The sequence below is a fragment of the Allomuricauda sp. R78024 genome, from assembly GCF_044596045.1.
Classification (GTDB): domain Bacteria; phylum Bacteroidota; class Bacteroidia; order Flavobacteriales; family Flavobacteriaceae; genus Flagellimonas.
Genome location: NZ_CP138995.1, coordinates 980,412 through 1,038,082 on the forward strand (window position 1 = coordinate 980,412; position 57,671 = coordinate 1,038,082).

A 57,671-nucleotide genomic window follows, 5' to 3' on the forward strand; every position below is an offset into this window, starting at 1 on the left:
AATGGTCCTTTTAAGGATTTCTTTATTGAAGTGGAACGAATTCCAGTGCCTACCACAGAAAATATTGAAAGTATTGTAAATCATTTGCAAGTCCGATTGCAAAAAAGCAATATAGCGGGATTTATCTATGAGCCGCTGGTACAAGGAGCGGCAGCTATGAAAATGCATAACGCAGAAGGACTTAACCAAATATTGACACTGTTGAAAGAGCACAAGGTGCTTACTATTGCAGATGAGGTAATGACAGGGTTTGGAAAAACAGGGAAATATTTCGCTTCTGATCATATGGAGACCAAGCCAGATATTATTTGCCTTTCCAAGGCTTTAACAGCAGGATTGGTGCCTATGGGACTTACCACCTGTACCGAAAATGTGTATAGCGCATTTTATAGTGATGACATTGCCAAAGGGTTGTTTCATGGACATACGTATACTGCAAACCCCTTAGCCTGTGCAGCAGCACTAGCTGCTTTGGAATTACTTAAGACAGATGAGATTCAGGATAATATTCAAAACATTGTTCAATGGCACAAAAAATTTGATGATGAGATTAAGAATCATCCGAAGGTTGCCTCAACGCGTCAATTAGGTGTTATTTATGCTTTGGATTTGAATGTAAAAATGGAACGCTACGGCAATCTAAGAGATAAGCTCTTTAAACATTTTATGGATAACGGGGTTTTTCTTCGTCCTTTGGGAAACACTATCTATATTCTGGCCCCATTTATCACGACAAAAACACAGATGGAGTGTATTTACGATACCATCAAGTCTGCAATAGAAATGGTGTAATTGGATTAGTATGTTGAAAGAACCAATTTCGATAACAGCAATATCCTCTATTTCTTCACTTGGGAATTCTTCGGAAGAAATATGGAACTCCTATTTGGACGATAATCACTGCCTATCTGAAGTAACCATTGGCAAACAAAATGTTTGGGGATCAACCCTAACAAATAGTGTAAGTTCCGAGATTGAAAACCTTAGGCAGTCAGATACTAAATATAAGGAATTGGACAACTCCGTTCTTTTTGCCATTTATACGGCAAGAAAGGTTGTTCAAGAAGCGAGCTGGGAAAACACGATCAATTTTGGGATTAATATTGGTTCATCCCGGGGAGCCACTGCACTTTTTGAAAAATATCATGAAGAATTTTTGAAAGAAGGAAAATCTTCAACCTTATCTTCTCCAACTACAACATTGGGCAACATATCATCCTGGGTTGCCCATGATTTAAAATCTAAAGGGCCAGATATTTCACATTCCATTACTTGCTCAACCGCTTTGCATGCCCTTTTGAATGGAATAGCTTGGATTCAAAGTGGCATGACCAATAAATTTTTAATAGGAGGTAGTGAAGCTCCATTAACACCCTTTACTATTGCTCAAATGCAAGCTTTAAACATATATTCCAAAGATGCTGGGGAATTTCCATGTAGAGCTTTGGACTTGAGGAAAAAGCGAAATACTATGGTTTTGGGAGAAGGTGCAGCAATGGCATGTTTAGAAAAAGGAAAAAACCGTAATACAATTGCTTTGGTCGAAGGAATAGGGTATGCAACGGAGCCTTTAGAGCATAATGTTTCTATTTCTACCGATGCAAAATGCTTTCAAGAATCTATGAAGATGGCTTTGGGAGATCTGGATTCAGATGAGGTAGATGCAATAGTAATGCATTCTCCAGGGACGGTTAAGGGTGATTTATCTGAATTTAAAGCGATAGAAAAAGTTTTTTGTAACAAACCACCTTTTTTAACTACCAATAAATGGAAAGTAGGACATACTTTTGGAGCCTCAGGGATGTTAAGTGTTGAATTGGCAATTTTAATGTTACAACGCCAACAAGTAATAAGAGTCCCTTATATAATCTACGATACCGTACCCAATAGAATACAAAGAGTAATAGTAAATGCCGTAGGCTTCGGAGGGAATGCGGTAAGCATACTCTTAAAAGAACCGAATCTATAATTATTTAACTAGTTACTTAAAACCGAACTTCCTTGTTCTTTATTCTTGAATATGCTGTATTTTTGAAATAGATATCCATGCAGTATGAGCACAATTAGACACGATTGGACCAAAGAAGAAATTCTAGATATATATAACAAACCATTAATGGAGTTGCTTTATGATGCGGCTACGATCCATCGTAAAAATCATGACCCCAATACGGTACAGGTTTCCACATTACTTTCTATAAAAACAGGAGGTTGTCCTGAGGATTGTGGGTATTGCCCACAAGCGGCCAGATACCACACTGATATTGATGGAAACGATCTGATGACTGTTTCACATGTAAAAGCTCAGGCTTTACGGGCCAAGGAATCAGGGAGTTCCAGGGTGTGCATGGGTGCAGCATGGAGAAATGTAAAAGATGGTCCAGAATTTGATCAGGTCTTAGAAATGGTTCGTACCATTAACAAATTGGATATGGAGGTGTGCTGTACATTGGGGATGATTACTGAAAATCAAGCCAAACGTTTGGCAGAGGCAGGATTGTATGCCTATAATCATAACTTGGATACTTCAGAGGATTATTATAAAGATGTAATTTCTACCCGTGCTTTTGAGGATAGGTTAGAGACCATAGATAATGTAAGAAAGAGCAATGTGACCGTCTGTAGTGGAGGTATCATTGGAATGGGAGAGCAATTGGAGGATCGTGCTGGAATGTTAGTGGCATTGGCATCTCTTAGCCCACAACCAGAATCCGTGCCAATAAATGCATTGGTTGCTGTAGAAGGTACACCTATGGAAGATATAGAACCCGTATCTATCTGGGAAATGATTCGTATGGTTGCCACCACAAGAATTGTAATGCCAGAGACTCAGGTTAGATTATCTGCCGGGCGCACAGAAATGAGCAGGGAAGGACAAGCCATGTGCTTTTTTGCTGGAGCAAATTCTATTTTTGCAGGTGATAAATTATTGACTACTCCAAATCCTGATGTGAACGAGGACATGGAAATGTTCAAACTTTTGGGATTGAATCCACAAAAACCTTTTACTAAAATCTCACAACCAAAAACAGTCGAAGCTTCAGATTCTGAATATGAGGCGTTAGGTGAAAAACCAAAGTGGTCTCGTCCTGGACATACCATTGAGCGTAATGAAGAAGCCAAGCAAAAATCCAATTTAGTTTCCAAGGAATAAGGTTTCAAAAACCATTTGAAAACCTTTTATTAATTTAGTTGTTTCAAAATAATTGAAATTTTGGAGCTCAACCTTGAACAAATTCCTCGAGAACAAACACTTTCAAAGAAAGAGTTCATAAGTAAGTACTTTAAACTACAAAAACCTGTGGTGATAGAACGCTTTGTTGAAGAATGGCCTGCATATTCTAAGTGGAACTTGGACTATATGAAGGAAATCGCAGGAGAAAAAACCGTCCCACTCTATGACGATAGACCTGTAAAACATGATGAAGGTTTTAATGAACCCCATGCTAAAATGAAGATGCGGGATTATATTGATCTCCTAAAAAGTGAACCAACAAAATATCGTATTTTCCTTTGGAATGTTTTAAAGGAAGTCCCTCAGCTGCAAAAGGACTTTACATATCCTAACTTCGGCCTAAGGTTAATGAAAGGATTGCCCATGTTATTTTTTGGTGGCATTGATTCACATACGTTTATGCACTATGATATTGATTTGGCCAATATCTTCCATTTTCATTTTGAAGGAAAGAAACAATGTATTCTTTTTCCGCAATCAGAAACCAAATTTCTTTATAAGATTCCACATTCTTTAATTACCAGGGAGGATATAGATTTTGCAAAACCAGATTTGAAAAAATGGCCGGCATTAAAAAATGCCAAGGGATATATAGCACAATTGGAGCATGGCAATGTGCTATATATACCGGAAGGATATTGGCATCATATGAAGTATATGACCCCAGGATTTTCTTTGAGTTTAAGGGCCATAGCTAGAAAGCCCAAAAATTTTGGAAAAGCGGTATACAATATTCTTTTTATGCGTCATTTTGATAATCTAATGCGCAAACTTAGAGGCCAGGATTGGATTGATTGGAAGAATGAAAAAGCAATAAAGCGGACACATGATGTGTTATTTCAAAAATAACTGCTTGGCCTAGACCAATTCTTTTAACTTTTCATAGACCAAGTTACTTTCCCAACCTCGATAGAGCAAATAATCAGCCAATTTCTTCTTTTTCTTTTGAATGTTGGATTCATGGATTTGGGTCAACCTTTTTTTGGCAAGTTCATCAAGGGTCTTATGATAGTCCTTTTCATTTATTTCGGTCAAAGCACTCTTAATATTGAATTTTGATATCTGACGTAGCTTCAGTTCATTCACAATGCGATTTTTACCCCATTTTTTAATAATGAATTTTCCCCTAGCAAAGCTTTTGGCAAAGCGTTCTTCGTTTAGGTAGTTTTCTTGTATAAGGTGCGTGGTGATTTGATCTATTGCTTCGGGAATCATCCGCATGCCCTTTAGTTTTTCTATAACTTCTTTATGGCAACGCTCTTGATAGGCGCAATAACTTTCCAGTTTTCTAGTAGCTTCAGTAAGGCTGTATGCTTTATGGCTGATCATGTATAGGCAGGGTTACTGGTTTTTACGAGAATCAAGTTCCGCCTGCATAAGTTTGGCTTGTTTCAAATTAATGATAACTATGACTGTTGAGCCAATAGTGACTATCAAAAGAGGAAGTACAGAACTGTCATTTTTGAATATGAAGAGATATAATACCGTAAGCAATAGTAGAACAGAAGTCCCAATCAACATCCCAACTATTACTTTAATGGTTTTTATACTTTGTCTTAATTGTTCAGATGATTGTGTCTTTATTTTTTCATTCTTCATTTTAGAATATCCTGCCGGTCAATAATTTGTTTTCAATATACTAAAAACAAAAAAAGCGACCCTATTGCTAGAGTCGCTTTGTATTATCTAATTGTTTTGCCGTCTTTGTTTTTAAAACGGTATTCAAGGTATGTGTAGGCATCTCTGGGTTGAATTTTAACCCACTTCTTATATTCTAAGAACCACTTGTAACGTGGAGACGGAAATCCTTTAGTGAGATAAGCCGCAATAAAGGGATGTATGTTCAAAATAATACTATCATCCTTCTGGTTACCTTTCATGATTCTTTCTAAATCAACATTGATTCTGTCAATTAAAAGAATAGGAGCTTCTATTTCCGCTCCCGTACCATTAGGGTTTTCCTCACTTGTCTTGATATTCATCTCTGGACGAACCCTTTGTCTGGTAATTTGCACCAGACCAAATTTACTGGGGGGTAAAATCTTGTGTTTTGCCCTATCGTCCTTCATTTCATCTCTTAGATGATCAAATAATTTTCTTCTGTGATCACCTTTGATCATATCAATGAAATCGATAACAATAATTCCACCCATGTCACGAAGGCGTAGCTGTCTTGCAATTTCGGATGCTGCGGATAAATTTACTTCCAAAGCAGTATCTTCTTGGTTTTTAGCCTTATTGGAACGGTTACCACTGTTCACATCAATTACATGAAGTGCTTCAGTGTGTTCAATAACAAGATAAGCCCCTCGGCTCATAGAAGCCGTTCGGCCAAACGAAGTCTTTATTTGACGCTCAATTCCAAATTTTTCAAAAATTGGAGATGGGCCAGAATAATGTTTTACTATTGACTCCTTTTGGGGTGCGATTTCATGTAAATAATCTTTGATTTGATTATAAAGGGTCTCATCATCAACATGTATTCCTGTAAAAGAATCGTTGAATACATCTCTTAGTATGGAAGAAGCTCTGTTTAGCTCTACCAATACTTTGGATGGATGAGGTGCTTTTTGCAGTTTCCTGCACATTGTCATCCATTTGGAGGACAAATTCTGAAGATCTTTGTCTAGTTCTGCAACTTTCTTGCCTTCTGCAACGGTACGTATAATAACGCCAAATCCTTTGGGCTTGATACTTTTTACAAGTCGTATAAGCCGGTCTTTTTCTTCCTTGCTTCCTATTTTTTGTGATACGGAAACACGGTCAGAAAATGGAACCATTACCAAGTAACGCCCTGCTAGTGAAAGCTCTGAGCTAATTCTTGGTCCTTTGGTAGAAATGGGTTCTTTTACAATCTGTACCAATAATGACTGATTGGCCTTAATAACTTCGTTAATACTGCCATTCTTGTCTATATCTTTTTCAAATGGAAAATCTTTTAGGGAATAGTCTCTTAGCTTTCCCGTTCTAACTTTTTTTATGAATTGCAACATGGAGGATAATTGCGGCCCTAGGTCATGATAGTGCAGGAACGCATCTTTTTCATAACCTACATTTACGAATGCCGCATTAAGGCCGGTGACTGGCTTTCTTATCTTGGCTAGGAAAATATCCCCAACGGAAAAATCATTGTCATCCTCGTCTTTGTGTAATTCTATTAGTTTTCCATCCTTTAGTAAGGCAAAATCGACTGCATCAGGACTAGATCTAACAATTAATTCTCTATTCACCTGAATCGATTTTTATTTACCCCGTAATATATTACTGGGATAAATGATTAAACAATATATAGAATCGATTTTTTTCAAACCGATTGAAATTCTTTTCTTGAATCTCTATGTCAAAGAACGTATGTGTGTAAAATGAAAAAGTAGTTGTAACAACTACTTTTTCTTGTGTCGGTTAGCTCTCCTGCGTTTTTTACGCTTGTGGGTAGCTACCTTATGTCTTTTTCTTTTTTTACCACTCGGCATATGGCTCTTCCTTTAGTGTTAATTATATTATTTTACTTGAACGTTGCTCTTTACACCTTCAACAAACACTTTTGCTGGTTTGAAGGCAGGGATGTTGTGTGCAGGAATTTTAATAGTAGTGTTCTTAGAAATGTTTCTACCTGTTTTTTCCGCTCTTGTCTTAATGATAAAGCTTCCAAAACCTCTTAAATAAACATTATCACCGTTCTCCAAGGACGATTTAACCTCCTCCATAAACGATTCTACCGTTGCTTGTACGTCTCCTTTTTCAATACCTAGTTTTTCTGAGATTCTAGTTACAATATCTGCTTTCGTCATTTCGTATTATTATTTTCTTATTTTTTTAGGCTTGCAAATATAAAAATTTAAATTAATCTTTTGTTTAAACCCTTTAATTTTAAGTATATAAACTGCTACATTTAACCATTAGTATTTACCTACATGTCTTTTTCCCAAAAAATCTTGAAATGGTACGATCAGCATAAACGCGAACTTCCGTGGAGAGCTACTACGGATCCTTACAAGATTTGGCTTTCAGAAATTATGTTGCAGCAAACACGTGTTGCCCAAGGAACACCATATTATCATAAGTTCTTAGAAGCTTTTCCTACGGTCTTTGACCTTGCAAATGCCAAAGAAGAAAAGGTTTTAAAACTATGGCAAGGCTTAGGATACTATTCCAGAGCCAGAAACCTTCATGCCACTGCGAAAATAGTAGTGGAGAAATACGAAGGTAATTTTCCAAGAACGTATAAGGAACTTAAGGGATTAAAAGGAGTTGGTGACTATACCGCTAGTGCTATTGCTTCTATATGTTTTGATTTGCCAGAGCCTGCTGTGGACGGTAATGTATACCGTGTTCTTTCTAGGTATTTTGGAGTGGATTTACCCATCAATAGCCCCAAGGGAATTAAATATTTCAAGGAATTGGCTAGGGATGTAATGAATACGGAAAATATTAGGGATTACAATCAGGGTATTATGGAATTTGGTGCCATACAATGTGCCCCAAAGAAACCATACTGTTTGTTATGCCCTTTAAATGATAGCTGTGTGGCCTTAAAGGAAAATAGAATAGGAAGTTTGCCTGTAAAAATCAAAAATGTAAAAGTAAAAAATCGATATTTTAACTATTTGATTGTTTTGGATAAGGATAAGAACACTTTATTGGAGCAACGGCAAGGAAAAGGGATATGGCAAAACCTATATCAATTTCCTTTAATGGAATCGGGAAAAATATTGGAATTGAATGAATTAAATGAGGAAATGGTAAAACAACCTGATCTACCCAGTTCAAAAACCATAACACTGCACAATGAACAACCAGTAGTGCACAAACTATCTCACCAACACTTGCATACAAGGTTTTGGATTTTGGAAACAAAGGAGATTTTAAAAGACGGAATTTCATGGGAACAGATTCACACTTTTCCTGTTCCAGTTTTGATTGCTGACTTCATCAAAACATTTAAAATTTAGTACTTTTGACTAATTAAACAATTATGAGCGGAACATTAAATAAAGTGATGCTAATTGGGCATTTAGGAGACGAAGTAAAAATCCATTATTTTGAAGGAGGCAACTGCATTGCAAGATTTCCTTTGGCTACCAATGAAACCTACACCAATAAACAAACAGGAGAGAAAGTTACCAACACAGATTGGCATAATATTGTTGTAAGAAATAAAGCCGCTGAAATATGTGAAAAGTACCTGAGTAAAGGAGATAAGGTATATTTGGAAGGAAGGTTGAAAAACCGACAATGGCAAGGAGAAGACGGCAATACCAGATATACTACAGAAGTACATGTTCAGGATTTTACATTTTTGTCCACTAAGAAAGAAAGCATGGCAAGTACACAGCAGTCGCCTGCTGTAGCGGTACAAAACAAGCCTGTAAAGTCTGTAGAACCTGCACCGGTTGATGAATCGGAACAGGATGATGACCTACCATTCTAAAGAAATAAGTTTAAAACAATATACATTTGGATCCTGAGCCCTATTGTTTGGCGTTTTTCTTGACCACCTTTAGCGGTATCTTCACAATAAAGGTGATTGTACTTTTACTTCTTTTAGTATGCTCTGCGCTCATTTCTGGGGCTGAGGTAGCTTTGTTTGGTCTCTCGCAAACAGATTTAAACGAACTGGAAGAAACAGACACTTCTAGAAGCAAATTAATAGTTCGGCTACTAAATAAGCCTAAAAAGCTATTGGCAACCATCTTGATTACCAACAATACCATTAATATTGGAATTGTTTTGCTATTCAGCTCTATTGGCAATGTTATTTTTTCGCAGGTAAACCAAACTTTGTTCGGCGCGGTCTCAGTACGTTTTCTTTTAGAGGTGATTGTGGCCACATTTCTAATTCTGATGTTTGGCGAAATACTGCCAAAAATCTATGCAAATAGAAACAAGATTCAGTTTTCGCATTTTATGTCCATCCCCTTAAAAATTTTAAATACCTTATTTACACCTTTAAGCTCACCTATGAGTTCAGCTACTATTTTTCTTCAGGAAAAATTGGGGAAGCAGAAATCCAATTTAAGTGTGGATCATTTATCCCAAGCTCTTGAATTGGCTTCTGAAGGGGACACCACAAAAGAGGAGCAAAAGATATTAGAAGGGATAGTGACTTTTGGAAATACCGATACCAAACAGGTTATGCGACCTCGTATCGATATTTTTGCTTTGGACGAAGAAATGAAATTCCCAGAGGTAATTCAAGAAATAAAAAATAATGGCTACTCTCGGATTCCTGTTTTTTCAGAAAATATGGACAACGTTTTGGGTGTTCTTTACGTAAAGGATTTATTGCCATATATTGATAGGAAAAGTTTCAATTGGATGTCTTTGATTCGTGAACCCTATTTTGTTCCGGAGAATAAAAAACTGGACGATTTGCTGTTGGAATTCCAAGAGAAAAAGAACCATCTTGCCGTTGTAGTGGACGAGTACGGAGGAACTTCTGGGATAGTAACTTTGGAAGACATTATTGAAGAGATTGTTGGGGATATTAGTGATGAATTCGATGATGAGGATTTGGTTTTCTCTAAGTTAGATGATTATAACTATGTTTTTGACGGGAAAACTACCCTAAAGGATTTTTATCGTGTGGTAAAGATTGAAGATGAAGAAGCCTTTGAAGGACAAAAAGGAGAATCAGAAACCATTGCAGGGTTTGTTTTAGAGATTTCAGGCAGTTTTCCAAAGCGGGGAGAAAAAGTACTGTTTAAAGACTATCAATTCATTGTAGAAAGTTTGGATAAGAAGAGGTTAAAACGCATAAAAGTCACATTACCACATGAAGCATAGTTGTTTTTCAATCATAATTGTTCTTGCTCTTTTTGTAAGTTGTAAAGACGAAGTTTTACCAAAGCCCCAAGCGATGTTGCGTTTGGATTATCCAAAGGCAGAATACAAAGAATTGGATGCAAATTGCTCTTATACTTTTGACCTTAATATATTATCAACGGTAAAAGAAAACAAAAACTGTTCCTTGGTTTTGGATTACCCTATGATGAAGGGATCAATTTATATTACTTACAAACCTGTAAAGGACAATCTTAACATACTACTGACCGATGCTCAAAAACTCTCTTATGAGCATGTGGTAAAAGCTGATAATATCGTGGAACAGCCCTTTTTAAATTCCAACGATGGAGTTTACGGAATGTTTTATGAGGTCAGCGGTAATGCAGCATCCCAGTCACAGTTCTATGTTACGGATAGTATCAATCATTTTGTAACTGGGTCACTCTATTTTTATGCAAAACCTAATTATGATTCTATTCTTCCTGCAGCTTTTTATATGCAAAAAGATATTAGAAGGATAATGGAAACGTTACGCTGGAAAAAATAACACTATTCTGTAGCCAAAAGAGCTTCTGCTTTTTTAATACTGGAATTGATTTGTTCCTTAAGAGCATTCACCTTGGTCTCTTCTTCATCTAGCCACCTTTGTTTTTCTTCAGAAAGTTCTTTTCCATCTAAGATTTCATCAGAATCAAAACGGTTTCCAAATGCCATCATCCAATCCATCATTGCAGTGTTTGCCACTTGTAGGTCTTTCATAGCTGCTTCATATTGACGTCCGGTTTCGGTAGTGTCAACTTTACTTTTGAGCTCACCAACTAATTTTCCCAAGGTTCCCATTTTTGGCATTACCTCATCATGCACGGCCATTACTTGCTGCATTTGAGTTGGTCCTTCTGGTGCTTTTTTTTCTTGCTTGCATGCAGTTGCAAAAAATAAAAGCGCAATTAAAAACGTATTAAATTTCATCATTTCTTTCTTTTGTTCAAATGTATTTATTTTTCAATATATGGATTCAAACCTAAATCATACATTTTTTCAGTCATAATGCTTACAACTCGATCCGCTTTATCTGGATGACCACTTTCAAAAGGAGGCTGTGGGTCATACTCTAGGTTTAACGCTACAAATTCGGCATAGTTCCTGCCTAAAATTTGATCTACTAAAGCCAAGCTCATATCAATTCCGGCAGAAACTCCCGCACTTGTCCAGTATTTGCCATCATTAGTGTAACGTTCCTTAACAAAAGTTGCGCCATATTCGGCCAATTTTTCTTCGGCGCGGTACCAATGGGTAGTTGCATTTTTTCCTTTTAAAAGTCCTGCTGCTCCTAAAATCCAAGCACCAGTGCACACACTAACAGTATATTTACTGTTTTGGTCAATTTTACGAACCCAATCTAATAGTTCTTGATCTTTAGTGGCTTGGTATGTTTCTATAAAACCTCCAGGAATGATCAACATATCCAACTGTTCAATATCTTCAATTCCGTACTCAACCTCAATTCTTACCTTGTCACTACTGGTAATCGTTCCTTTGTTTCTTCCTATGAGTATTTTCTTAGTAGGATACATGCTGTTCAATACCGAAAGTGGCCCCATGGCATCCATGGTAAAAAATCCATCATAAAGTAAAATTCCAATGATTTCAATGGTGTCTGTAGGAACTTCATATAAGACGGCCATAGATTCTGTGTGGCCCATAGTGGCCAATTCTTCATCCGAATAGGCCGTACCATCTGATCTTAAGTTACGATCTTTTTTTTCTATTGCTATTCCTTCATTTGTATCAGTAACTGAAGACGTTTCTTTCTCTTGACATGACAGGAGCCCGATTGCCAAAATGATGATTATTGCATTTTTCATTTTCTACTTTTTTTTCGATTAAAAATTCTTGATGTTAATAGGTAAAGGCTGAATCCCGATAGGATGGTAACCAGTCCAAATAGAGCAAACACCCTAAGTAAAAGGTTGTTGAAATTATCTCGCTCTTGATAGTCCATGGTATGAAGCATCCAAAAGAAATCAAAAACACGCCATTTGTTACTTCTAAAGGTTTGTACGTTACCATATTCTGTGGAGACATATACGGTTGTGTTAGCAGGCTCATCAAAAGTAATGGCGTATGCGGGTAATGGCCTGCCCCTATACTCATGATGTTTTCCTATTTCAGTTAGATATTCCGTTGCTATTATTGGAGCATTTACAACTAGCTTTACCTTGGCTACATTTATACTTTGCTCTTTACTTAATGAGGGTAATTTTCGTCCATTTTTTGCATCAAACAGAAAAACTTTTTTACCCTCTTCTGTCTGTGCTATCAATCTATAGGTAGGTTGATTTAGACTTGAGAAAACTTCTAAAGAAACAATACTGTCATTATTCCCAAGATTCTGAGTGAACATTGATGGAGACACCAAAGTATCTGAAGCAAAAATTGGGGCGTCTTTTTTCTTTAGTGTACTGCCTCGTATTTCTTCAATGTTGGTCCAACTAAAATAGAGACCTCCAACTGTCCAAAGAAAGAATTGGACCCCTAAACTAACACCCAAATAGCGATGCCATTTTCGATTAAGTTGAATAAGTTTTCTTTTTGTCATAATGGTAAGCCCAGAAGCAATGCTTCCGGGCATTTTTAGTTAAAATCTATATGTAACTGAGCTTCCAAAAGTTAATGGCACCGCTGTCCTAACATTTCTGCTGCCAAAACTAGTATCCGCATTTCCAAAGGCCAAATAGGTTTCATCTGTGAGGTTTTGCCCCCAAATAGCCAATTGGTAATTTTTATAGTCAAAAGTGACCCGAGCGTTTAATAATGTATATGAAGGTTGTTCCAAAGTATTTTGAATATCTGTATAATAACTGCCTATACTTCTAAGTTCCGTTCTAAAAGCTCCCTTTAATTCTTTGGAAAGACCTGTTGTATATTGAGCGCCTAGAAAAAATGTATACTCTGGTGCATTGCCCAACGAGTTACCGCTTATATCTGCCCTTATCTCTTCTCCAGAAAGGAAATCTTGCCGTATTAGTTCAAAATCCTTGTACTCAGTGTCCGTAAACCCAAAACTTGTATCAAATTGCAATCCGGTTACTGGTATTACGGCAGCTTCCAACTCAACTCCAAATGATGTTGCATCGCCTACATTTTCCCTTGCAAATGTAGATGGAGCCACTAAGTTGAAAAACTGAATATCTGTCCAGTCAATATAAAAAGCTGTTGCTCCCAACCTAAAGCGATTATTAGAAGTGTTTACCTTATAACCCAACTCAAAGTTGTTTGAGTATTCTGGGTCAAAGGTCTGATCTGTCCCTTCTGGCAATCGCTGGGCATTTATGCCTCCTGCCCTAAAACCCCTAGTGTAACTTGCATATAAATTGGAATTGCTATTAGGGGTGAAAGAGATGGCAGCTTTAGGTGATATTGCTGAATAGTTTCCATTTTCAGTAATCTCTGGATTAAATTCTACGAACGTTCCATTGGAAAAGATTAAATCTCCAAATCCATTGAATGTGGCTTTGCGTTCCTCATAATCATAACGAAGACCTCCTGTAAACTGAAACTTTTGGGTAAGGTTGACACTAAATTCTCCAAAAGCAGCAAACCCTTTGTTTGATCCTTCATTTTTAGAGATAATGTTGGAACCTCTTGGAAGCCCAAAAAAATCTGCTTCGGTGTCAGTCAATTCTTGAGCTAAATTAGTGGAGGGTTCAAATGCATTTTGTGTGAAACCAAAAAACCCTCCGGTGTATTGCCATTTAGAATCTAAATTGACCGAATTGATTCTGAACTCCTGGCTCCATACCTCTTGCGGAGGAAGTTTCTCGCCAATCTGATTATCAACAAAAGAATGGAAAAAACCAGGAAAGTCTATGTCTTCAAATGCCAGAACAAGATTTTGATAGGTTGTTATGGAACTCAATGTGTGGCTTTCCCCAAAATATTTGGCAACCAAAGCTGTATTGACAATGTTTCTATTATGGCTTGCTAATCGACTTAAATATATCTTGTTAGGATTTTCAAAGGCGATTTCTTCATTCGGTTGCGAAATGAAAAACCCTGAGGCATCCGACCAATCTCTTTGTCCCTTTACATTAAGAGAAAGGCTTAGCTTTTGGCTTGCCAACCACTTTAAACTAAGATTTCCATATAAGTTATTAAAATCACCAACTGATTCTCCATTTAATGAGACATCGGGTATGGGTGCTAAAGAGGCATCGTTTTCCCAATATCCAGCCCTAGATTGAAATAGACCACTAAAACCAAAGAATAGTTTGTTCTTTACTAAAGGAGTTTTAATGCTTACTGCATGACGCTGTAAACTTAAATTTCCAAAACCAACCTCGGCAAAACCTTCAGTTTTATTTGTTGGTTGCTTAGTCAAGATATTGATAACTCCACCCATTGCGTTTCTACCAAACAGTGTGCCTTGAGGCCCTCTAAGAACCTCAATACGCTCAATATCTGTTAAGGCAAATCCGTTTGCAATAATGTCCAACTGATTTACATCATCAATATAAGTTGCCACAGCAGGATTCTCGCTAAAAACCTGTATGCCCCTAATAGATTGGATGGCTTGGAATGGCACACCAGATTCTTGATAGAGGTAATTAGGTACAACTGCTGTAAGTCCATCCAAGCCCCAAGTACGAGTGTCCTCAATAGTTTTACTGTTCAATGAAGTAATAGAGATGGGAGAAGCCACTAAAGTTTCTTCACGCTTTCTTGCTGAAACCACCACATCTCCTAAAACTGTAGTTTGTTCCAACAAGATGATAGTTAGTTCAGATTCATCAATGACATTCACAGTCTGTGCTGCAAAGCCAAGCGCAGAGATAACCACGGTTTTTACGGGAGTATTTACCTTTAGCATAAACATCCCCTCTTTATTGGTTGCTGTACCAAGGTCACTATTTAGAACCGAGATATTTGCCAAAGGGACAGGATTATCTTGAGAATCTATAACATTCCCTTTTAGAGTAATTTGAGCAGTTGCTGTTAAAAACGAACATGCAAAAATCACTAGTATTAATGCTCTTTTCATAAAATAGATCTTAGAAAGAGTATTGTGTTCCCAAAGTTAAGGTCTCCTTTATCTTCAATTGAATACCATTTAGGTCTTGGTAAAGCGGATATCCAAATTCAAACCCAAACCTTAGGTTTTTAAGTGCCCCTTTTGAAATATAGGTATTTACTCCAATGCCTGAGTTGATATAGGTTCCACCAGAGTTATTAGTATCGGCGGTAATGACCATCATTGGATTTAGGTTTGGATCCTCCCTTTCAATTTCCCCAACAATAAGCCCTTCAATTCTGGCAGATAGACTTATCCAATTACTCGTCCTAACGGCAAACCAGTTGTTTAGGCTGTATCGATTGCCGTAACGGTATTCTCTATCATTTTCTCCAAATCGGAACACCCCTCTTATTTGACTTCCCCAGGAAATAGATTCATTTTGACCTAAATAGGTCAATGCCAAGTTGGGGTCAAACGTACCACTACCCACCTGCATAGGATAAGGCAATTCTGTTTCATTTGGTGTGGAAGCTGGAGTAACATCACTCTCGGTAACACTTCCAGTTGGAATTGAGAATCCTAATTGTCCATGAAGTGTTTGCTGGTTTTTGTTGAAGAACTTATATAAAATAGCAAGTTGAATATCTCCAAAACCGCTGGATTCTGTAGTGAATGTTCCTCCCATACGGGTAATATGGTCCATTTCCATAGATAGATAATTAAACATGGCCATTAAGGTGACTTTATCACTAGGTGCAAACATGGCTCCTAGCATATGCATGTTCATGGGCATACTTGTAGGAGTTACCATATAATTGGCTAAAGCATCATCAAAAGAGGCATCATCACTGCCCTGTTTAAGTTCATCCATATTCATATACATATAGCGATAGGAAAACATCCACTCTCCCTTACCATGCATATGATCCCCCATTACTGAAATTGGGGCATGTCCATCTGGTCTGCCGGCAGACCATTTTTGAGATTCATCATTAATTTCTTGTGCATAAAATGCGATTGTGGCCATCATTAAAATGGCCGATATATATTTTTTCATCGGTTTTTATTATTGAAATGGTAGGCGATTGTTTTACAACGAATGTTATATCAAATCACTTTAAAATAAATTTATGTAAGCGTGTATACTAAGAAAGAGTGCTGGGAGGGTGAAAATTGAAAGAACAGTAAAGGAAGGTATAGCAATTGCTATAATCAAAGTCATTTTGATTTAGAACAACATTTAGCTTTTTGGAATTACAATACAACAAATCAACAAATCCAATAGGGTATTCTTCCAAAGCAATTTTAGGAAGGTTCTGTTTTTTTTCTTCGTTCTGTTCAGAAAGTCGCTGCATTAGATAACACTTACCATTACATTGCAATTCTACCTTATCCTTATTGATACAAAGAAATTCTGCTATATAATCTTCATAGATAACATACTCCAACATTGGCGCAATAGGTCGTACCATGGCCACTAGATAGAGCAATACAAAACAATATACAATTGAGTGTTTCAACTATGTTGTTTACGTATTGCAAAATTAGGTTATAAAGTGCAAAAAGTCTTAAATAAGGCGCACTTTTGCATCTTAAAATTTAAACGTGAACGAACACAAAAGAAAGTGGGTTTATCTGATAGTGCTCTCTATAATATGGGGAACATCTTACATCCTTATAAAGAAAGGGTTAGAGGGTTTTAATCCTATTCAACTGGGCTCTATTCGTATTGTTTTGGCAGCATTTTTCTTGTTCATAGTTGGATTTAAATCCTTAAGAACTATTTCTAAAAAAGAATGGTTTTGGGTAGGGGTTTCTGGAATTATAGGAAGTTTTATTCCAATGTTTTTGTTCGCCTTTGCTGAAACGGAAATTGATAGCAGCATAGCATCAATACTAAATTCATTGGTTCCCCTTTTTACTTTATTTGTTGGACTTTTCGCTTTTGGAGTTGGGTTTACTAAAAATCAATTGTTAGGTGTTGTAATTGGGCTGTTTGGAGCAGCTTTTCTCATTTTTTTTGGAACCGAGGTGAATCCAGATCAAAATTATTGGTATTCCGGGTTAGTTATCATAGCCACCATTTGTTATGCATGCAATGCGAACATTATAAAGAATAAGTTACAAGATGTATCTCCCATGAGTATTGCTGTTGGGAATTTTACTGTGATTTTGGTGCCAGGCATTGTTATTCTGCTGTTTTCTGGTTTTTGGAGGAATGAAGTAACTGAAGGCCCCAACTTTTTAAGTTCATTAGGATACATTGTAATTCTATGTATAATGGGGACTTGCGTTGCCAAAGTCATGTTCAATAAATTGGTTCAGATTTCTACGGCGGTATTTTCTGTTTCGGTAACGTATTTAATTCCCATAGTTGGTATTTTTTGGGGCGTATTGGATGGGGAAAAGTTTACAATGTGGCAACTATTGGCTGCTTTGGTAATTCTTTTTGGGGTATATATGGTAAACAAAAAAAAGACGCCGCAAAGGACGCCTTCTTTAAAAAAGTAGTTTGATATTATTCGAAATCGGAGGCTGTCACACCTTCATTGACTTTAATTTCTTTTACCACAAATTCAAAGTTTTGCGGCCCCATTACCTGCGTGAGCTTAAATGGAAACTTGATGCCTGAAATCTCCTGGTAATCATGAAACCCCAGTGTATTTGTCATTTGTTGGTCTTGTACTTCCTCTACACTGGTTTCTTGCAGTTTAAGACCTGTTTCCACATCATAAAATGAAGATTTTTTGTCCGTTATCTTAAGCTTATATGCTTTTTTATCACCTATGGATTCAATACCTTCTAAAGTAATATTGCCGGCTGTCAAATAGTTCAACTCTGGAAAAGCAGCAGATTCTTCTTTCACTCTTTCAACCTCTTCTGGGGAGAGGTCTTTCCTTTGACCTTGAGATACCATGTAGCCCTTATCACCATCCAAAACTTGTTTTTGCATGGAATTTCCCATGACTTTTACATCTTGCATGAATTGATTTCTAGTGGTTTTCTTCATTTCCAGCTCCAACTTCATTCCCTGCATCTCTGCTTCAGCCAACATTGCATATGATTCCACTCCTTCTAATTTTTCCCTTCCTCCAATCACTTCTATATACTTTTCCAAAATAGCTTCTACGGTTATTCCTTCTGGAATTGCGGAATCATAATCTGGCTTTTCTGTTTTGCTTGCATGCTTGTCATAAAATAAAACAGGAATTGTTTTATCATTAAAGGTCACTTTTTCAAGATTCTCCAAGACCTCACTTCCTTTTCCGGTCACCACGATTCTAGCATTTGAGGAGGAAAAATACTTTTGTGCTGCTTTTTGTACATCAGCTATGGTTACCGCATCAATTCGTTCCAAGTAGGTTTTATAAAAATCTTTGGACAAATCTTCGGTTTCAATGTTTAAAGCATAATTGGCAATGGTCTCAGGTTTTTCCAAAGCCATAACAAAACTCCCGGCATATTTAGCTTTTGCATTGGTAAGCTCTTCTTCCGTAACAGGTTCTTTTATAATTCTATCTATTTCACTTAGGATTTGAACTACTGAACTATCCGTAACTGTATTTCTTACTTGTGCGTATGCATTAAATCGCATTGGGCTATACTTATTGTCCCTAATACCAGAATAAGAGCCGTATGTGTATCCTTTATCTTCTCGAAGGTTCATATTCAGCCTAGCTTGTGATCCTCCTCCCAATACTCTATTGGCTAAGAGAGCATCTAAATAATCTTCATCCTTCATTTTCAATTCAGTTATATTTTGCACCACAACCTCTGATTGCACCGAATTGGGAACATCTACAAAATTAATTTGAGTGTATTGTGCATCTTTAGGTTTGGTATAACTAAAGGAAGGGGGTACTGCTTTTGACCATGGAGTAAAATAAGTTGTAACAAGCTCTTTCACATTTTCAAAGTCCACATCTCCAATAACTACCAGATAAGCATTTGCAGGCACAAAATAGGACCTGTAGTATTGTTCTACATCCATCAAAGTAACGTTATTGACAGTTTCTTCGGAAGTAATCTCTCCATAAGGATGGTTTTTTCCGTATGCCAATGCCAATTGCACTCTTGTTGCAATGGCAGAAACATCTTTTTCCTCAGATTTTATCCCTGTAATAATTTTGTCTTTTTCCTTATCAAATTCCTCTTGGGTAAAATTGGGATTTAACGCAGCATCGGTCATAAGCTCTAGAATTCTAGGGAAGTATTTGGAAAGACAGCTTGCAAAAGCACTTTGGTCACTGATATTTATTGAAGCTCCTAAAAAATCCACTTCTTCATAAAAATCATCTTTTTGAATGGACTTGGATCCTTTGCCCAATAAACTAGATGTTAAATCTGAAACACCTGCCTTGTCTCCTTGCAAAATGGGTGGGTTGTCTATGGTCAATTGAATAGAAACTCTTGGTAACTTATGATTTTCCACTACCATAACCTTGAGTCCGTTATTTAGTTCAAAGCGGGCGGGTTCTTTTAAATTTATTTCTGGAGCAGGACCAGCTTTGGGTTGTGTGCTCCTATCAATTTGTGCATACGATACCGTCATGAAAAAGGACAGTAAAGAAAAAATTATATACTTTTTCATTTTAATTGGCTTCTTTTTGTTCTGGTAAATACTCTAATTCTACCCTTTGATTCACGTTCAAATATTTTTTCGCAACTTCCATTATCTCCTCACGGGTGATGGAACGATAAATATCAATCTCTGTGTTTATGAGGTTAGTGTTATCACGTAGCATATAATTTTCTGCAAGAGAGTTTGCTATTCCCGCGATACTACTGTTGGCATTTACAAAGTTGTTTTCAAACTTGTTCTGAAGTTTCTGGTAGTCTTTTTCCGAAATCAATTCTGACTGTACTTTTACAATCTCTGCATCGATTTCATTCTTAATATCTTGAATTGAGTTTTCGCCTACGGGTAGACCACCAACTATGTACGAACTATAATCTTCAGCATCAATAGGCACTGAAAATATTTGAAGTGCTATTTTTTTCTCATCTACCAACTTTTTATACAACTTGGAACTTTCGCCATCGCTTAAATAGGTAGAGATCATGTTGATTACATAGGCATCTCTGTCGGCTTGTCCGGGAGTTCTATAGGCAAGCAAAATTGCTGGAATCTGAATATTGGGATCATGGTAATTTGCCTTTATGGTTGTTGTAATTGGGTCTTCAACAACAATATTTCTTTTTATCTCAGCGCCTCTAGGTATTGGACCAAAATAATCAGAGACCATTTTTTTTGTTTTTTCTGTATCAAAGTCCCCTGCTATGACCAAAACAGCATTGTTAGGAACATAGTAAGTTTTGTTGAAATTTTTAAAGTCATCAAGAGTTGCACTTGCTAAGTGATCTAGAGAACCGATTACTCCCCATCTGTATGGATGTTTGGTGTATAGATTTTTAAGAAGTTCATCAAAAAAGGCACCATAGGGAGAGTTATCCACTCTAAGTCTTCTTTCTTCTTGAACCACTTCTTTTTGCGTGTCCACGCCAACTTGTCCTATAATGGGGTGCATTAATCGCTCTGATTCTAACCACAATCCTGTTTCTAGACTGTTAGAAGGAAATGTTTCATAGTAATATGTGCGATCCAGAAAAGTATTGGCGTTGCCACTTCCTCCATTTGAGGAGACTATTTTATCCCATTCCCCTCTTTCTATATTTTTGGTTCCTTCAAACAATAGGTGCTCAAAAAAATGGGCAAATCCCGTTTTGCTAGGATCCTCATCTTTAGAGCCCACATGGTACATTACCGCAGTTGTAACTACAGGCGCAGTATTGTCTTGATGCAAGATTACATGGAGTCCGTTATCTAAATCATACTCCTCAAAAGCAACTTCTTGTGCTGCAAGAAAGTTCCCTGCTGAGAGTACGAAAAGCGCGGATAGTAAATGTCTTTTCATGATAATGAATTTTGTATTGGTGTAATAAATAGGATTAGTGTTGAATTTTAGATTGATGTTACACTAAATATAGGATAAAATTTAAAAGGGATATGGATTATCAAGCAAGTCTTTAACAAGAAATAATGGCATAATTCACCAACATTCAGTAAATTAAACATCCACCAATAATTTAACGAGATGAAAAATCTAACGTTGCCCATTCGTTTTGGAATTGTTACCAGTGCATGTTTGATAGCTTATTTTTTGATTTTGTCCCTTTTAGGGAAGCATACCAATGTGTTTTATAGCCTATTTAATGGGGTGGTTACTGGGTTAGGGATTTATGAGACAATCAAGTATACAAAGCTGAGACTGGGAAAAGATTTTTCATACGGTAAAGGTTTTATGGCAGGCCTTACAACCGGATTTGTGGCCACACTGCTTTTCACTGTTTTCTTCGCTCTTTATTCCACTGAGTTAAATGCCAGTTTTTTAAATGAACTCTCTGAGGCTTGGGCCAAAGATTATGCTAATTTTGAAGGAATAGTTTTCTTTACCGTTGCCATAATGGGGTTTGCAACTACTTTAGTTTTAACGTTATCTTTTATGCAGCTCTTTAAAACCTCCAATAACCTAAAAAAATAATGTTGCAAATGGTTGAAAATTACTTGTGAATTAAGGATTTAGCAGTATATTTGCACCCGCTAATTTTAATAAAGCGCAAGTAAATTAATCTAATTTAACGCATTATGTACGCAATTGTAGAGATGGCAGGGCAGCAATTTAAAGTTGCAAAAGACCAGAAAGTGTACGTTCACCGTTTACAGACAGAAGAAGGTAAGAAAGTGACTTTTGACAAAGTTCTTCTTTTGGATGACGGAGGTAACGTAACTGTTGGCGCCCCAGTCATAGAAGGTGCGGCCGTTGAGGCCAAAGTAGTAAAACACCTTAAAGGTGATAAAGTAATTGTCTTTAAAAAGAAAAGGCGTAAAGGATACCGCGTAAAGAACGGACATAGACAATCTTTAACAGAGATTGTTGTTGAAGGTATTGTTGCAAAAGGAGCTAAAAAAGCTGCTCCTGCAAAAGCCAAGGCTGAAAAACCAGCTGCTGAACCTAAAAAAGCTGTAGCAGCTAAAACTGAAGCCCCTAAGAAGGAAGCTCCAAAGAAAACTGCACCAAAAAAGGCAGTTGAAGATTTGAGTGGTAAAACAGTGGCAGAATTGAAAGAAATGGCAAAAGCAAAAGGTATTGCGGGTATTTCTTCAATGAAAAAAGCTGATTTGATAGAAGCTTTAAACAAATAGATTAAGAACTAAAAATTATATATCATGGCACATAAGAAAGGTGTAGGTAGTTCAAAAAACGGTAGAGAATCAGAATCAAAACGCTTAGGGGTTAAGATTTTTGGTGGACAAGCTGCTGTTGCTGGTAACATCATTGTTAGACAACGTGGTACTAAGCACAATCCTGGTGAGAATGTTTACTTAGGAAAAGACCATACATTACATGCCAGAGTAGATGGCGTTGTAAAATTTCAAAAGAAAGCCGGTGGAAAATCTTTTGTTTCCATTGAGCCATTTGAAGCTTAATACTTTAGGCAATAAAATTTTTAAAACCCTCGCTGCACAGTGAGGGTTTTTTGTTACCTGATTGTTAAGTCATTCTAAAACATCTTCAAAATGACGCTAAATATGACTTATTCTTAAAAATTAGCTAACCTCTTTTTTTAAGCATACTAATTTCTTTGTGGTCTAAAATCAACCACTGAGAAAATGAAAAAATATTTGCAGTTTTTTACCTTAGTTTTTATCCCTTTATCCCTTTTTGCTCAAACAGGAAATATTCAGGGAACCATATCAGATGATAATGGAATCTATGTTCCAGGGGCAAACGTCATGATTACTTCCTTATCTAAAGGAGCTATTTCAGATTTTGATGGGAGATTTACCCTTGTAGGCATTCCTGAAGGAAACCATACTATAAAAATTTCGTATTTAGGGTATGCTTCTATTGAACAAGAGGTAACAGTCACCGCCAACCAGACAATGGTCACTTCCATAACAATGAACCCAAAAAGTTTTGAGTTGAATGAAGTTCAAGTAACAGCCTATGGATTAAGCGGTCAGGCCAAGGCCTTGAATACACAGAAAACCAACTTAAATATAACGAATGTCGTTTCTACAGATCAAATTGGCAAGTTCCCAGATGCCAATATAGGGGATGCTGTAAAACGTATTCCCGGTATAACCATGCAAGTGGATCAAGGAGAAGCAAGAAATGTTATAATACGTGGTCTTGCACCACAGCTTAATTCGGTTACACTAAACGGGAGCCGTATTCCTTCTGCAGAAGGGGATAATAGAAATGTGCAGATGGACTTGATTCCTTCAGATATGATTCAAACCATAGAAGTAAACAAGGCCGTTACACCAGATATGGATGCAGATGCTTTGGGAGGTTCAGTAAACTTGATTACCCGTTCTTCCCCGCAGAGTTTTAGATTATCGGCTACTTTGGGTTCCGGTTTAAGCTTTATAAATGATGAACCTATTTACAACGGCGGATTTTTATTGGGCGACCGCTCAAAAAATGGGAAGTTTGGTTGGATGCTGGCAGCCTCTTACAATAATGTGGATTTTGGATCGGATAATGTTGAAGCCGAATGGGTAAACGAAGCAGAAAGCCCATTAACAGAAGAAGATATAGATGTAGATCCTTTTGTTGAAGAATCTGACATAAGAACATACTTGGTTCAACGTATTCGAAGAAGTTTTTCCGCTAATATGGATTATGCTTTTGATGCAAACAATACAGTTTTCCTAAAAACCATGTACAACTGGCGTGATGATAGGGAAAATAGATTTCGGTTACGATTTAGAAGCATAGAACCTGTTTTTGCAGATGGAACGGAGAACATTGTTGGTTATGAAGGAGAGATTCGTAGACAGACCAAAGGAGGGATACCAGGAGGACGTATTAAAAATACAAGATTAGAAGATCAGCGTATGCAGAACTATAGCCTTGGAGGAAATCATTTGTTTGGCAGCTTAAAAATAGATTGGATGGCTTCCTATGCAAAAGCTTTCGAAGAACGACCAAACGAGCGATATGCGGAGTATGAAATTGGAGATGCTATAGGGATTTCGGCAGACCTTACTAACCCACGTTATCCTTCTTTTAGACCAACAAATGCTTCAGATGTAGCATTGTCCAATTTTGAGCTTAAAGAATTTACCGAAGAAAATCAGTTTACCGAGGAAAAAGACTTTAATGCCTTTTTAAACTTTGAAGTTCCAGCAGATATCTTTGGAGCAGGTGAAGGATATATAAAATTCGGAGGTAGATTTAGAACAAAGAACAAAGTAAGGGAGAACAACTTTTTTGAATCAGAACCCACGAGCGATAATTTTGCCACTTTAGCAGATGTGCAAACAAGAGACCTTACCAATGCAGATTTCTTAGCAGGTAGTCAATATGCTGCGGGTCAATTTATTTCTCCGGAGTTTTTGGGGAATCTTAATTTTTCTGATGCCTCAACGTTTGAAACGAATCCAATTGAAGATGAGTTTTTGGCAGGAAACTTTGATGTAGATGAAAAAGTGTATGCTGGCTACCTTATGGCCAATCAAAAACTTTCAGAAAACGTATCTGTACTAGCTGGAATAAGAGTGGAAAATACCCAAATCAGCAGTTTGGGCAATGAAGTAATTTTTGATGAAGAAGGAGACTTTGACAGTTTTAACCAGATTAGGGATGAAAGCTCTTATACAAACGTGCTACCTGGTATACATTTAAAATATGACCCCAGCAACAGAACCGTTTTACGTTTTGCTTGGACAAATACCATTGCAAGACCCAATTATGTGGACCTTGTGCCTTTTAGAAACATAATCAATGAAGATGAGGAGGTTCAAACAGGTAACGCAGAACTAGATCCTACACGTTCCATGAATTTTGATTTTATGGCAGAGCACTACTTTGAATCTGTTGGTATCATATCAGGAGGTGTTTTTTATAAAGATATCAAAGACTTTATTTATACTTCTTTGTCCGAAGATGAGGATACCGGTTTTGATGTATTCCAACCTTTAAATGGCGATAACGCATCAATCTTTGGTGCTGAACTTGCATTCCAGAGACAGTTGGATTTTCTTCCAGGCTTTGCTAAAAATCTTAGCATCTATTTAAACTATACATTGCTTACCTCTACCACAGATGGTATTAGAAATGGTGATGAAATTAGAGAGGATATAGATTTGCCCGGCACAGCCCCAAACATGTTCAATGGTTCGTTGGGTTATGCAGATAAAAAATTCAGCTTACGTTTATCAGTCAATTTTTCAGACGCTTATATTGATGAGTTGGGAGGGAATGATTTTGAGGATCGATTTTATGACAAACAGATTTTTGCGGATCTAAACGCTTCATATACAATTAACAAAAACTTACGTGTCTACGCAGATCTAAACAATATTACAAATCAACCACTACGTTACTACCAAGGTATAGTAGAACGTACACAGCAGATTGAGTTTTATGAGAAAAGGTTGACATTTGGACTTAAATATGACCTGTTCAAAAAATAACGTTTGACATAACAGCTTCATAAACCGCTCATAAGTGGGCGGTTTTTCAATTACTTTTAATTTATCTAAATGAAGAACATATTCGCATATTTGATTTTGGGATCCCTGGCTATTTCCTGTAACCAAAGCAAACTGATTCCAATAACACCAGATGTTATTACTGAAAGAACTTTAAATGATACAGATGACCCAGCAATTTGGGTTAATCCTCAAAATGCATCAAAAAGCATTGTTTTTGGAACGGACAAGGAAACAAATGGAGCTATATATGCTTTTGATTTGGAAGGAAAAATCATTGAAGAAAAGACCATCAGAAATATTCAACGACCTAATAATGTAGATGTAGAATATGGTTTTCAACTCAATGATTCCGTTACTGTAGATGTCATAGCTTTTACTGAACGAGAAAAACAACAAATTAGATTATTCTCAGTGCCCGATATGAAACCTTTGGATGGTGGAGGTTTCCCCGTTTTTGAAGATGAAAAGGTTTTTGAGCAAAAACTACCCATGGGAATAAGTCTGTATAAATCTCCTGTAGATTCTTCAATGTATGCCATTGTCGGACGAAAAACAGGTCCAAGTGATAATTATTTGTATCAATACAAAGTGATGGCAGATAGCACTGGTGTTAAAACTGACCTAGTACGAAAGTTTGGAAAGTTCAGTGGACAAAAAGAGATAGAGGCCATTGCAGTAGATGATGAAAAAGGCTTGGTTTATTATTCAGATGAGGGTGTTTGTATAAGAAAATATTATGCAGAGCCTAATATGGGAAATGAAGAACTATCTTGTTTTGGAACAGAGCACTTTTTACAGGATATTGAAGGTATAGCGATTGCAACTTATTCAGATGGTGAAGGATACATTATTGTGTCGGATCAGCAACAAGGACAGTTTAATATCTTTTCAAGAAAAGACAATATTTTTATCAAAGCTGTGAATTTGACCACTCTTGAAACCGATGGATGCGAGGTAGTCACCGTTCCTTTAAACGATACTTTTCCCAATGGGCTTTTTGCTGCTATGAATGATGAAAAAAACTTCTACTTCTATGATTTAGGAAAGCTTATGGATTAAGGTTTCCTAAAACCTTAGTTTTCTTTTTCTTGCGGTAATTTCCCAGGATGCTATTTTTAATCCATCTTCAATTACAGATACTTCATCATGCAAATTTATTGTGGGACAAATATGGTAGGGAATACCATAAAAAACATCGCCAACCTTTAAATCACTCCAATTATCGACCTTGAGAACACCATGTTCCTCGCTTTGAGAAAGTAGCTCGTAGTTATCAATATTGAGGAATTTAACTCGTTTGTCAATAGGGTTTTCTGGTGCTACAGATTTATGGCCCAAGTCCAAGGTAACAATACCCTCAGTAGGTTTTGAGATAATTCTCGTTACTAATAAGGCAGCATATCTAAAGTTTTGTTCCGTTAACTTTTCACTATATCCCCAATCCCATAAGACACAGGTTCCAGGACTGGTGATTCGGTTTTCTTGTAAGAGGTGGGTTGTAAATGATGGGGTTCCACCGCATATCATTTGCGCTGACGGATATACTTTTTTTAACTTATTGAAATAAGCCGTCACATCTTCCAACCCAGTTTCTATTTTTTCATTTCGGGTGGTAAAATTAGCATCCCTTAAGTGTCCGTCATATACATGCAATCCTTTAAATATTAGCCCTTTACATTCGGGGATAAATGCCAAAAGCTCATCAAGACCAGGGCCTGTTTTAATTCCTGAACGATTCATACCATTGTTAATATCAATGTAAATGTTGGCACTTAGTCCTAGATTTAACGCTTTTTCATTCAAAAGTTTGGCAATCCCTATGGTGTCTATAATGGAAGAGAAATTGGTAGACGGAAAATGCTCAACCAATGCAAAAAACCGGTCTACCTTTGGTCCAACCAGCTGATGCGCAATTAAAACAGAATGGGCTCCAGCTTCAGCGGCAATTTCTGCTTCTGAAATAGTAGAAGCCTTAAAATTGGTAATCCCAGAGTCTAACAGCAATTTCAACACTTTGGGCATTTTATTGGTTTTTACATGTGGCATCAACCTATCAGTTTCGCCTTTCACCAAAGAAATCATCTCCTGTATATTATAATCCAAATGCTGTTTGTACACTGCAATGGATGGTGAATCTACCGTTTCAATATTTTGAATTTCAAACCAATGCTTTGTCATTTTTTGATTGCTTTTTGCGAAGAAACTCCTTTTTTATTTATTCTTTTAAAATATCCTTTACAATTTTTAAGTGATGCTGTGTGTGTATTTTCAAAAAACGTTTGGTTTGCCCTTTATCTATTACATTGAAATAAGGATGTTTAAAATGCGCCTTTTCATTTAAGCTTTCAATCTTTTTTAAATTCGCTTTCGCTTCTTCAATTTGAAGGTAAAGACTGTCCGTTACAATCACTTTTGGAGGAATAACAGATTTGGGAGACTTAGCAACACCACGAGGAATAATCCCCGAGGTGAAAACAAATATCCTTGACCAACTAAAATTGGATTTAAACCCGTTTGGGTCTGAACGCTCTAGTGCTTCACAAATCCTATTGATGGTTCTAAGGCTGTGATCTAAATGCCATGCCACGTTGACTTCAGATATCTTTTTGTTGAACTTGTCCCTTTTAGGGATATAGTCCACAATTTCGGAAAATTGTTCATCCAAAAAATATGGGCCCGACTCAGTATTTCTTACCAAAACCACTACTGTTAAAATGATGCTTAAAACTAGCAAAATAACCCCAACTTTTTTCATGGTATTTTTATTTGCTAGAGTTTAGAACTGAAATTTATAACCGACATCTGGAAAGAAACCGATCTGATCTATTTGGTCCACATTATTGGTAAGTCGGTTATAGCGCCTTGCAAATATATTTTCATTAGCGGTGACATTTTGCAAGTCCACAAAAAAGCGGTGGGACTGTTTCTTATTTCTACTGTTCAGCTTAATTCCAAATTTGACATCCCATCTAAAATAGTCGTCATATTGTTGGCTAAAAGCAATATCATCTTGTAGAATTTCAAAGCCAGCTTGTTGAGAAGCGGCTAAATCCACCGGTGTGTAATATCTACCTCCAGAAAAGGTTAAACGTGAATCGACGAATAGTATGTTTTTACTCTTTCCGCCTAAACTAAATTCTTTGCCCGCCAAAGCGTTGACAACATAGCCGTTGTTGAAAGGGGAATTACGTTCAATACCGTCACTGCCTTCGTATTTACTTTCATAAAACGAGCCGGTCAGAAGACCATAATAGCTGTTGCTAAAAAACTTTTCCAAGGTCAATTCAATGCCCCTATTAAAACCGGTTCCGTTATTAACCAGGGATACCTTGTCATTATCAAACTCAAAGTCGGCACCCTCTGTTAAGGAAGAATAACTTGAAGGAAAGGCATCTACCGCCGCCTTGTCTATATCTTGATTATACACTTCAATTTTTCCACGCCAATCGTTGCCAAACTTCACATCATATCCTAATACATAGTGATTACTTCTTACAAAATCTAAGTCTTTATTGGTTTGCAGAAGGCTCCCATTTACTTCCTCGTTCAAAAACAACAAAGGAAAAGAAACAGATTGGTGATGAAGTCCATAACCAAGATTTAACTTATGGTTTGGAGCCAACTGAAAATTTAGGGCTACCCTAGGCTCAAAAACAAATTGTTCATTCAAAGAGCTGTATTGTGAATGCATTCCGGCATTAAAAGTAATTTTTTCGGTTAGACGAAACTGACCTTGAACATAGGGTTGGAAAATGGCGAAGGTTTCATCAAAATCTCGTAAAGTGAATAAATCAGGGTCACCATCACCATTGGTATCTGGTTGTTTTTCACGATCTCTGTTAAAGGCATCAATTCTATAATTTTCAATCAATAAGCCTGTACGCAATGTAGCTTTGTTGCTCAACTTTGAATTGAACAAGGTTGAAAATGAAACCCGGGATTCTGAATTGTCCGCCTCTGTATATAGAATAATGCGTTCCTGCGGGGTATCCTTATCAATAAATCTATCTGCGGTAAACTTGTTTCCGGTGTAGGAGCCTGCCACTATGGTCCTTAGAAAAGAGTTTTTGCCAACGGGAATTTGATGTTTCAATCCTATAACCCCAAATTGAGAATCCACAAATGCATTTTCATCTTCTGCTGCAAAAAGATCATCCTCATCAATATCATTCCCTAAAAATTCAATATCAGAAGTGCCTATAATTCCAAATAAGGATAGCTTTCCCAGTTTCCCTTTTCCAAAATCAAAATTGAAGGAAACATCGCTATAATTAGGTGTTGCTGAGGTGCCTCCTGCGCCGCCTCCTACCAAACTGATCAAGGAATACCTAGCGGATAAAAGGAAAGAGCCATTTTTGCTGCCCATGGGACCTTCAGCCATAGCTTCTACTCCAGTAAAAACCCCAACTTGGGCAGAGAATTCAAAATCATCTATGTTCCCTTTTCTAAACCCCAAATCAAAGACCCCTCCAAGAGCATTACCATATTCTGATGGAAAGGCTGAAGTGATAAAATCTGAATTCTTTAATAGATTTGGATTTACCGCTGAAACGGGACCTCCAGTAGTGCCAAAACTGGCAAAGTGATTGGGATTGGGAATAGGGATACCTTCCAAGCGCCAAAGTAGACCAGTAGGAGAATTACCGCGCACAACAATATCATTGCGGCTATCATCTGGAGCAGAGACCCCAGCAAAGTTTGCTGCTAACCTTCCAACATCGCTTCGTCCTCCAGAGAATCGGGTCACTTCTTCAACGCCAAATTGACGAGCAGATACGGTGGCCAGTTTGTTGTTGGCCCTGTCTTTATTAGTTTCGGTGGTAACAATCACTTCATCCAACTGGTTAAAGGATTCAATTAGGGAAACGGTCAGTAAAACATCCTTCCCCGTGGTTACCTCTATATTTGGAACTGTTGTATTTTCAAAGCCAATATAACTTACGCGAACTATTTGCCTTCCTACGGGAACATCTTTAATGGTAAATCTTCCATCAATATCGGTAATTACCCCTGTATCTACTTGTTGATCTAACAATTCCACTGTCGCTCCCACCAAAGGACTTTCTGACTGTTTGTCCAACACAATACCCTTGATAATTCCAGTTTGCGAAAAGCTGATTGCGGTATAAAGAAAAGCCAATACCAAAATGATTTTTTTCATGATGCGTTTATTTGATTTTCCTCGAAGGTGAATCAATACATATCGATAGGGAAGTCATTGTTCTTGAGTTGTTTTATTACAAGTTGTGTTGGTGGTATATGCCTTGAATTGGCTGCAAAATTTATTTTCCAGAAAAAATCAGTTAAATCAGCACACGGAACGGTTCAATTTGTTTTTTGACAGTTGATACAGAGATATTGCAAAGGATATAATGTCTTGTGTATCTTTAACAAATAGCAGTGAATATGTTCAAGAAAAAAGCGGTTAAAAAGTTTTTGTTCCGATGGATGGTGGTAAATGTTGTTTACGTGCTTATTAAAACTACCGTAAACCACGAAGTTGAAGAACTAGATACCTTTTTTGCGCCTACAAGTATTTTCTATTACAGCACAGCTTTTCTTTTTTTTATGGTCACCTGGGAATTCAATGACTGGTTGATAAAAAGAGAGCGTAATTATGGAAAACTGGACCTTAAAAATAGCCTGAAGATTTTTGTCCAGACAATGGCATTACTATTGCCATTAAGTGCTGTGATTTATTATTTGGCATTGTTCCCGTTCAGAGAGACTATTGGTATTCACTGTGATGACCCCAAGGTGGAATTTATGGGCGATTTTCTAAGGGCTGGTCTAATAGGTTCAACCGTGGTATTTTTTAATCTGTTCTATTTTTCAATGAAGCAAAAGGAAGAAATGGATGAACAAATGGAAAATTTAAAGAGGGAAATGCTGGCCTCCAAGTACTCTTCTTTAAAAAGCCAGATAAGCCCTCATTTTTTGTTTAATAGTTTGAATACCTTAACGTCTTTAATGTATGAGGATCGTGACCTGGCTTCTGATTTTGTAACTAGATTGGCTTCTAGTTACCGTTATATTTTAGACAATAAAGAGGAGGATTTGGTAAGCTTGCAAAAGGAATTAAGTTTTTTGGATGCTTATGTATTTATGATGGAGGTAAGACATAAAAATGCAGTGGTCATAGAAACGGACATCAAGGTTTCTCCAGATGGGTATTGGATTCCTACATTGACTTTACAAATGCTGATAGAAAATGCTCTAAAACATAATTTGTATTCCAAGGAAAGACCTTTACAGATTTCTATTACTTCTATTGAAACTAATGCATTGGCCATTAAAAACAACCTTAGAAAACGAGAGTTGAAACAAAAGACCACCAAATTAGGTCTGGAAAATATTAAGAAAAGATATTCATACTATACCAATAAAGCAGTTTTGGTGAGAGAAGACACAGACCTTTTTGAGGTTATTATTCCATTATTGGATAAAGAAGTCAAGGAAATCAATTTAATATCTGTATCCTAAAATGAGAGCGGTAATTATCGAGGATGAAGAATTTGCCTCCAAACGATTGACGAAATTGGTAAGGGAAATAGCACCAGAAATAGAGGTTGTTGGCAGTTTAAATTCTGTGGAGAGTGGTGTAAAGTGGTTCAAAAAGAATGACCGCCCTGATTTGATTTTTTTAGACATTCAACTTAATGATGGTTATGGGTTTGATATTTTAGATGATATTACTGATCACCCGCCCGTTATATTTACTACCGCCTATAATGAATTTGCTATCAGAGGATTCAAGTATAATGGGGTCGATTATTTATTAAAACCCATTGTAAAAGCTGATTTAAAAGCAGCTCTTGAAAAATTTAAAAAAAATGTTACCAGAAATGGACATACTTCTACCGATAATCTGGAACATTTAAAACAACTTTTTCATAAGGAATACAAACATCGTTTTATGGTAAAAGTTGGAAATCAGTTTAGATCTTTTAATGTAGAAGATATAGCGTATTTTAAATCGCATGAAGGTTTAATCTGTTTACAGATCCATACTGGACAATCTTACCCCATTGAATATACTATTGATCAGTTGGAGAATATTTTAAATCCTATTCATTTTTTTAGAATCAATCGCAAGTTTATGGTTTCTGTAAAAGCGGTTGTTGAGATTCACAGTTATTTCAATAGCCGACTGCTTCTGAAGTTATTGCCTAAAGAGGAAGAACAGATCGTTGTTTCAAGGGAGCGTACTACTAATTTTAAGCGTTGGTTGGATATGTAAGCGAACATAACATTTTATGGTAGATACTATAAAATGACCATCTCCTTTTGGAATGAGTCATGCCTGTAAGCTTACCACCTTTGATTCCGAAACCCGTTGGTTTTAGCAAACTCCACAGTGGACACCAAATAATCCTCTAAATTATACTTGGGTATGGGCAGAATACTTTCTAATAAGGTAGTATCCCATTCATAAGGTTTTGAAGTTAGGTAAGGAGTTAGATGAACACCAATGGTCTCATAGTAAAATTGCTCTAAAGAGCTTTCAAACTCTGAAGCAGTATCCATTAACTCTTGGGTAAGTCTAAAGTTTTTAAAGTTGACCGTTTCTAAGATTTTGGCAATTCCGTTAAAAATGTTTGTCCCTTCTGAATTGACAATATTGAGTTGTTCAACATCAGTATCGAATACTTTGGCAATCACTTTTGCAGCATAATCTGTTGGAATGATATTAAGCTTACTGTCTATATTTGCCTGTATGCGCACTGCATCAATGGAGGTATTGCGGTAGAAGAACTTGGCAAAAAGATAGAACACCATGTACTTTGAAATAAAAAAACTTGGTTTGTCAAGGATATTTCCACCCAATACACTAGGTCTTAATATTTGAATAGGAATTTTTGATGCCGCCCCCGCTTTCATCAAAAACTTTTCTGCAGCATGTTTTGAAGCCTCATAATAATTACGGTAATCATTCTGCTCTGTAGTCACATAATTATCATTTAGAATTCCGCCTAATTTTCCAATAGAAAAAGCGGTACTGATATAGATGAATTTTGTGAGGTATGGCGTGTAGGCCTTGAATATGTTCTCTGTAAAGGTGAGGTTTTCTTTAAAAATTTCTTCCTTACTGTCTGGATCTACAGATAGGTTCACATAACCTGCTGAATGTATAAAATGGTATTTTTTATTGCTTTGTAGAAAAGTACTGGGTTCAAGTATGTCTTCTGCGGCAATCACTTGAATTTTTTCAGCTATTTCAGTTTTATGTTCACGGATAAATTCTGAAACAACATTGCTCTCAAGCATTTTGAAAATCCTGGCCTCGGGGGAAGCCAAATTTTTCTTACGAACGATTAGATATATCTTTTCCAAAGACTCAAATCTACTTTCAAGGATAGAAAAAAGTATTTGTGACCCTAATGTTCCTGTAGCCCCTGTTAAGATAATGTTCATACAGTAATCGTTGTAGTTGTAAATATCGCATCAAAAAATAAACCCTCGCACAATTGCAAGGGTTTTATTCTTGAATTTAACCTAGAAAAGGCTAATATCTATAATATTCTGGTTTATATGGGCCTTCAACAGTCACACCAATATATTCTGCTTGGTCTTTCTTAAGTTCCGTAAGTTCCGCACCTAAACGAGCCAAATGCAATTTGGCAACTTTTTCATCTAAATGTTTTGGAAGCATGTACACATCGTTCTCGTACTTGTCACTATTCTTCCATAATTCAATTTGAGCTAAAGTTTGATTGGTGAATGAATTACTCATTACAAAACTAGGATGTCCAGTTGCACAACCAAGGTTTACCAATCGGCCTTCAGCCAAAATGATAATATCTTTACCTTCAACAGTGTATTTATCTACTTGAGGCTTAATCTCATCCTTGGTATGACCATATTGACCATTCAGCCAAGCCATATCTATTTCGTTATCAAAATGTCCAATGTTACAAACTATAGCCTTGTCTTTCAAAGCGCGAAAGTGTTCTTCACGGATAATATCCTTGTTCCCAGTTGTGGTAATAACGATATCAGCTTTGCCAATAACAGTTTCAAGTAGTTTTACTTCATAACCATCCATACATGCTTGCAACGCACAGATAGGGTCAATTTCGGTAACAGTTACAATGGCCCCAGCACCTCTAAAAGAAGCAGCAGTTCCCTTTCCAACATCACCATATCCTGCAACTACGACCTTTTTTCCAGCTAACATGGTATCGGTGGCACGGCGAATAGCATCAACAGCACTTTCTTTACAACCGTACTTGTTATCAAACTTAGATTTGGTAACAGAGTCGTTTACATTAATAGCAGGCATGGGTAGCGTGCCATTTTTTACTCTTTCGTATAAACGATGTACCCCAGTGGTAGTTTCTTCAGAAAGCCCTTTGATTGCCCCAGCTAACTCAGGGTATTGATCCAAAACCATATTGGTTAAATCTCCACCATCATCCAAAATCATATTCAAAGGCTGTCTGTCTTCTCCAAAGAACAGAGTTTGCTCAATACACCAGTCAAACTCTTCTTCATTCATCCCTTTCCATGCATAAACCGGAATTCCTGCAGCGGCTATTGCAGCAGCAGCATGGTCTTGGGTAGAAAAAATATTACAAGAGCTCCAGGTAACATCTGCACCTAATTCAACTAAAGTTTCAATTAAAACTGCAGTTTGAATCGTCATGTGCAAACAACCAGCAATCCGAGTGCCTTTAAGGGGTTGTTCATCCTTGTACTCCTCGCGTAATGCCATAAGACCCGGCATTTCCGCTTCAGCAAGTTCAATTTCTTTGCGTCCCCAATCAGCTAGGGAAATATCCTTAACCTTGAATGGTATATAAGGAATTGTTTTAGTGCTCATATTTTTATTGTTAATTTACTTTTGTAGCTTCGTTTATATAGTCTGCAAAGGTACAAATAACTTAAATATTCGCCGTGCCCATTTACAAAACGATCACAGTTTCGCCTACTACTTCCGTATATCTTTGGAAGGTTACAGAGCCCGAAGATGAATTATCTGAAGGGATTGTGCTTACACCCCATTGTCAAAACCGCATGGATGGCATGAAATCTGAAGCTCATAGAAGAGCATTCTTGAGCATTCGGCATCTTTTGGCACTAACAGGATATATAGACAGCGATTTGTTTTATGACGACATGGGCAAACCGCATTTAAATGACGGTAATCATATTTCTATAACCCATTCCCGTAATTTTACAGGTATTATTGTGAGCGAGACGGACGAGGTAGGAATCGATATTGAAATGCAACGTGACAAAATTCTTCGAATTGCTCATAAGTTTACACCAATACAGGAGTATAGAACTTTGGCCAATACAGATGCAATAATTAGAAAATTGACCATGGTTTGGGGCGCCAAAGAATCTCTTTATAAGATTTATGCACAAAAAGGACTTAGTTTTTTACGGCATATAGATGTCATGGATTTTACATTTGATGATAGTAGGACGGTGGCAGAGATTTTGTATAAAGGGAAAAAATCTCATTACGATGTTGAATTTTTGGAATTCGAAGGGTTTACATGCGCGTATGCTCTCAAATTAATGGGTAATTGACAGTTTGCTTTTTACTAGCTTTGCCCTTAAAATTTGCATAACCCATGAACATATCAGTAGAACTTACATTGACTCCTCTTCAAGGTAATTTTGAACCTCCAATTATAGATTTTATCAAAAAATTGCGAGCATCAGAACTTACTATCCTGGAAAATCCATTAAGCACCCAAGTTTATGGTGAATACGATAAAGTCATGGAATTACTTCGAACTGAAGTAAGGGAAACTTTTGAAAATTTAGAACATGTGGTGTTGAGTATGAAGATTGTAAAATCGGATAGAAGCGGGTATGAGCCACATTTTTGATTGGATTTTTGCCCAATATGAAGGCGTCTCCACGCATCTAATTATATTGGAAATGGTAGGTGTGGTCTTTGGTCTTCTTAGTGTTTGGTACGCTAAACGAGAAAATATTTTGGTCTTCCCTACCGGAATAATCAGTACAGGCCTTTTTGTTTATATTCTTTTGGTTTTTGGCCTTTTGGGGGACATGCTAATCAACGCATATTACTTTGTAATGAGCATAATAGGATGGTATCTATGGACCCAAAAAGTAGATGAAACCCATTTTGTTCCTATTACCGAAACCACTTCAAAAGAAAAAATGTGGTCAGTTTTATTGTTTGTCGGGGCGATCGTTTTTGTATCAGTAGTATATTATGTGTTTAATAAATTCGATACTTGGACAGCCTATGTAGATACGCTTACTACAGCAATTTTTTTCGTTGGAATGTGGTTGATGGCAAAGAAAAAATTGGAAAATTGGGTGTATTGGATTATAGGTGACATTATCACGGTACCTTTGTATTGGTATAAAGGGCTTATTTTTAGCTCCCTGCTATATTTTTTGTTAACCCTTATTGCCATCTACGGTTATAAAGCATGGAAGAAAAATTTGGGCAAGAGCCCTCAGACCTTGTTAAAGTAGTTTTATTTGGTCCTGAATCCACAGGGAAAACGACCATTTCACAGCAATTGGCCAGACATTACAATACCGTTTGGGTGCCGGAGTATGCTCGGGAGTACTTACAGAATAAATGGAATAATGAGCGTAAGACTTGTGAGCCCCATGATTTACTTCCAATTGCGGAGGGCCAAATTCGGTTGGAAAATGAATTAACCAAAAAGGCTACAGACCTGCTTGTTTGTGATACTGATTTACTAGAAACAAAAGTATATTCAGAAGCATACTATATTGGTCATTGTGACCCAATCCTTGAAAAATATGCTTTGCAGAACACATATGACATTTACTTCCTAACTTATATAGATACTCCTTGGGAAGCTGATGATTTACGTGACAAACCCAATGAACGGGAACAAATGTTTGCTTATTTTAAAGAAACCCTGGAGAAATATGATAGGAATTTTGTTATTTTAAAGGGAGATAAGGCACAACGACTTTCAACAGCAATCCAACACATTGATAAACTCCTCTAGAACATGATCGACTTAAGTCAAAAAGATTCAGAACAACTGGAAGAAAAAGGAATTTCCAAGGAAAAAGTATTCGATCAAATTGAAACATTTAAAGAAGGAATTCCATTTGTAAAGTTGGCTAAGGCAGCTGTTGTCTCAGATGGAATTTTACGGTTTTCTGTCGCGGAACAGACCGATTTGGTACAGTATTTTGAGGACTCCCGCGGAAGATTGGAACTTTTAAAATTTGTACCCGCTTCTGGAGCTGCTTCGCGCATGTTCAAAGCCATGTTCAACTTTTTGGATGTTTATGATTCTTCAAAAGAAACACTTTCCGAATATATTGATCGGACTGGAGATAAGGCTGTAAAACAGTTTACGGAAGAGATGTCCAGTTTGCCTTTCTATGAATTAATTATGGATAGGATTACTGGAAAAGCAGCCAGCAAAGATGAGGAAGCATATTTGTTTGTGAAGGAAATGTTGGTGGAAGATGGATTAAATTATGGTTTCTACCCTAAAGGCCTATTGCCTTTTCACAAATATAGTTCTGGGGGCGCTACTCCATTTGAAGAGCACTTAAAGGAAGCGGCACTATATGCAAAAACAGATGGGAAGGCCAATCTTCATTTTACCATATCAGAACAACATGATGAAATGTTCAAAAAAGAACATTCAAAAGTAAGTCCAAAGGTTTCTGATGCCACAGATACCGAGTTTAGGATTTCTTACTCCAATCAAAAACCATCTACAGATACTATTGCTGTAGATATGGAGAACAAGCCTTTTAAAAATAGTGATGGTTCAATTCTTTTTAGGCCTGGAGGACATGGAGCATTGATTGAAAACTTAAATGACCAGGATGCTGATGTTGTTTTCATCAAGAATATTGATAACGTTGTGGTTGATGAGAATTTAAAAACTGTTGCTAATAGTAAGAAAATGTTGGCAGGAGTATTGTTAAAAGCTCAATCCAAGGCATTTGAATATGCCAAGGCACTTGATGCCAACACCATTTCTTCCGAGCAAATAGGCGAGATAAAAGCCTTTTTAGAAAAAGAACTGAATGTACGCTTTGCAGAAAACTATGGTCAAATAGGATTTGAAGAGCAGCGTTTAATTCTAAGAGATAAAATAAATCGCCCAATTAGAGTATGTGGAATGGTTAAAAATGAAGGAGAACCTGGGGGAGGTCCATTTTGGATAAAAGATACGGAAGGAAATGTCTCGCTTCAGATTATAGAATCTGCACAAATAGATATGGGCAATGAACAACAAGCGGCAACGCTAAAGAATTCAACTCATTTCAACCCGGTCGATTTAATTTGTGGTGTAAGAAATCATAAAGGAGAAAAGTATAATCTGTTGGATTTTGTTGACCCAAAACAAGGCTTTATTACTGGTAAAACCCAGGAAGGAAAGGAGTTAAAGGCATTGGAGCTTCCAGGACTTTGGAACGGTGCTATGGCTTTTTGGAATACCATCTTTGTAGAAGTACCCTTGGTAACTTTCAATCCTGTAAAAACAGTGAACGATCTTTTAAAAGCAACACATCAAGCATAAAAACGAATAAATATACTTGTAAAAAGACCGCAATTGCGATCTTTTTTTGTTTTAAATGTGACCAAACCATTAAAAGTGTGTCTTAACAATAAGGACGAAAACAAAGAGTATGGTAAAGTCAAGATTTAAGGTTTTACAAAACGATAAGGCATATCTAGGCGTGGTTGCCTAGATTATTTTGGTTGGTTGATTTGGTTGAAGGTCGTACATAGTGCGACCTTTTTTTGTGACCTAATCTAAAAGGATGTGTCCAATTAATAGAAATGCGAAATAATGCTTTATAAAATAGTATTGGTTATAAGTATTCTATCCTTTTTGCTATCTATTTTTTTGGTGGCATCTTATTTGAATAAAGAAAATAGGGGAAAGAAAAGAAAATAATTTGGATGATGCTATGCGAACACTAACCGTGCGTTGTCCATTCCCGCCAATATCATTTTAAATCTTATCTCATAGAATGGGTTTTAGGATATTGGCAAGATTGAAAAAGGCTGCTTAGGCAGCCTTTTTTGTATAAAAAATATACATTCAGCACTACTCCTTACACATAATTACACAGCGATACTTATTTACTCTATTTTTTAATAAATTGATTATCAATAAATTAAATTGATTTTTGCACTATTTTGAATACTGGCACTAGATTTTCATATAGATAGTCAAGTTTAATTTTTAAAATAGAATACACCATGAGAAAATTGATTTTTGCAACTGTTTTATCTTTTGTTGGTTTAACAGCTATCGCCCAAGAAGAAACTGCTGAACTACAAGCAGACGAAACTACAGTAGTAAGTTCAACACAGGATTTTGAGGAAATAAGCGTATCCGACCTTCCTGAAGCTGTTGCAGCTGCTGTCGCAAAAGATTATCCAACAGCTACTGTTAATAAAGCTTATAAAAATGAATCAAATCAATTCAAATTAGAATTGTCATTGGAAGATGGTACTTCTGGGACATTGTATGCCGATGGCGAAGGGAATTGGATAGAGATTTAGTACAAATTTGATTAATCGTGTTAGGTTAGTTTGGTTAAGGAGAGGTCTGCATTGTCGGGCCTCTCCTTTTTATGATAATTTTACAATGCACTTGAAGTCCCATCCTAGTTCAGTATCGTATATTAGATACTGAGATATGCCCAAAATCTTAATCATTGAGGATGATACCGCTTTCTGTCAAATGCTCCAAAAGTTTTTGACCAAGCATCATTTTGACATTTCTACAAGTTTTACTATTCAAGAGGCCAAAGAGGAATTAAAGACCTCTTTTTTTGATGTAATACTATCAGACGTAAGATTGCCCGAGGGGGACGGCGTTGCACTGCTTTCATCAATAAAGACTGATTCTCCTAAAACCCAAGTTATACTAATGACAGGCTATGCCGAGGTAAAGACCGCGGTAAGTGCCATGAAAAAAGGGGCGTTCGATTATATTTCCAAACCCTTTACCCCAGAAAATATCTTAACGGTAATTAAAAATGCACTGAATACGGAAACGCAGAAAAAAACAGAGCTTTCGGAATCTAAAAATGAAAAAGTAGCGCACACCAACAAAAAGAAATCAAGCATTATTGCTGGAACCAGTGAGGTTTCCAGAAAGTTATTACAGTATATAGATTTGGTTGCGCCCACCAATATGTCAGTTTTAATAACTGGGGAGAGTGGAACAGGAAAAGAGGTCACGGCTAAAGCTATACATGATAAGAGTAAGCGAAATAATCAAAATTTTGTGGCGGTGGATTGCGGTGCAATACCAAAGGAGATAGCAACAAGTGAATTCTTTGGGCATCTAAAAGGAAGTTTTACAGGAGCTGTTGAAGATAAAGTGGGTCATTTTGAGGCTGCAAACGGAGGTACACTGTTTTTAGATGAGATTGGAAACCTTACCTATGAAAATCAAGTGCAATTGCTTAGGGCACTTCAAGAACGAAAAATAAAACGAGTTGGCAGCACAAAAGAGATTACTGTAGATATACGAATAATCACTGCTACAAATGAAGATTTATTGGAAGCTGTTGACAAGGGAACTTTTAGGGAGGATCTATACCATCGATTAAATGAGTTTTCCATTGAGATACCTTCGTTACAAGAACGGTGCGAAGATTTATTAATTTTTGCCAATTATTTTTTAGACAGAGCAAACGAAGAGCTCGGTAAGAATGTGTTGAGCTTTTCAGATGAGGTTAAGCATACGTTCCATAATTATTCATGGCCAGGTAATCTTAGGGAGTTAAAAAATGTAATAAAGCGAGCTGTACTGTTTTCAGATGGAGATGTAGTAATGTCAAGTTCAATCCCCAAAACATTGGGCAAGTCTTCTGAGGTGTCATCAAAGGCCAAGTTTTCTAAATCCAATTATGAGAAAGAAAAAATTCTCAGCGCTTTGAAGCAGACCAACTTTAACAAGAGTAAGGCTGCCAAGCTTTTACAGATAACAAGGAAAACCCTTTATAACAAGATCAATCAATATCAATTGGAAGTGTAGTTAAAAAAGTACTTATAGCTTCCTCTAAATTTGAAATAGAGAGTTTTAGTTTTTCAAAATCCTGAAGGTTTTTCTTATGCTTGGAATCATCTGAAATATGCTCAAATTTCTCAAGTGTCGGTATTGCGATATCCACTTTTAATTGTCGGAACATCGGAAGCATTTTATGCGAAATGGACGTTATTTCGCTATAGTTTCTATTTTCAATAGCTATAGAAAGCAAATTCATATTATTAGCTGTGTTTTCCAGAAAACTATCCAAAACCTCATATACTCCTTGAGAACTATCTAAAAAGGAAGAGATTGTTTCCGCACTGAACAATTCAGAGTTTGATTTTTGTGTGATGTTCTGCAACGGATTTCCAAAACTATATGGCTTAGAAACATTTAGAACGCTACCAATTGCATCTAACAAAATCATACGAGAAAAAGGCTTTTGCAACACTTCGGCAAACCCTGCATTAGTATAAAATTTTTTGTCCAAATCTCTTTGGCCTGTCATAGCAATTATAGGTTGATTTTTATAGTGTTCGTAATTTCCACTCTTCAAATTTTTAATCACCTCAAATCCATCAACAGCGGGCATTTGTATATCAGTTAAAACAACATCATATTGAAAGTCATCCATGCTATTAAAATCCTCAAAATTTGAAAAGGTTCTAGTAGGGATTGCGTGCATTTGGCATACTTCGGCTAACAGCCCTAATAGGGTTTCATCGTCGTCAAATATCAGGAGGGACAGATGATGACTCTCATAAGTACTCTTCAAAGGCTTCTGAACAGGAATTTCTGTATTCGAAAACTCTAGGGGCAATGAAAGTGTAAAAGTACTTCCTTGATTTTCTTTGCTATCTAAATGTAAAGTACCCTCCAGTAATTGTGTCAATTTTTTAGAAATGGTCAAGCCCAAGCCATAACCTCCATATTTTTTTTCGATGGAATCTTCTGCTTGTGTAAACTCTTTAAATATGAGTTCTTGTTTTTCTTGCTCAATACCAATACCAGTATCAATAACCATAACATCAATAAATGGTTTGCCTCCAATTTCTTTGGTAATAGCTTTTACCTTTATATAACCATTATGGGTAAACTTAAAAGCATTGCCAAGGAGGTTGGTTAGTATTTGTCTGACCCTAAATGGATCTCCAATAATTGGGATTCCCAATTCTTCGGCAATTTCTAATTTAAGTTCAATAGCTTTCTTATGATAGATTTCTTGAAAATTAGAAGCTGTTTCTACAATCAGATGAGAAAGTACATAAGGCACTTTTTCTATTTGGATTTTTCCTGCTTCCAACTTTGAAAAATCCAAAAGATCATTGACCAAATCATCAACGTATTTTGAAGCGGATTTTACATTTTTCAGATATTGCGACTGTTTATCATCTAAGCTGCTGTGTTCCATTAACTCCGTGTATCCGCTAATGGTGTTTAAAGGGGTTCTTAAATCATGGCTGACAGTAGAAATCAATTGTTCCCTGCTTTTCAAGAGGGATTCGGAGTATACCTTTTCTTTTTCCAACTGCTGACGGTATTGCTGTACTTTCCAAAAATCTTTTGTGATTAAAAACGTAAAAAGACAGACAAAAAGAAAACCCAAAACGACTGCTACTATGGTTAATTGGACACTTCTTTTTATGACCTGTTGCTTATTTAAATTGTCCATGTAGGCGCTCATGATAATTTCCTGCTCAAAAGCTGAAATCATACTTCTCAGCTTTTGCGAAAGTTCTAGGTCTGCCTTGTAAATTTGAAGCTCTTTCTCAATTAGGGAGCGCTCTATTTTTGCGTTTTTTGATTTGGCTTGCTCTAAAATGGATTTAGATAGTTGTAATACGGAATCTATATCTGTACTGGTTGCATTTTCACTCGATTCTTTTGGAATATTTTTATTAAGTATAACTACATATTCTCTAATGGATTGCTGCGTTTCAGGTGAAAGCTGTTCAAAATTGGGAACAAAGGTTTCTGGGGTAATCCTTCCCAAATCCACTTCCATTTTGTTGAACTTTTTCAGTAAAGAGTCAATTGGGGCGCTATTTTCATTCTTTACTTTTAGTTTTCGCAACTCAGCGTTGTTATAGACTTTTTGTTGCAGCAACTTTTGAACACTATCCAACTTAACAGCCTGAGTGCCATTTGTTGTTAAAAGTTTCAAACTGTCAATGGAGTTAAATATGGAGTCTACCTTTTGCGCATATGCTTTTACATCCCCTTTTTTCTTACTCTGCAAGGCCAATTTTGATAAATTCTCTGCTTCATAAATATCGGTGAGCAACGAGTTTGTCTTTAACAACTTGATGCTATCCTCTTCCTTGTTTTGAGAAGCATTGTAATTTTTGAATTCGGAATAAATAAAAACTGTGGCTAAGAGTGCCAATACGCCTAAAACTAAATAGCTGGTAATTATTTTTAAGGTAAATCTTCGTTTAGATGTGGGGTACATATAAAGTGTTATTCCTAATACATACGAAATGGGGCATTAGAAAGATTGTTGGAAAAAGTTAATTAACACGTTTTTTTTCTATGAAAAATGAATTTGAGGAACTACATTTGCCCCATCTCAAAGGGGTGCTAAGTCCTGAATTTTTTTCAGGATAAAGCTGAGATTATACCCAATGAACCTGGGCGGGTAATGCTGCCAAGGGAATGCGCATAGCGCATCTTGGAATTTCCATGTTTCTTTTGAAACAAAAACCATTTTTTAACAAGAATAATGGCCCCTTTTATTCGTAACATTTTTACGAATGAAAACTTTATTCACAACTATGGCCCTTTGCGGGCTGGCACTCAGTGGCAGTGCACAAGAAAAACCAAAAGATTCTTTAGAAGGTAAAAAAATTGTACTGGACGAAGTGTTGGTTCAAGCGATTAGGGTAACAAAAGAGTTTCCCATTACTTTTTCCAATTTGGACAAAGAAGATATTGCTCCTAGAAACTTGGGGCAAGACATCCCAATTTTGATGAATTTTTTACCTGCAGTTGTCACAACATCAGATGCTGGAGCGGGAGTTGGTTACACGGGCATCCGTGTTAGAGGTAGCGATGCAACAAGGGTAAATGTGACCATTAACGGTGTTCCTTATAACGATGCCGAGTCACAAGGAACTTTTTGGGTCAATATGCCTGACTTTGCTTCATCTACAGAAAGTCTTCAATTGCAACGGGGAGTGGGTACTTCTACAAACGGTGCCGGAGCTTTTGGCGCAAGCTTAAACTTATTGACAGATGCCTTTACTGAAGAAGCTTATGGAAGAATATCCTCATCCATTGGAAGCTTTAATACCCTAAGGAATAATCTAAAGTTTAGCACTGGTCTGCTCAACGACCATGTTGAGATTTCAGGAAGACTATCAAGAATTACCTCTGATGGATATGTGGATAGGGCAAGCTCAGAACTGGATGCATATTTTTTGCAGGGGACTTATAAAGATGATAATACGCTGATTAAAGCATTGCTTTTTGGAGGCCATGAGATTACCTACCAGTCCTGGTTTGGAATTGATGCGGAAACATTAAGAACCAATCGAACTTTTAACCCAGCCGGAATATATACGGACGAAAATGGCAACACTCAGTTTTACGATAGAGAAGTGGACAATTACAAACAAGACCATTTTCAATTACATTGGAATGAAAGTATTGGTCTTGGGTGGAGTTCCAATATCGCGTTTCATTATACAAGGGGAAGGGGTTATTTTGAGCAATTTAGAGAAGATGATGATTTTGCAACCTATGGTTTTGAGCCGTTAACCGTTAACGGAGAAGCGGTAAATACAACAGATCTGATTAGGAGAAGATGGTTGGATAATGATTTCTATGGTACGGTTTTGTCTCTAAATCACAAGAAAGAAAATTTGACCCTAATTTTTGGAGGAGGCTATAATGTGTATAAGGGGGACCACTTTGGAGAAGTTATCTGGGCCCGTTTTGCCAGCAACAGCAATATTAGAGATCGGTATTATGATGATAATTCTACCAAAACTGATTTTAACGGTTACGCAAAGGCCAACTATAAACTAAATAGTAAGTGGTCCATATTTGGAGATTTACAGTATAGAGGAGTAAGCTATGAGGCCAATGGTGAGGATACAGGGTTGGTTGATGACACTTTTAACTTTTTCAATCCAAAGACCGGGATTACTTTTAATCTGAACCCAAGCAATAATTTCTATTTTTCATATGCTGTTGCCAATAGAGAACCCAACCGAAACGACTACGAGAATGGAAATCCCAAACCAGAACGGTTAAATGATTTTGAGTTGGGATGGCGGTATGTGTCACCAGATTTTCAGCTGAATACCAACGTGTATTATATGCGCTATAAAGATCAGTTGGTGCTTACTGGAGAGTTAAATGATGTAGGCGCGCCATTACGCGCCAATGTCGGAGACAGCTATCGATTGGGATTGGAGATAGATGCAAACATCAAATTAGGAAATAAGTTTGCATTGCGACCAAATGTTGCATTAAGTGATAATAGAAATATCGATTTTCTTTTTCAAAGAGATGGAGCGCTTCAGGATTTGGGAAATACAAATATTGCTTTTTCACCTAATGTAGTAGCAGGTAATATTCTTTCATTTTTGCCAAACGAAAACTTTCAGTTATCCTTACTTTCAAAATTTGTAGGGAAACAATACATGGGTAATATCGATTCTGAAACTTCTGTTCTGGAAAGTTATTCGCAAACAGATTTTAATGTGCAGTATGTTATTGAAACAAACTCTTTTATAAAGAGTATTGTGCTTTCTGGCTTGGTCAACAATATTTTTGATGCGGACATCGTGTCAAATGGCTTTTTTTTCACCTTTGATGATGGTGATACCACAGTAGAACAAGCTGGACTTTATCCGCAGGCTGGCATCAATTTTTTATTCGGAGCCACAGTTAATTTCTAGCAAGAACCAATACTATTTTAAGGGATTCTGTATTTTTATAAAAGATGACAGAATCCCTTTCTTTTTTTAACAAATCACCCATAAGATGGGGCGTTATAGGTTGCGGAAATGTTACTGAGAAAAAAAGTGTCCCAGCCTATCAAATGACCCAAGATTTCCAGGTGAATATGGTAATGAGGCGCAACGCTGAAAAGGCAGAGGATTATGCTAAAAGACACAAAGTTCCAAATTGGACGACCAACGCAAATGAGGTTATCGAGAATCCTGACATTGATGCCGTTTATATTGCTACTCCGCCAGATACCCACAAGTTTTATGCACTTCAGGTTGCAGCAGTCGGTAAACCATGCTGTATAGAAAAACCAATGGCTCCAAATTATCAAGATAGTTTGGCCATTTATCAAGCTTTTAAAACAAAAAATCTACCGCTTTTCATTGCTTATTATCGTCGTTCCCTTCCAAGATTTAAAAAAATAAAAGAATGGTTAGATCAGAAATTAATAGGAGAGGTAAGACACATTCATTGGCAGAAAACAAAACCTCCCAGTGATATAGATTTAAGCAGGGAATACAATTGGAGAACAGACAAAGCTATTGCCCCCGGTGGTTATTTTGATGACCTGGCCAGTCATGGGTTGGATTTATTTGTGTATTTATTGGGAGATGTAAAAGAAGCTCATGGTACTGCTATAAATCAGCAAGGCTTATATTCTGCTAATGATGCCATTGCGGGAACTTGGCTTCATGATGGTGGAATTACAGGAGAGGGTAATTGGAATTTTGGAACCTACCACCGTATTGATAAAGCTGAAATATTAGGTTCTGAGGGGAAAATAAGTTTTTCCGTTTTCGATGAAGGCCCAATTGAATTGGAGAATGCTTCGGGACATCAAGTTTTAGAAATTCCACATCCTATACATATTCAGCAATTTCATGTGCAAAATATAAAAAAGCACCTTTTTGGAAAAGCAATACATCCTTCTTTGGGGGATTCTGGACTGCATACCAGTTGGGTTATGGATAAAATATTGGGGAACCACTGATGGCAACTAGTTGGAAATAGTTATGGTGTTTCCGCTTTGTGTGGCTCTATAAAAAAGCAAATCATAATAACGATTGCCGTCATTGGGCCTGTCCAATTGCTGCCCAGTAAAAAGGCTATAGGTATAATCCTCACACGAACATATCACATTTTGCCCATCAATGGTCATTGTAGAACAATTATTGGGTGCATGATTGGGGCAACTTGCTTCAAAAGCAAAAAAGGTATCTAACCCAGACTTTATTACAAAAGCACCACGAGTTCCTACACCGTTGTTTCCAACATAGACAGGGTTGCCAATGTTATTTAGCCCGCTATAAAGTGGAAGATTCAAATTGAGGTCAAATCTAAAACTTACTTCTTGAAGGAAAGGATTTCTGTTGGTACTATCAGAGTCACAAGAAATCAGAAAAATCAATAAAATACAGCTCCAGAAGTGCTTCATAGTGTGGATTTCAAAACGTTATTTGGACAAATTTGGGCAAAAAATACCTATATTTGCGTTAAATCCTCGCTAAAAACCTATGCTTGTCATAGAGGCAGTTGGGGATTTTTTGTATTTGTAGCAATAAAGTGCATTGGGAAAATAATTGTATTTTCTTCAGTGTTCTTTTGTATTAAAATATGGCGATATGAGTAAAGTATCTTATTATACAGCAGAAGGATTAAAAAAACTAAGGGAAGAAGTCAACTACTTAAAAGATGTGGAAAGACCTAAAGCTTCCCAAGCCATAGGAGAAGCAAGGGATAAAGGAGATTTATCTGAAAACGCTGAATATGACGCAGCCAAAGAAGCACAAGGTCTTTTAGAGATGAAGATTTCCAAAATGGAGGAAACTCTTGCCAATGCCAGACTAATAGACGAATCTCAATTAGATACTTCAAAAGTATTGGTTTTATCTACTGTAAAGTTGAAAAACCAAACCAATGGCATGGAAATGAAATACACCTTGGTAGCCGAGAGTGAGGCTGACCTCAAGACAGGTAAGATATCTGTTACTTCTCCTATAGGGAAAGGATTATTAGGCAAGTCGGTTGGGGATGTTGCGGAAATTACTGTGCCCAATGGAACGTTAAAATTTGATATTTTGGAGATTACCCGAGATTAGAAGATGCTATAATCCTTATATTTAATCTCGTTCCTAGCGGGATTTTTTATTCAAAACCAAACCAAACCAAGCATGCCCAGTATTTTTACCAAAATCATTAGTGGAGAGATTCCCTGTTATAAGATAGCGGAGGACTCAGACAATTTTGCTTTTCTAGATATCAATCCAAATTCAAAAGGGCATACGCTCTGCGTTCCAAAAAAAGAAGTGGATAAATTAATGGATTTAGATGAAGAAGCATATACCAAGCTCATGGTATTTTCCAGAAAAGTAGGAAAGGCCATTGAGGCAGCCATAGAATGTAAGCGAGTGGGCATGACGATTATAGGCTTGGAAGTTCCTCATGTTCATGTACACCTAATTCCGCTTCATAGTATGAAGAATGCAACTTTTGGTCACAAAGAAAGCATGGGCCCTGAAGAATTTGAATCTATTGCAGAAAAAATCAGAAGTTATCTTAAATAAGACCTTCCATATAAAAATAGACAGCCGTTCCACCTAAGCCTAGAATGAGCAACAGTATTATGAAGAAAAGTGTAGTGAACTTTACCGAGGTTCTATCAGGAGTTACCAGTTTGTTATAATACTCAAAAACCTTTTCAATATCTGGAGTCCAGTTTACAGGATAAATTAGAGAATAACATTTCTTACATTTTATCTCATGGGTAACTTGATCTGTAGTCCTATGAAAAAACGGGTTGTAAGTATGTTTCTGGTAAAAAGTGAGCTTAAGCTCCTGGTTAAAGCACTCAGGGCAGTTATTGGTAATTTCGGCTTCTTTTATTGCAATCTGTTTTTCCTTTGCCATGACTCATTAAACATTTGCTTTAAGGGAAATTTGCATGATTGTTCCTTCTTTACTTGACGAAAGTACTTTAATTTTTCCTTTATGGTACTCTTCCACAATTCTTTTTACCAATGAAAGCCCTAGCCCCCAACCTCTTTTTTTGGAGGTCACCCCTGGACTAAAAATACTTTGAAAATCACTTTTTGGAATGCCATGTCCTGTATCTGAAACCAAAATATTTACAAATTGACCTTTTTTCTCAATCTCTATCGTAATATTTCCTCTCCCTTTCATAGCATCAATTCCATTTTTTACAAGGTTTTCAATGCTCCAATTAAACAAAGGGGGATTTAAAAGAACAGGTAATTCATCAATACCAGAAGTAAAAGAAAAATGTATAAGCTTGGAACTTCTCCGTTTTAAATATTCATATGCTTTTTCAGTTTCTGAAACAATGTCATGCACTTCCAGATCTGGAATGGACCCAATTTTTGAAAAACGGTCGGTAATGGTTTCCAGCCTGGTAATATCCTTTGCAATTTCTTTGGTGATATCTGGGTTGATACTTTCAGATTTCAAAAGTTCGTTCCAACCTAAAAGCGAAGTTAGTGGAGTTCCTATTTGATGTGCAGTCTCTTTTGCCATTCCGGCCCAAAGTTTATTTTGTTCTGATGCTTTGTTTGTTTTGAAGAAAAAGAAAATGACCGTTCCAAAAAGAAAAATTATTAACAATAGGGCTAAAGGGTAATATTTCAATTTATTCAGAACTTCTGAGTTTCCATAATAAAGCGTTTCCAACAGCTCCTCTTCTTGAATAATGTGTATGGGGTCATTCTCACTTTCAAACTGCCTTATTTTTTTTTGAATGTAAATGCTGTCTGCTGCTTTTTCCTCAGAAATATTGTGTGTTTTTATGGAACCTTCCTCATTTACCAAAATCATTGGGGTAGAGGTGTTATTGCCCATAACTTTTAAAGTTAAGTTTCCCAATTCTTGGTCTACGGAAGATTGGATGAGCTCTAACTGAGCGGTTGCCCAAATTTCCATTTTTAACCGTTCCTCTTCCTTAAAATTCTTAAAGAAACTATTTGTGTTCCAAAGAATTAGGCTTACAATAACGAATGCCGAAATCAATAGGGTAATATTGGAAGCCTTCTTTTTGGGGCTAAAGTTCATTTTTTTGGTTCAATTGTGATTAAAGATAGAAGAAAATGTAAAAATATGTTGATAGTTCGTTGTTCTACATGGTTTTTATTAGGGTTCATTTTATGTATTTTTGATGCTTATTGAAAAGTAGCATAGATGGAAGTCCAAGGAAAAATTAAAATGATTGATGAAACCAAAACCTACGGTAACAATGGTTTCAGAAAAAGAGAATTGGTAATTACTACAGAGGAGCAATATCCTCAGCATATTTTGGTTGAATTTGTGCAAGATAAATGCGATTTGCTTAACAGTTACAGTGTGGGGCAAATGGTAAAAGTGAGCATCAATTTAAGAGGTAGAGAGTGGGTAAACCCACAAGGGGAGACCAAATATTTTAACTCTGTACAAGGTTGGCGAGTAGAGAACTTGCAAACGGAGGGTGCTGCAGAAAATATGCCACCGGTTCCACCAATGGAAGCTTTTGAACCCGCAGATAACCTTAAAGAGGAAGATCACGACGATTTGCCATTCTAGTCCGCTTTGGGTCTTACCAAGGTAATAGAACGTGTATTTAGAAGGTATTTACCTTCACCTTTTACCATTGCAGTACTTTTAACAGTACTGACTATTGCACTTGCTTTAATTTTTACTGAAAACACTTCGGATAAAAATCATTTTGCGGCTGTTCTTTCCTATTGGGAAAATGGAATTTGGAACAATGGTCTTTTGGTATTCGCGTACCAAATGATGCTCATTTTGGTTCTGGGTCATGTTTTGGTTTTGAGTAAACCTATGGAACGGTTAATTCTGGGAATTACCAAGCTTGTAAAAAACACTTCTAACGCCGCTGTATTGGTGGCATTGCCAACAATGTTGGTTTCCTTTTTTAATTGGGGATTAGGGCTGATTTTTGGAGCTATTTTAGCTAGAAAAGTTGGTGAATATGCACAAGCAAATAACATCCCAATCAATTATCCTTTAATAGGCGCTTCTGGGTATGTGGGCTTAATGGTTTGGCATGGGGGAATAAGTGGATCTGCTCCAATAAAGGTTTCAGAAGCAGGGCACTTAAAAAGCTTATTAGAAGGAATTTCCAACGTTGAACTCCTAGGTCAATTGCCAGAAACCATTTCTACCTCGCTTACGGTATTCAGTTATTGGAATCTTGTTCTATTTACCATTGTAACTTTGTCTATTGCCATTACGGTGTATTATCTTGGGAAAAGAGTAAGTCCCAGCAATGTTAATTTAAAAGAGTACAAATTTAAATCTGTTGAGAAGGAAAATCTGGAAGGAGCGGAAAAATTGGATTACTCAAAAATAGCAGCTACATGCTTTGGGGTTTTAATTTTAATTGCTTTTTTGCTTCAATATTTACCAGCTCTAAAGACTCTTAACATCACTCCAAACATGCTCAATTTCTTTATGTTGGGCCTGGCAATCATCCTCCACGGAAGTTTTAAGAGTTTTTTGGTTGCTGTAGAAGAAGCTATTGGGGACACTGCCGGGATTTTGATTCAATTTCCATTGTATTTTGGTATTATGGGGATAATGGGGAGCAGTGGTATGATTAATAGTATTTCGGATTTTTTTGTTTCAATAAGCACCACGGTGACGCTACCCATTTTCACTTTTTTAAGCGCTGGGCTTGTCAATATTTTTGTTCCAAGTGGGGGTGGTCAATGGGCTGTGCAGGGACCATTAGTATTAGAATCTGCTATGCAGTTGGACGTTCCATTGCCTAAGGCAATTATGGCCTTGGCCTACGGCGATCAGGTAACAAATATGTTGCAACCGTTCTGGGCTTTGCCACTTTTAGGAATTACAAAATTAAAGGCCAAAGAGATTTTACCGTACACCTTGATTTTTATGCTGATTGGGAGTTCAGTTTATATAGGCGGGCTTCTTATTTTATAAGCCTTTTTCCGTAATTTTATTAAAAATTGCACCTTGGAAAAAGACTCGAAAAACCTTCCTTTATTTTTTTTGGGAGATAGGTTGGAATTCCCCCCAGTGGAAGCTGCCAATGAAGATGGTCTTCTAGCAGTAGGAGGGGATTTATCTCCAGAGAGGCTGCTTTTGGCTTATAAAAGTGGGATTTTTCCATGGTTTAATGAGGACGCTTTGATTTTATGGTGGAGCCCTGATCCGAGAATGGTTTTATTTCCAGAGAAAATCAAAATTTCAAAAAGTATGAGAAAAGTATTGCGTGCTGATCAATTTAGATTGACGCAAAATGCATGCTTTGAAGAAGTGCTGGAAAAGTGCGCAAAAGTTGAGCGCAAAGGCCAGGAAGGAACATGGATTACTCCAAAAATGAAATTGGCTTACCTAGATCTTTTTGAGAAAGGCTTTGCCAAATCTTTTGAGGTATGGCAAGGTGATGTTTTGGTTGGAGGTCTTTATGGAGTGGATTTGGGACATGTTTTTTGTGGAGAAAGTATGTTCAGCACCAAACCAAATGCATCTAAATTTGCTTTTATAAAAATGGTTCAGGAATTTGAGAAAAAAAACTATAAACTTATTGATTGTCAAGTTTATACGGAACATCTTGAAAGTTTAGGGGCAGAAGAGATTTCAAGGGATTACTTCATGAAAATTTTAAAAGGATAGTGCACACTGGTCAAAAAGAAAAACACATTTTGAGGAAATCCGATATCTAAATCTATGGATGGTCATGCACTTCGTCATACCTAAAACAGCTTACCTCATGATCATTCACCATCCCCGTGGCCTGCATTTGGGCATAGATTACGGTACTTCCAACAAATTTAAATCCACGTTTTTTTAAATCCTTGCTAATGGTGTCTGAAAGTGGTGTATTAGCAGGCGCTTCTTTGTAGTTCTGAAGTTTGTTTTTAATGGGTTTTCCATCTACAAACTTCCAAATGTAAGTGCTAAAACTTCCAAATTCCTTTTGAACCTCCATAAAAGCTTTTGCATTTGAAATTGTAGCATTTACTTTTAGTTTATTTCTAATTATCCCAGGATTATCTAAAAGTTCGTCAATTTTGTTTTGGTCATAATTGGCAATCTTTTTGTAATCAAAATTATCAAAAGCCTTTCTGAAATTTTCTCGCTTTTTTAATACGGTAATCCAACTTAGCCCAGCTTGGAATGTTTCTAAAATTAGGAATTCAAATAGCGTTTCATCATCTTTTACGGGAACGCCCCATTCATTGTCATGGTAATCTTCGTAGAGCGAATCACCTTCGCACCAGCCACATCGGTGTTTATTCATTGATAAGATTTTATCTAAAGATAATGGAAATTGTGTTTTCCATTTGACCTTAATCTATAGAGGAATAAGCTCTTTGGCAATAATGGCTTGCTCAATATTCACATACAGCCTGCTTTGCCCTCTATAGAAATCATTTTTATCTTTTCTTTCCAAAATCACCTTTTGATCCGCATTGGTCAGTTCCAATATTCCAATAATCACCACAGTCTGGTTGATTATTTTATGTGATGGTATAATTAGTTCTACGTCTGATGTATTTTCTTTTAATGAATCATAGAGATATAGATAAGACTTATTCGCTGGCTCCCCTATTTTAAATGGGGCTCCTAGCTTTACCTCATAACTTTTATGGTAAGGTTTTGAAGGAGTTTCATCAGGTTTGCGATTTGGAAAAATAACAGGGTATTCTTTCTTTTTCATTTGTCATGGCTTTATGGTTGAAAGCATTGTATTATAAACAGGTAAAGCGGCATTCCTAAAGTAATGTTGAAAGGAAAGGTGAAAGCCAGTGCCATTGGTACATAAAGACTTGGATTGGCCTTTGGAGCAGCTATTCGCATTGCAGCCGGTACGGCAATATAGGATGCACTCGCCGCCAAAATGGCAAATAGAAAGCGATTCCCAACACTTTCGGTAATAAATTGACTGAACCAAGCTACAAAGCAACCATTGATTACTGGTAGACCAATTGAAAAGATAAGAGCAAACCAGCCCTTCTTTATAAAATCATTCAGTTTTTTTCCACTAGTAATACCCATATCCAAAAGAAATACTGCTAGAAAGCCTTTGAAAATATCTGTAGTGAATGGTTTAATGCCTTCTGCTTGATGTTCATTGGCCAAAAAGCCAATCGCCAAACTACCCAAAATCAATAGTACACTACCGTTTGTTACAGAATGATGCAAGACTTTCTTAAAGTTGCTTTTCTCTTCTTTTCCTTTTTTGAAAAAGGCCATCAACAATACTCCTACAATAATTGAAGGTGCTTCCATTAAAGCCATTACTGCGACCATATGCCCGCCAAAATCTATATTTTCAATTTCTAGGAAAGAAATTGCGGTCACAAACGTGACCGCACTTACAGAGCCATAAGCCGCCGCTATTGCGCCGGAGTTTTCAACACTGAATTTTCTTCTTAGAATAAAATAGGCGAAAACTGGAATTGAAATAGCTAAAAAAATACCGAATAACAGTGACCATACTATTTCCATGTTAAAATCACTATGGGAGAGCTCTAGCCCTCCCTTAAAACCTATTGCAAAAAGGAGGTATAGTGAAATAAACTTTGATGAATTTTGTGGAATTTCAAGGTCACTTTTTAATTGAACCGCTATGATACCAAGAAAGAAAAATAATAGAGCGGGATTGGTTAAGTTATCAATAAGAAGGTGTAGATCCATTCAGTTTTACTCTTCCAAAGAGATTTTAAGAATACCATCAATACGAAGCCTTTTTCCTTCACTTCTTAAGCTATTAATGAATTCATTCGCAATTACTTTTTCTCTTTCCAATTCGGCTATTCTTTCATCTGGATATTTGGTGTTGACATCTCTGTCCCCTTCGGACCATGATAAACGTTGAAGTTTGTGAAAATTAATTTTTTGGTCCAACAAAGATGTAATAACATCGCACGCCTCAGATGGAGTGAAGCTGCCATCAACCAATTGTATTTTTTGTTTTGTCTCGATTAAAGTTTCCATTTTTCTAGTTTTTAAATTGTTTTAGATTTTTTTTGTTTGTCTCTTTCCAATGATGTTAATGGACAATAGACCAAATATGATTGACATTGAGATGCTCAGCCATCCAAAGAATAGAAAATCATTAAGTGCAGAAAGTATTAGAATGCTACCGAACATGAAGCCCATAAGAGCGTAGTATATTGGGTAATATTTTTCTGTGTCCTTTATATTTGTTTTTTTGCCCAAGAGTTTTTGAGCGTGTGAAAGTTTGTATAGCATAATTTAAATTTTTTACAAAGGTGTAAGGTTTTAATCATATATTTTTATTTATATTTATTATACTTTATATAAATATATTTTATGAATTATACATTGCACCAGCTCAGAATATTCTCCAAAATCACTGAAAAACAAAGTATTACCAAAGCTTCAGAAGAGCTGCATTTAACGCAACCAGCGGTATCCATTCAATTAAAAAATTTTCAGAATCAATTTCCAATTCCATTGACAGAAGTTGTAGGAAGGCAATTGTTTATTACTGATTTTGGTATGGAAATATCCTTAGCGGCACAAAGGATACTGAGCGAGGTAGATAGCATAAATTATAAACTGCTAAGTTTTAAAGGAGAGTTGGCAGGACGGTTAAAAGTTTCTGTAGTATCAACAGGTAAATACGTTATGCCTTATTTTTTATCAGGTTTTATGCGTGATAACCCTGGAGTTGATTTAAACATGGATGTGACCAATAAGGCGCAGGTGGTTGAAAGCCTTGAAGAGAATCAAGTGGATTTTGCGCTTGTAAGTGTCTTGCCAGATCATTTGAACTTGAACAAAATCGATTTAATGAAAAATGTACTCTACTTGGTGGGCAATCCCAAGTATTTTGAGAAAGTTAAACTCAGTAAAAGCGCTTTCTCTAAGGATACACCACTAATTTTTAGGGAAAAAGGCTCGGCGACAAGAGCAGCAATGGAGAATTTTTTACTTCAAAAAAGTATTACCATTGCCAAAAAAATAGAACTGACATCCAATGAAGCAGTAAAACAAGCAGTGATAGCAGGTCTAGGCTGTTCCATTATGCCATTGATTGGACTTAAAAATGAGTTGAGCAATGGAGAATTAAAAATAATTCCCATAAAAAACCTGCCTATCACTACTGTGTGGAATTTAGTTTGGCTAAAAAATAAAAAGCTTTCACCAGTGGCTTTGGAGCTCCTTGATTATTTAAAGAACCAAAAGCAAGAGATAATTAATACCAATTTTGAATGGTTTGACCAGTACTAAATATTTTGGCTAACATTATCTAAGGACTATTTCAACAGTACTATGTATTTCTAGTTTTTGTCCTTTATTTCTAGCCTTTACCACCAGCTCTGTTACCTCTTTTTTTGCTTTTTTAAGAGCCTCTATTCTTTTTTGCGATTGCTCTGGGTCACTGTTTTGGGTTTCCTTCAAATTTAATGACTGAACCGTGTGAAACTTTATTTTGTAATTGAGCAATGATAAGAGCACTTCTGCCGATTCCGCAGGTTCAAACAGCCCCTCTACCAAACGAACATTAAATGCATCAACAGCACCCTTTTGAGGAATGGTTTTTTGGGGTACTAATTTGCGCTTATTGCCCTTGAGCCATTGAAAAAGCTTGCTTTCCATCAAAAAAGTAAAGGTTTTCAGTTTTTATTACATCTATGTTGTTCACAATTGCCGAATTAAGTATGTTGAGAATTTCTATTTTCTCAACATTTGCATCTGTTGATGTGGCAAAGCGACATCTCCAATGATCTGTACAGAAAGTCTCTTCAAAGCCATTGGGCCAAACCTTGACACCTCTGTTTGTAATAACTTGAAGTGCTAATTGGTTGCTTTCCAAGGACTGCAGTTGCAATGCTATCTCATTGGGATTGGAGCCTGGCCAATGAACAAAGATATCGACCCCTTTTAGCACTTTGGAAACAGGCTGTTTTCTTATCGTTCTTGGAAGATTTAGGGGTCCTGCTTGGTTATAGGAGACACTCTTTAAGGTTTTAGGGCTTTTGTTAAGATTTGAGATAACTGCCTCGGCAAATTCTTTGGTGCCAAGCTTTTGCTCACTTATTTTTTTGTCGTAAATATCATAAGTATGCATACCATCTTCCATGGTCTTGAGCCAAGCATTTTCAACTTTTTCTGCAACGGTGTTCTGGCCTAAATGGTTCAGCATCATTACAGCACCTTGTAATAGTC

The 57,671-nt window shown here is 36.8% G+C and carries 58 protein-coding genes (2 of these 58 cut by a window edge); 31 read left to right on the top strand and 27 right to left on the bottom strand.

Annotated features, from left to right (window positions below; genetic code table 11):
* The 4 genes from bioA to SJY44_RS04380 all read left to right on the top strand — a co-directional run.
* Positions 1 to 792, top strand: partial view of an adenosylmethionine--8-amino-7-oxononanoate transaminase gene (gene bioA, locus SJY44_RS04365; RefSeq protein ID WP_396591427.1) — the 3' portion only. The gene continues 504 nt to the left of window position 1, outside the view; 792 of the gene's 1,296 nt are visible here — the last part of the coding sequence; the start codon falls outside the window, past its left edge; it ends in the stop codon at positions 790 to 792.
* A 10-nt stretch (positions 793 to 802) separates the two neighbouring features.
* On the top strand, positions 803 to 1,969 hold the full coding sequence (locus SJY44_RS04370) for a beta-ketoacyl synthase N-terminal-like domain-containing protein (protein ID WP_396591428.1): 1,167 nt from the start codon (positions 803 to 805) through the stop codon (positions 1,967 to 1,969).
* Between the two features lie 84 nt (positions 1,970 to 2,053).
* Positions 2,054 to 3,154 (top strand): biotin synthase BioB, encoded by a 1,101-nt coding sequence (bioB, locus tag SJY44_RS04375; protein WP_298924087.1) that lies wholly within the window; start codon positions 2,054 to 2,056, stop codon positions 3,152 to 3,154.
* A gap of 60 nt (positions 3,155 to 3,214) precedes the next feature.
* Positions 3,215 to 4,084, top strand: a complete 870-nt coding sequence (locus SJY44_RS04380) for a cupin-like domain-containing protein (protein ID WP_396591429.1) — start codon at positions 3,215 to 3,217, stop codon at positions 4,082 to 4,084.
* A gap of 9 nt (positions 4,085 to 4,093) precedes the next feature.
* On the opposite strand, the gene SJY44_RS04385 is transcribed toward SJY44_RS04380, so the two are convergent.
* The 3 genes from SJY44_RS04385 to SJY44_RS04395 form a co-directional block, all read right to left on the bottom strand.
* Positions 4,094 to 4,564 (bottom strand): regulatory protein RecX, encoded by a 471-nt coding sequence (locus tag SJY44_RS04385; protein WP_396591430.1) that lies wholly within the window; start codon positions 4,562 to 4,564, stop codon positions 4,094 to 4,096.
* Positions 4,565 to 4,917: 353 nt separating this feature from the next.
* Positions 4,918 to 6,465 (bottom strand): ribonuclease E/G, encoded by a 1,548-nt coding sequence (locus tag SJY44_RS04390; RefSeq protein WP_298924096.1) that lies wholly within the window; start codon positions 6,463 to 6,465, stop codon positions 4,918 to 4,920.
* A gap of 270 nt (positions 6,466 to 6,735) precedes the next feature.
* Positions 6,736 to 7,026 (bottom strand): HU family DNA-binding protein, encoded by a 291-nt coding sequence (locus SJY44_RS04395; protein WP_036380395.1) that lies wholly within the window; start codon positions 7,024 to 7,026, stop codon positions 6,736 to 6,738.
* A gap of 123 nt (positions 7,027 to 7,149) precedes the next feature.
* On the opposite strand from SJY44_RS04395, the gene mutY reads away from it, so the two are divergent.
* Genes mutY through gldD form a run of 4 tightly spaced genes read left to right on the top strand, consistent with a single transcriptional unit; the run spans position 7,150 to position 10,568 of the window.
* Positions 7,150 to 8,187, top strand: coding sequence for an A/G-specific adenine glycosylase (gene mutY, locus SJY44_RS04400; RefSeq protein ID WP_396591431.1), 1,038 nt, complete (start codon positions 7,150 to 7,152; stop codon positions 8,185 to 8,187).
* A gap of 23 nt (positions 8,188 to 8,210) precedes the next feature.
* The gene (locus SJY44_RS04405) at positions 8,211 to 8,666 is read left to right on the top strand and encodes a single-stranded DNA-binding protein (RefSeq protein ID WP_396591432.1); all 456 of its coding nucleotides are present in this window, start codon (positions 8,211 to 8,213) and stop codon (positions 8,664 to 8,666) included.
* A gap of 26 nt (positions 8,667 to 8,692) precedes the next feature.
* Complete coding sequence (locus SJY44_RS04410) at positions 8,693 to 10,021, top strand: gliding motility-associated protein GldE (RefSeq protein WP_298924102.1); 1,329 nt, start codon at positions 8,693 to 8,695, stop codon at positions 10,019 to 10,021.
* Complete coding sequence (gene gldD / locus SJY44_RS04415; protein WP_298924104.1) at positions 10,011 to 10,568, top strand: gliding motility lipoprotein GldD; 558 nt, start codon at positions 10,011 to 10,013, stop codon at positions 10,566 to 10,568. The genes SJY44_RS04410 and gldD overlap by 11 nt, the downstream gene beginning before the upstream one ends.
* A 2-nt stretch (positions 10,569 to 10,570) precedes the next feature.
* Here gldD and SJY44_RS04420 read toward each other — a convergent pair whose 3' ends face one another.
* The 6 genes from SJY44_RS04420 to SJY44_RS04445 form a co-directional block, all read right to left on the bottom strand.
* On the bottom strand, positions 10,571 to 10,993 hold the full coding sequence (locus SJY44_RS04420) for a hypothetical protein (protein WP_396591433.1): 423 nt from the start codon (positions 10,991 to 10,993) through the stop codon (positions 10,571 to 10,573).
* A 23-nt stretch (positions 10,994 to 11,016) separates the two neighbouring features.
* Positions 11,017 to 11,886, bottom strand: a complete 870-nt coding sequence (locus SJY44_RS04425) for a DJ-1/PfpI family protein (RefSeq protein ID WP_396591434.1) — start codon at positions 11,884 to 11,886, stop codon at positions 11,017 to 11,019.
* Entirely contained in the window at positions 11,883 to 12,653 is a 771-nt protein-coding gene (locus SJY44_RS04430; RefSeq protein ID WP_396591435.1) for a PepSY domain-containing protein, read from the bottom strand. The genes SJY44_RS04425 and SJY44_RS04430 overlap by 4 nt, the downstream gene beginning before the upstream one ends.
* Positions 12,654 to 12,659: 6 nt before the next feature.
* The gene (locus SJY44_RS04435) at positions 12,660 to 15,062 is read right to left on the bottom strand and encodes a TonB-dependent receptor (RefSeq protein WP_396591436.1); all 2,403 of its coding nucleotides are present in this window, start codon (positions 15,060 to 15,062) and stop codon (positions 12,660 to 12,662) included.
* Between the two features lie 10 nt (positions 15,063 to 15,072).
* A complete protein-coding gene (locus SJY44_RS04440) occupies positions 15,073 to 16,092 on the bottom strand; it encodes a transporter (RefSeq protein ID WP_396591437.1) in 1,020 nt (339 codons plus the stop codon).
* Positions 16,093 to 16,180: 88 nt separating this feature from the next.
* Positions 16,181 to 16,555 carry a hypothetical protein gene (locus tag SJY44_RS04445; protein WP_298924114.1) on the bottom strand — a complete coding sequence of 125 codons (375 nt, stop codon included), beginning with the start codon at positions 16,553 to 16,555 and terminating at the stop codon, positions 16,181 to 16,183.
* Positions 16,556 to 16,640: 85 nt separating this feature from the next.
* Between SJY44_RS04445 and SJY44_RS04450 the strand changes: the two genes are divergently transcribed.
* Positions 16,641 to 17,546 (top strand): DMT family transporter, encoded by a 906-nt coding sequence (locus tag SJY44_RS04450; protein WP_396591438.1) that lies wholly within the window; start codon positions 16,641 to 16,643, stop codon positions 17,544 to 17,546.
* A 7-nt stretch (positions 17,547 to 17,553) separates the two neighbouring features.
* On the opposite strand, the gene SJY44_RS04455 is transcribed toward SJY44_RS04450, so the two are convergent.
* Together SJY44_RS04455 and SJY44_RS04460 are read right to left on the bottom strand one after the other, a co-directional pair.
* Positions 17,554 to 19,626 carry a pitrilysin family protein gene (locus SJY44_RS04455; RefSeq protein WP_298924118.1) on the bottom strand — a complete coding sequence of 691 codons (2,073 nt, stop codon included), beginning with the start codon at positions 19,624 to 19,626 and terminating at the stop codon, positions 17,554 to 17,556.
* 1 nt (position 19,627) lies between these two features.
* Positions 19,628 to 20,950, bottom strand: coding sequence for a M16 family metallopeptidase (locus SJY44_RS04460; RefSeq protein ID WP_396591439.1), 1,323 nt, complete (start codon positions 20,948 to 20,950; stop codon positions 19,628 to 19,630).
* A 180-nt stretch (positions 20,951 to 21,130) separates the two neighbouring features.
* On the opposite strand from SJY44_RS04460, the gene SJY44_RS04465 reads away from it, so the two are divergent.
* The 5 genes from SJY44_RS04465 (at position 21,131) to SJY44_RS04485 (ending at position 26,601) form a co-directional block, all read left to right on the top strand.
* Positions 21,131 to 21,577, top strand: a complete 447-nt coding sequence (locus SJY44_RS04465; protein ID WP_298924125.1) for a DUF4199 domain-containing protein — start codon at positions 21,131 to 21,133, stop codon at positions 21,575 to 21,577.
* Positions 21,578 to 21,681: 104 nt separating this feature from the next.
* Complete coding sequence (rplU, locus tag SJY44_RS04470) at positions 21,682 to 22,239, top strand: 50S ribosomal protein L21 (protein WP_396591440.1); 558 nt, start codon at positions 21,682 to 21,684, stop codon at positions 22,237 to 22,239.
* A gap of 24 nt (positions 22,240 to 22,263) precedes the next feature.
* A complete protein-coding gene (rpmA, locus tag SJY44_RS04475) occupies positions 22,264 to 22,524 on the top strand; it encodes a 50S ribosomal protein L27 (RefSeq protein ID WP_298924129.1) in 261 nt (86 codons plus the stop codon).
* 183 nt (positions 22,525 to 22,707) lie between these two features.
* On the top strand, positions 22,708 to 25,521 hold the full coding sequence (locus SJY44_RS04480) for a TonB-dependent receptor (protein ID WP_396591441.1): 2,814 nt from the start codon (positions 22,708 to 22,710) through the stop codon (positions 25,519 to 25,521).
* Between the two features lie 69 nt (positions 25,522 to 25,590).
* Positions 25,591 to 26,601, top strand: a complete 1,011-nt coding sequence (locus SJY44_RS04485) for a phytase (protein ID WP_396591442.1) — start codon at positions 25,591 to 25,593, stop codon at positions 26,599 to 26,601.
* Between the two features lie 6 nt (positions 26,602 to 26,607).
* Here SJY44_RS04485 and SJY44_RS04490 read toward each other — a convergent pair whose 3' ends face one another.
* The 3 genes from SJY44_RS04490 to SJY44_RS04500 are packed head-to-tail and all read right to left on the bottom strand — an operon-like array spanning position 26,608 to position 30,703.
* A complete protein-coding gene (locus tag SJY44_RS04490; RefSeq protein ID WP_396591443.1) occupies positions 26,608 to 27,720 on the bottom strand; it encodes an alanine racemase in 1,113 nt (370 codons plus the stop codon).
* A 37-nt stretch (positions 27,721 to 27,757) separates the two neighbouring features.
* Complete coding sequence (locus SJY44_RS04495; protein ID WP_396591444.1) at positions 27,758 to 28,297, bottom strand: DUF1569 domain-containing protein; 540 nt, start codon at positions 28,295 to 28,297, stop codon at positions 27,758 to 27,760.
* Positions 28,298 to 28,318: 21 nt separating this feature from the next.
* Positions 28,319 to 30,703: a carboxypeptidase regulatory-like domain-containing protein gene (locus SJY44_RS04500; RefSeq protein ID WP_396591445.1), complete on the bottom strand. Its 2,385-nt coding sequence runs from the start codon at positions 30,701 to 30,703 to the stop codon at positions 28,319 to 28,321.
* Between the two features lie 245 nt (positions 30,704 to 30,948).
* Here SJY44_RS04500 and SJY44_RS04505 point away from each other — a divergent pair, with 245 nt between their 5' ends.
* Both SJY44_RS04505 and SJY44_RS04510 read left to right on the top strand, forming a co-directional pair.
* The gene (locus tag SJY44_RS04505) at positions 30,949 to 32,025 is read left to right on the top strand and encodes a sensor histidine kinase (RefSeq protein ID WP_396591446.1); all 1,077 of its coding nucleotides are present in this window, start codon (positions 30,949 to 30,951) and stop codon (positions 32,023 to 32,025) included.
* A gap of 1 nt (position 32,026) precedes the next feature.
* On the top strand, positions 32,027 to 32,782 hold the full coding sequence (locus SJY44_RS04510; RefSeq protein ID WP_396591447.1) for a LytR/AlgR family response regulator transcription factor: 756 nt from the start codon (positions 32,027 to 32,029) through the stop codon (positions 32,780 to 32,782).
* 71 nt (positions 32,783 to 32,853) lie between these two features.
* Here SJY44_RS04510 and SJY44_RS04515 read toward each other — a convergent pair whose 3' ends face one another.
* The gene (locus SJY44_RS04515; RefSeq protein ID WP_396591448.1) at positions 32,854 to 33,957 is read right to left on the bottom strand and encodes an SDR family oxidoreductase; all 1,104 of its coding nucleotides are present in this window, start codon (positions 33,955 to 33,957) and stop codon (positions 32,854 to 32,856) included.
* Between the two features lie 91 nt (positions 33,958 to 34,048).
* Positions 34,049 to 35,365 (bottom strand): adenosylhomocysteinase, encoded by a 1,317-nt coding sequence (gene ahcY, locus SJY44_RS04520; protein WP_396591449.1) that lies wholly within the window; start codon positions 35,363 to 35,365, stop codon positions 34,049 to 34,051.
* A gap of 74 nt (positions 35,366 to 35,439) precedes the next feature.
* On the opposite strand from ahcY, the gene SJY44_RS04525 reads away from it, so the two are divergent.
* From SJY44_RS04525 to SJY44_RS04555, 7 genes are all read left to right on the top strand, one after another.
* Positions 35,440 to 36,081, top strand: a complete 642-nt coding sequence (locus SJY44_RS04525; RefSeq protein WP_396591450.1) for a 4'-phosphopantetheinyl transferase family protein — start codon at positions 35,440 to 35,442, stop codon at positions 36,079 to 36,081.
* Positions 36,082 to 36,125: 44 nt separating this feature from the next.
* Positions 36,126 to 36,386, top strand: a complete 261-nt coding sequence (locus SJY44_RS04530) for a thiamine-binding protein (RefSeq protein ID WP_396591451.1) — start codon at positions 36,126 to 36,128, stop codon at positions 36,384 to 36,386.
* A complete protein-coding gene (gene pnuC / locus SJY44_RS04535) occupies positions 36,370 to 37,008 on the top strand; it encodes a nicotinamide riboside transporter PnuC (RefSeq protein WP_298924147.1) in 639 nt (212 codons plus the stop codon). The genes SJY44_RS04530 and pnuC overlap by 17 nt, the downstream gene beginning before the upstream one ends.
* Positions 36,963 to 37,520, top strand: a complete 558-nt coding sequence (locus SJY44_RS04540; RefSeq protein WP_396591452.1) for an AAA family ATPase — start codon at positions 36,963 to 36,965, stop codon at positions 37,518 to 37,520. The genes pnuC and SJY44_RS04540 overlap by 46 nt, the downstream gene beginning before the upstream one ends.
* A 3-nt stretch (positions 37,521 to 37,523) precedes the next feature.
* Positions 37,524 to 39,062: a DUF4301 family protein gene (locus SJY44_RS04545; RefSeq protein ID WP_396591453.1), complete on the top strand. Its 1,539-nt coding sequence runs from the start codon at positions 37,524 to 37,526 to the stop codon at positions 39,060 to 39,062.
* Positions 39,063 to 39,751: 689 nt separating this feature from the next.
* Complete coding sequence (locus tag SJY44_RS04550; RefSeq protein ID WP_163420334.1) at positions 39,752 to 40,057, top strand: hypothetical protein; 306 nt, start codon at positions 39,752 to 39,754, stop codon at positions 40,055 to 40,057.
* 136 nt (positions 40,058 to 40,193) lie between these two features.
* On the top strand, positions 40,194 to 41,543 hold the full coding sequence (locus tag SJY44_RS04555; protein WP_396591454.1) for a sigma-54-dependent transcriptional regulator: 1,350 nt from the start codon (positions 40,194 to 40,196) through the stop codon (positions 41,541 to 41,543).
* Here the strand turns inward: SJY44_RS04555 and SJY44_RS04560 are convergent.
* Complete coding sequence (locus tag SJY44_RS04560; protein WP_396591455.1) at positions 41,518 to 43,989, bottom strand: hybrid sensor histidine kinase/response regulator; 2,472 nt, start codon at positions 43,987 to 43,989, stop codon at positions 41,518 to 41,520. The two genes, SJY44_RS04555 and SJY44_RS04560, sit on opposite strands and share 26 nt — an antisense overlap.
* A gap of 301 nt (positions 43,990 to 44,290) precedes the next feature.
* On the opposite strand from SJY44_RS04560, the gene SJY44_RS04565 reads away from it, so the two are divergent.
* Together SJY44_RS04565 and SJY44_RS04570 are read left to right on the top strand one after the other, a co-directional pair.
* Positions 44,291 to 46,444, top strand: a complete 2,154-nt coding sequence (locus SJY44_RS04565) for a TonB-dependent receptor (protein ID WP_396591456.1) — start codon at positions 44,291 to 44,293, stop codon at positions 46,442 to 46,444.
* Positions 46,445 to 46,488: 44 nt separating this feature from the next.
* Positions 46,489 to 47,487 carry a Gfo/Idh/MocA family protein gene (locus SJY44_RS04570; RefSeq protein ID WP_396591457.1) on the top strand — a complete coding sequence of 333 codons (999 nt, stop codon included), beginning with the start codon at positions 46,489 to 46,491 and terminating at the stop codon, positions 47,485 to 47,487.
* A 6-nt stretch (positions 47,488 to 47,493) separates the two neighbouring features.
* Here the strand turns inward: SJY44_RS04570 and SJY44_RS04575 are convergent, their stop codons facing one another.
* Entirely contained in the window at positions 47,494 to 47,931 is a 438-nt protein-coding gene (locus SJY44_RS04575; protein ID WP_396591458.1) for a Rieske (2Fe-2S) protein, read from the bottom strand.
* A gap of 187 nt (positions 47,932 to 48,118) precedes the next feature.
* On the opposite strand from SJY44_RS04575, the gene greA reads away from it, so the two are divergent.
* Together greA and SJY44_RS04585 are read left to right on the top strand one after the other, a co-directional pair.
* Entirely contained in the window at positions 48,119 to 48,595 is a 477-nt protein-coding gene (gene greA / locus SJY44_RS04580; RefSeq protein ID WP_298924169.1) for a transcription elongation factor GreA, read from the top strand.
* 72 nt (positions 48,596 to 48,667) lie between these two features.
* Positions 48,668 to 49,060, top strand: a complete 393-nt coding sequence (locus tag SJY44_RS04585) for an HIT family protein (RefSeq protein ID WP_396591459.1) — start codon at positions 48,668 to 48,670, stop codon at positions 49,058 to 49,060.
* Here the strand turns inward: SJY44_RS04585 and SJY44_RS04590 are convergent.
* Together SJY44_RS04590 and SJY44_RS04595 are read right to left on the bottom strand one after the other, a co-directional pair.
* Positions 49,053 to 49,403 (bottom strand): hypothetical protein, encoded by a 351-nt coding sequence (locus SJY44_RS04590; RefSeq protein WP_396591460.1) that lies wholly within the window; start codon positions 49,401 to 49,403, stop codon positions 49,053 to 49,055. The genes SJY44_RS04585 and SJY44_RS04590 overlap by 8 nt on opposite strands.
* Before the next feature lie 6 nt (positions 49,404 to 49,409).
* Complete coding sequence (locus SJY44_RS04595; RefSeq protein WP_298924174.1) at positions 49,410 to 50,558, bottom strand: HAMP domain-containing sensor histidine kinase; 1,149 nt, start codon at positions 50,556 to 50,558, stop codon at positions 49,410 to 49,412.
* Positions 50,559 to 50,684: 126 nt separating this feature from the next.
* Here SJY44_RS04595 and SJY44_RS04600 point away from each other — a divergent pair, with 126 nt between their 5' ends.
* The 3 genes from SJY44_RS04600 to aat are packed head-to-tail and all read left to right on the top strand — an operon-like array spanning position 50,685 to position 53,141.
* Complete coding sequence (locus SJY44_RS04600; RefSeq protein WP_298924176.1) at positions 50,685 to 51,062, top strand: DUF3127 domain-containing protein; 378 nt, start codon at positions 50,685 to 50,687, stop codon at positions 51,060 to 51,062.
* 6 nt (positions 51,063 to 51,068) lie between these two features.
* A complete protein-coding gene (locus SJY44_RS04605; protein WP_396591461.1) occupies positions 51,069 to 52,445 on the top strand; it encodes a short-chain fatty acid transporter in 1,377 nt (458 codons plus the stop codon).
* Between the two features lie 33 nt (positions 52,446 to 52,478).
* Positions 52,479 to 53,141, top strand: a complete 663-nt coding sequence (gene aat / locus SJY44_RS04610; protein ID WP_396591462.1) for a leucyl/phenylalanyl-tRNA--protein transferase — start codon at positions 52,479 to 52,481, stop codon at positions 53,139 to 53,141.
* Between the two features lie 52 nt (positions 53,142 to 53,193).
* Here the strand turns inward: aat and SJY44_RS04615 are convergent, their stop codons facing one another.
* Genes SJY44_RS04615 through SJY44_RS04635 form a run of 5 tightly spaced genes read right to left on the bottom strand, consistent with a single transcriptional unit; the run spans position 53,194 to position 55,727 of the window.
* Positions 53,194 to 53,769 (bottom strand): DNA-3-methyladenine glycosylase I, encoded by a 576-nt coding sequence (locus tag SJY44_RS04615; protein ID WP_396591463.1) that lies wholly within the window; start codon positions 53,767 to 53,769, stop codon positions 53,194 to 53,196.
* A 54-nt stretch (positions 53,770 to 53,823) separates the two neighbouring features.
* The gene (locus SJY44_RS04620; protein ID WP_298924184.1) at positions 53,824 to 54,189 is read right to left on the bottom strand and encodes a hypothetical protein; all 366 of its coding nucleotides are present in this window, start codon (positions 54,187 to 54,189) and stop codon (positions 53,824 to 53,826) included.
* An 11-nt stretch (positions 54,190 to 54,200) separates the two neighbouring features.
* Positions 54,201 to 55,169, bottom strand: a complete 969-nt coding sequence (locus SJY44_RS04625; RefSeq protein WP_396591464.1) for a sodium-dependent bicarbonate transport family permease — start codon at positions 55,167 to 55,169, stop codon at positions 54,201 to 54,203.
* Between the two features lie 6 nt (positions 55,170 to 55,175).
* Positions 55,176 to 55,469 (bottom strand): hypothetical protein, encoded by a 294-nt coding sequence (locus SJY44_RS04630; protein ID WP_298924188.1) that lies wholly within the window; start codon positions 55,467 to 55,469, stop codon positions 55,176 to 55,178.
* 21 nt (positions 55,470 to 55,490) lie between these two features.
* Positions 55,491 to 55,727 (bottom strand): hypothetical protein, encoded by a 237-nt coding sequence (locus SJY44_RS04635; protein ID WP_298924190.1) that lies wholly within the window; start codon positions 55,725 to 55,727, stop codon positions 55,491 to 55,493.
* Positions 55,728 to 55,808: 81 nt separating this feature from the next.
* Here SJY44_RS04635 and SJY44_RS04640 point away from each other — a divergent pair, with 81 nt between their 5' ends.
* Complete coding sequence (locus SJY44_RS04640) at positions 55,809 to 56,732, top strand: LysR substrate-binding domain-containing protein (RefSeq protein ID WP_396591465.1); 924 nt, start codon at positions 55,809 to 55,811, stop codon at positions 56,730 to 56,732.
* Between the two features lie 15 nt (positions 56,733 to 56,747).
* Here the strand turns inward: SJY44_RS04640 and SJY44_RS04645 are convergent, their stop codons facing one another.
* Both SJY44_RS04645 and SJY44_RS04650 read right to left on the bottom strand, forming a co-directional pair.
* Positions 56,748 to 57,101 carry a hypothetical protein gene (locus SJY44_RS04645; protein ID WP_396591466.1) on the bottom strand — a complete coding sequence of 118 codons (354 nt, stop codon included), beginning with the start codon at positions 57,099 to 57,101 and terminating at the stop codon, positions 56,748 to 56,750.
* Positions 57,064 to 57,671: the end of an NADP-dependent isocitrate dehydrogenase gene (locus tag SJY44_RS04650; RefSeq protein WP_396591467.1), read on the bottom strand. It continues 829 nt past the right edge of the window; the window shows 608 of its 1,437 coding nt (coding positions 830–1,437); its start codon lies beyond the right edge, outside the window; it ends in the stop codon at positions 57,064 to 57,066. The genes SJY44_RS04645 and SJY44_RS04650 overlap by 38 nt, the downstream gene beginning before the upstream one ends.

Coding starts and splice junctions, on each gene's coding strand:
- SJY44_RS04370 (WP_396591428.1), top strand. CDS start 803: ATGTTGAAAGAACCAATTTCGATAACAGCAATATCCTCTATTTCTTCA.
- bioB (WP_298924087.1), top strand. CDS start 2,054: ATGAGCACAATTAGACACGATTGGACCAAAGAAGAAATTCTAGATATA.
- SJY44_RS04385 (WP_396591430.1), bottom strand. CDS start 4,564: ATGATCAGCCATAAAGCATACAGCCTTACTGAAGCTACTAGAAAACTG.
- SJY44_RS04395 (WP_036380395.1), bottom strand. CDS start 7,026: ATGACGAAAGCAGATATTGTAACTAGAATCTCAGAAAAACTAGGTATT.
- mutY (WP_396591431.1), top strand. CDS start 7,150: ATGTCTTTTTCCCAAAAAATCTTGAAATGGTACGATCAGCATAAACGC.
- SJY44_RS04405 (WP_396591432.1), top strand. CDS start 8,211: ATGAGCGGAACATTAAATAAAGTGATGCTAATTGGGCATTTAGGAGAC.
- gldD (WP_298924104.1), top strand. CDS start 10,011: ATGAAGCATAGTTGTTTTTCAATCATAATTGTTCTTGCTCTTTTTGTA.
- SJY44_RS04420 (WP_396591433.1), bottom strand. CDS start 10,993: ATGATGAAATTTAATACGTTTTTAATTGCGCTTTTATTTTTTGCAACT.
- SJY44_RS04425 (WP_396591434.1), bottom strand. CDS start 11,886: ATGAAAAATGCAATAATCATCATTTTGGCAATCGGGCTCCTGTCATGT.
- SJY44_RS04430 (WP_396591435.1), bottom strand. CDS start 12,653: ATGCCCGGAAGCATTGCTTCTGGGCTTACCATTATGACAAAAAGAAAA.
- SJY44_RS04435 (WP_396591436.1), bottom strand. CDS start 15,062: ATGAAAAGAGCATTAATACTAGTGATTTTTGCATGTTCGTTTTTAACA.
- SJY44_RS04440 (WP_396591437.1), bottom strand. CDS start 16,092: ATGAAAAAATATATATCGGCCATTTTAATGATGGCCACAATCGCATTT.
- SJY44_RS04455 (WP_298924118.1), bottom strand. CDS start 19,626: ATGAAAAAGTATATAATTTTTTCTTTACTGTCCTTTTTCATGACGGTA.
- SJY44_RS04460 (WP_396591439.1), bottom strand. CDS start 20,950: ATGAAAAGACATTTACTATCCGCGCTTTTCGTACTCTCAGCAGGGAAC.
- SJY44_RS04465 (WP_298924125.1), top strand. CDS start 21,131: ATGAAAAATCTAACGTTGCCCATTCGTTTTGGAATTGTTACCAGTGCA.
- rplU (WP_396591440.1), top strand. CDS start 21,682: ATGTACGCAATTGTAGAGATGGCAGGGCAGCAATTTAAAGTTGCAAAA.
- rpmA (WP_298924129.1), top strand. CDS start 22,264: ATGGCACATAAGAAAGGTGTAGGTAGTTCAAAAAACGGTAGAGAATCA.
- SJY44_RS04480 (WP_396591441.1), top strand. CDS start 22,708: ATGAAAAAATATTTGCAGTTTTTTACCTTAGTTTTTATCCCTTTATCC.
- SJY44_RS04485 (WP_396591442.1), top strand. CDS start 25,591: ATGAAGAACATATTCGCATATTTGATTTTGGGATCCCTGGCTATTTCC.
- SJY44_RS04490 (WP_396591443.1), bottom strand. CDS start 27,720: ATGACAAAGCATTGGTTTGAAATTCAAAATATTGAAACGGTAGATTCA.
- SJY44_RS04495 (WP_396591444.1), bottom strand. CDS start 28,297: ATGAAAAAAGTTGGGGTTATTTTGCTAGTTTTAAGCATCATTTTAACA.
- SJY44_RS04500 (WP_396591445.1), bottom strand. CDS start 30,703: ATGAAAAAAATCATTTTGGTATTGGCTTTTCTTTATACCGCAATCAGC.
- SJY44_RS04505 (WP_396591446.1), top strand. CDS start 30,949: ATGTTCAAGAAAAAAGCGGTTAAAAAGTTTTTGTTCCGATGGATGGTG.
- SJY44_RS04510 (WP_396591447.1), top strand. CDS start 32,027: ATGAGAGCGGTAATTATCGAGGATGAAGAATTTGCCTCCAAACGATTG.
- SJY44_RS04515 (WP_396591448.1), bottom strand. CDS start 33,957: ATGAACATTATCTTAACAGGGGCTACAGGAACATTAGGGTCACAAATA.
- ahcY (WP_396591449.1), bottom strand. CDS start 35,365: ATGAGCACTAAAACAATTCCTTATATACCATTCAAGGTTAAGGATATT.
- SJY44_RS04530 (WP_396591451.1), top strand. CDS start 36,126: ATGAACATATCAGTAGAACTTACATTGACTCCTCTTCAAGGTAATTTT.
- pnuC (WP_298924147.1), top strand. CDS start 36,370: ATGAGCCACATTTTTGATTGGATTTTTGCCCAATATGAAGGCGTCTCC.
- SJY44_RS04540 (WP_396591452.1), top strand. CDS start 36,963: ATGGAAGAAAAATTTGGGCAAGAGCCCTCAGACCTTGTTAAAGTAGTT.
- SJY44_RS04545 (WP_396591453.1), top strand. CDS start 37,524: ATGATCGACTTAAGTCAAAAAGATTCAGAACAACTGGAAGAAAAAGGA.
- SJY44_RS04550 (WP_163420334.1), top strand. CDS start 39,752: ATGAGAAAATTGATTTTTGCAACTGTTTTATCTTTTGTTGGTTTAACA.
- SJY44_RS04555 (WP_396591454.1), top strand. CDS start 40,194: ATGCCCAAAATCTTAATCATTGAGGATGATACCGCTTTCTGTCAAATG.
- SJY44_RS04560 (WP_396591455.1), bottom strand. CDS start 43,989: ATGTACCCCACATCTAAACGAAGATTTACCTTAAAAATAATTACCAGC.
- SJY44_RS04565 (WP_396591456.1), top strand. CDS start 44,291: ATGAAAACTTTATTCACAACTATGGCCCTTTGCGGGCTGGCACTCAGT.
- SJY44_RS04570 (WP_396591457.1), top strand. CDS start 46,489: ATGACAGAATCCCTTTCTTTTTTTAACAAATCACCCATAAGATGGGGC.
- SJY44_RS04575 (WP_396591458.1), bottom strand. CDS start 47,931: ATGAAGCACTTCTGGAGCTGTATTTTATTGATTTTTCTGATTTCTTGT.
- greA (WP_298924169.1), top strand. CDS start 48,119: ATGAGTAAAGTATCTTATTATACAGCAGAAGGATTAAAAAAACTAAGG.
- SJY44_RS04585 (WP_396591459.1), top strand. CDS start 48,668: ATGCCCAGTATTTTTACCAAAATCATTAGTGGAGAGATTCCCTGTTAT.
- SJY44_RS04590 (WP_396591460.1), bottom strand. CDS start 49,403: ATGGCAAAGGAAAAACAGATTGCAATAAAAGAAGCCGAAATTACCAAT.
- SJY44_RS04595 (WP_298924174.1), bottom strand. CDS start 50,558: ATGAACTTTAGCCCCAAAAAGAAGGCTTCCAATATTACCCTATTGATT.
- SJY44_RS04600 (WP_298924176.1), top strand. CDS start 50,685: ATGGAAGTCCAAGGAAAAATTAAAATGATTGATGAAACCAAAACCTAC.
- SJY44_RS04615 (WP_396591463.1), bottom strand. CDS start 53,769: ATGAATAAACACCGATGTGGCTGGTGCGAAGGTGATTCGCTCTACGAA.
- SJY44_RS04620 (WP_298924184.1), bottom strand. CDS start 54,189: ATGAAAAAGAAAGAATACCCTGTTATTTTTCCAAATCGCAAACCTGAT.
- SJY44_RS04625 (WP_396591464.1), bottom strand. CDS start 55,169: ATGGATCTACACCTTCTTATTGATAACTTAACCAATCCCGCTCTATTA.
- SJY44_RS04630 (WP_298924188.1), bottom strand. CDS start 55,469: ATGGAAACTTTAATCGAGACAAAACAAAAAATACAATTGGTTGATGGC.
- SJY44_RS04635 (WP_298924190.1), bottom strand. CDS start 55,727: ATGCTATACAAACTTTCACACGCTCAAAAACTCTTGGGCAAAAAAACA.
- SJY44_RS04640 (WP_396591465.1), top strand. CDS start 55,809: ATGAATTATACATTGCACCAGCTCAGAATATTCTCCAAAATCACTGAA.
- SJY44_RS04645 (WP_396591466.1), bottom strand. CDS start 57,101: ATGGAAAGCAAGCTTTTTCAATGGCTCAAGGGCAATAAGCGCAAATTA.